This window comes from Granulicella sp. L46, from assembly GCF_009765785.1.
Lineage (GTDB): Bacteria > Acidobacteriota > Terriglobia > Terriglobales > Acidobacteriaceae > Granulicella.
Genome location: NZ_LMUT01000025.1, coordinates 115344 through 170872, shown reverse-complemented (window position 1 = coordinate 170872; position 55529 = coordinate 115344). Strand labels below are relative to the sequence as shown.

Annotated in this window: 55 protein-coding genes (2 of these 55 cut by a window edge); 27 read left to right on the top strand and 28 right to left on the bottom strand. The window is 60.2% G+C overall.

What is annotated here, in order from left to right; genetic code table 11:
* Nucleotides 1–191 carry the final stretch of a TetR/AcrR family transcriptional regulator gene (locus tag GSQ80_RS20705; protein WP_158789558.1) on the top strand. Its footprint begins 439 nt before the window's first position, so 191 of the gene's 630 nt are visible here — the last part of the coding sequence; its start codon lies off the left edge, out of view; the stop codon is at nt 189–191.
* A gap of 14 nt (nt 192–205) precedes the next feature.
* On the opposite strand, the gene GSQ80_RS20700 is transcribed toward GSQ80_RS20705, so the two are convergent.
* The 3 genes from GSQ80_RS20700 to GSQ80_RS20690 form a co-directional block, all read right to left on the bottom strand.
* Nucleotides 206–1210 (bottom strand): alpha/beta hydrolase, encoded by a 1005-nt coding sequence (locus GSQ80_RS20700; protein ID WP_158789557.1) that lies wholly within the window; start codon nt 1208–1210, stop codon nt 206–208.
* A gap of 115 nt (nt 1211–1325) precedes the next feature.
* Nucleotides 1326–1682 carry an STAS domain-containing protein gene (locus GSQ80_RS20695; RefSeq protein ID WP_158789556.1) on the bottom strand — a complete coding sequence of 119 codons (357 nt, stop codon included), beginning with the start codon at nt 1680–1682 and terminating at the stop codon, nt 1326–1328.
* Between the two features lie 71 nt (nt 1683–1753).
* Complete coding sequence (locus GSQ80_RS20690) at nt 1754–4171, bottom strand: S9 family peptidase (RefSeq protein ID WP_216850501.1); 2418 nt, start codon at nt 4169–4171, stop codon at nt 1754–1756.
* A gap of 276 nt (nt 4172–4447) precedes the next feature.
* Here GSQ80_RS20690 and GSQ80_RS20685 point away from each other — a divergent pair, with 276 nt between their 5' ends.
* The 4 genes from GSQ80_RS20685 to GSQ80_RS20670 all read left to right on the top strand — a co-directional run bounded on the left by GSQ80_RS20685 (nt 4448) and on the right by GSQ80_RS20670 (nt 8537).
* Nucleotides 4448–5014, top strand: coding sequence for a TetR/AcrR family transcriptional regulator (locus tag GSQ80_RS20685; protein WP_158789554.1), 567 nt, complete (start codon nt 4448–4450; stop codon nt 5012–5014).
* A 73-nt stretch (nt 5015–5087) separates the two neighbouring features.
* Nucleotides 5088–5951, top strand: a complete 864-nt coding sequence (locus GSQ80_RS20680; protein WP_158789553.1) for an SDR family NAD(P)-dependent oxidoreductase — start codon at nt 5088–5090, stop codon at nt 5949–5951.
* Nucleotides 5952–6060: 109 nt separating this feature from the next.
* Entirely contained in the window at nt 6061–7236 is a 1176-nt protein-coding gene (gene ada / locus GSQ80_RS20675) for a bifunctional DNA-binding transcriptional regulator/O6-methylguanine-DNA methyltransferase Ada (RefSeq protein ID WP_158789552.1), read from the top strand.
* An 89-nt stretch (nt 7237–7325) separates the two neighbouring features.
* Nucleotides 7326–8537, top strand: coding sequence for a S1C family serine protease (locus GSQ80_RS20670; protein WP_158789551.1), 1212 nt, complete (start codon nt 7326–7328; stop codon nt 8535–8537).
* Between the two features lie 17 nt (nt 8538–8554).
* On the opposite strand, the gene GSQ80_RS20665 is transcribed toward GSQ80_RS20670, so the two are convergent.
* Nucleotides 8555–8953 (bottom strand): DUF2237 family protein, encoded by a 399-nt coding sequence (locus GSQ80_RS20665; protein ID WP_158789550.1) that lies wholly within the window; start codon nt 8951–8953, stop codon nt 8555–8557.
* Between the two features lie 40 nt (nt 8954–8993).
* Nucleotides 8994–10631, bottom strand: a complete 1638-nt coding sequence (locus GSQ80_RS20660) for an ABC-F family ATP-binding cassette domain-containing protein (RefSeq protein ID WP_158789549.1) — start codon at nt 10629–10631, stop codon at nt 8994–8996.
* Between the two features lie 165 nt (nt 10632–10796).
* On the opposite strand from GSQ80_RS20660, the gene GSQ80_RS20655 reads away from it, so the two are divergent.
* The 4 genes from GSQ80_RS20655 (at nt 10797) to GSQ80_RS20640 (ending at nt 13134) form a co-directional block, all read left to right on the top strand.
* Complete coding sequence (locus GSQ80_RS20655; RefSeq protein ID WP_158789548.1) at nt 10797–11198, top strand: helix-turn-helix transcriptional regulator; 402 nt, start codon at nt 10797–10799, stop codon at nt 11196–11198.
* On the top strand, nt 11179–12186 hold the full coding sequence (locus tag GSQ80_RS23160; protein ID WP_216850499.1) for an SRPBCC family protein: 1008 nt from the start codon (nt 11179–11181) through the stop codon (nt 12184–12186). Before GSQ80_RS20655 ends, GSQ80_RS23160 begins: the two co-directional genes overlap by 20 nt.
* Nucleotides 12183–12644 carry an SRPBCC domain-containing protein gene (locus GSQ80_RS20645; RefSeq protein WP_158789547.1) on the top strand — a complete coding sequence of 154 codons (462 nt, stop codon included), beginning with the start codon at nt 12183–12185 and terminating at the stop codon, nt 12642–12644. Before GSQ80_RS23160 ends, GSQ80_RS20645 begins: the two co-directional genes overlap by 4 nt.
* A gap of 76 nt (nt 12645–12720) precedes the next feature.
* Complete coding sequence (locus tag GSQ80_RS20640; RefSeq protein ID WP_158789546.1) at nt 12721–13134, top strand: VOC family protein; 414 nt, start codon at nt 12721–12723, stop codon at nt 13132–13134.
* 18 nt (nt 13135–13152) lie between these two features.
* Here the strand turns inward: GSQ80_RS20640 and GSQ80_RS20635 are convergent, their stop codons facing one another.
* A complete protein-coding gene (locus GSQ80_RS20635; protein WP_158789545.1) occupies nt 13153–15621 on the bottom strand; it encodes a glycoside hydrolase family 15 protein in 2469 nt (822 codons plus the stop codon).
* A gap of 217 nt (nt 15622–15838) precedes the next feature.
* Here GSQ80_RS20635 and GSQ80_RS20630 point away from each other — a divergent pair, with 217 nt between their 5' ends.
* On the top strand, nt 15839–16450 hold the full coding sequence (locus GSQ80_RS20630) for a superoxide dismutase (protein ID WP_158789544.1): 612 nt from the start codon (nt 15839–15841) through the stop codon (nt 16448–16450).
* Nucleotides 16451–16533: 83 nt separating this feature from the next.
* Here GSQ80_RS20630 and typA read toward each other — a convergent pair whose 3' ends face one another.
* Nucleotides 16534–18372, bottom strand: a complete 1839-nt coding sequence (gene typA / locus GSQ80_RS20625; protein ID WP_158789543.1) for a translational GTPase TypA — start codon at nt 18370–18372, stop codon at nt 16534–16536.
* Between the two features lie 293 nt (nt 18373–18665).
* On the opposite strand from typA, the gene GSQ80_RS20620 reads away from it, so the two are divergent.
* The 6 genes from GSQ80_RS20620 to GSQ80_RS20595 all read left to right on the top strand — a co-directional run bounded on the left by GSQ80_RS20620 (nt 18666) and on the right by GSQ80_RS20595 (nt 25510).
* Entirely contained in the window at nt 18666–19319 is a 654-nt protein-coding gene (locus tag GSQ80_RS20620; protein WP_158789542.1) for a carbonic anhydrase, read from the top strand.
* 187 nt (nt 19320–19506) lie between these two features.
* Nucleotides 19507–20895 (top strand): circularly permuted type 2 ATP-grasp protein, encoded by a 1389-nt coding sequence (locus GSQ80_RS20615; RefSeq protein WP_371315762.1) that lies wholly within the window; start codon nt 19507–19509, stop codon nt 20893–20895.
* Entirely contained in the window at nt 20880–22148 is a 1269-nt protein-coding gene (locus GSQ80_RS20610) for a triacylglycerol lipase (RefSeq protein ID WP_158789540.1), read from the top strand. Before GSQ80_RS20615 ends, GSQ80_RS20610 begins: the two co-directional genes overlap by 16 nt.
* A 69-nt stretch (nt 22149–22217) precedes the next feature.
* Nucleotides 22218–23381, top strand: coding sequence for a nucleoside hydrolase (locus tag GSQ80_RS20605; protein ID WP_158789921.1), 1164 nt, complete (start codon nt 22218–22220; stop codon nt 23379–23381).
* 69 nt (nt 23382–23450) lie between these two features.
* On the top strand, nt 23451–24437 hold the full coding sequence (locus GSQ80_RS20600; protein WP_158789539.1) for an alpha-E domain-containing protein: 987 nt from the start codon (nt 23451–23453) through the stop codon (nt 24435–24437).
* Nucleotides 24438–24463: 26 nt separating this feature from the next.
* Nucleotides 24464–25510 (top strand): transglutaminase N-terminal domain-containing protein, encoded by a 1047-nt coding sequence (locus GSQ80_RS20595; protein WP_371315746.1) that lies wholly within the window; start codon nt 24464–24466, stop codon nt 25508–25510.
* Nucleotides 25511–25550: 40 nt separating this feature from the next.
* On the opposite strand, the gene GSQ80_RS20590 is transcribed toward GSQ80_RS20595, so the two are convergent.
* The 4 genes from GSQ80_RS20590 to GSQ80_RS20575 all read right to left on the bottom strand — a co-directional run bounded on the left by GSQ80_RS20590 (nt 25551) and on the right by GSQ80_RS20575 (nt 29125).
* Nucleotides 25551–26399: an SDR family oxidoreductase gene (locus tag GSQ80_RS20590; RefSeq protein WP_158789538.1), complete on the bottom strand. Its 849-nt coding sequence runs from the start codon at nt 26397–26399 to the stop codon at nt 25551–25553.
* On the bottom strand, nt 26396–27799 hold the full coding sequence (locus GSQ80_RS20585; RefSeq protein WP_158789537.1) for an FAD-binding oxidoreductase: 1404 nt from the start codon (nt 27797–27799) through the stop codon (nt 26396–26398). The genes GSQ80_RS20590 and GSQ80_RS20585 overlap by 4 nt, the downstream gene beginning before the upstream one ends.
* A gap of 62 nt (nt 27800–27861) precedes the next feature.
* A complete protein-coding gene (locus GSQ80_RS20580) occupies nt 27862–28617 on the bottom strand; it encodes an SDR family oxidoreductase (protein WP_158789536.1) in 756 nt (251 codons plus the stop codon).
* A 118-nt stretch (nt 28618–28735) separates the two neighbouring features.
* Nucleotides 28736–29125 (bottom strand): DUF6632 domain-containing protein, encoded by a 390-nt coding sequence (locus GSQ80_RS20575; RefSeq protein WP_158789535.1) that lies wholly within the window; start codon nt 29123–29125, stop codon nt 28736–28738.
* A gap of 239 nt (nt 29126–29364) precedes the next feature.
* Between GSQ80_RS20575 and GSQ80_RS20570 the strand changes: the two genes are divergently transcribed.
* On the top strand, nt 29365–29844 hold the full coding sequence (locus GSQ80_RS20570) for a helix-turn-helix domain-containing protein (protein WP_158789534.1): 480 nt from the start codon (nt 29365–29367) through the stop codon (nt 29842–29844).
* Between the two features lie 10 nt (nt 29845–29854).
* On the opposite strand, the gene GSQ80_RS20565 is transcribed toward GSQ80_RS20570, so the two are convergent.
* The 4 genes from GSQ80_RS20565 to GSQ80_RS20550 all read right to left on the bottom strand — a co-directional run bounded on the left by GSQ80_RS20565 (nt 29855) and on the right by GSQ80_RS20550 (nt 32536).
* A complete protein-coding gene (locus GSQ80_RS20565) occupies nt 29855–30778 on the bottom strand; it encodes a polysaccharide deacetylase family protein (protein WP_254059825.1) in 924 nt (307 codons plus the stop codon).
* A 153-nt stretch (nt 30779–30931) separates the two neighbouring features.
* Complete coding sequence (gene rplT / locus GSQ80_RS20560) at nt 30932–31315, bottom strand: 50S ribosomal protein L20 (protein ID WP_158789533.1); 384 nt, start codon at nt 31313–31315, stop codon at nt 30932–30934.
* Between the two features lie 172 nt (nt 31316–31487).
* Nucleotides 31488–31685 carry a 50S ribosomal protein L35 gene (rpmI, locus tag GSQ80_RS20555; RefSeq protein ID WP_158789532.1) on the bottom strand — a complete coding sequence of 66 codons (198 nt, stop codon included), beginning with the start codon at nt 31683–31685 and terminating at the stop codon, nt 31488–31490.
* Between the two features lie 239 nt (nt 31686–31924).
* A complete protein-coding gene (locus GSQ80_RS20550) occupies nt 31925–32536 on the bottom strand; it encodes an HAD family phosphatase (RefSeq protein ID WP_158789531.1) in 612 nt (203 codons plus the stop codon).
* A 516-nt stretch (nt 32537–33052) separates the two neighbouring features.
* On the opposite strand from GSQ80_RS20550, the gene GSQ80_RS20545 reads away from it, so the two are divergent.
* Together GSQ80_RS20545 and GSQ80_RS20540 are read left to right on the top strand one after the other, a co-directional pair.
* Nucleotides 33053–34072 carry a ferritin-like domain-containing protein gene (locus GSQ80_RS20545; RefSeq protein WP_158789530.1) on the top strand — a complete coding sequence of 340 codons (1020 nt, stop codon included), beginning with the start codon at nt 33053–33055 and terminating at the stop codon, nt 34070–34072.
* 79 nt (nt 34073–34151) lie between these two features.
* Nucleotides 34152–35225: a ferritin-like domain-containing protein gene (locus GSQ80_RS20540; RefSeq protein WP_158789529.1), complete on the top strand. Its 1074-nt coding sequence runs from the start codon at nt 34152–34154 to the stop codon at nt 35223–35225.
* A 69-nt stretch (nt 35226–35294) separates the two neighbouring features.
* On the opposite strand, the gene GSQ80_RS23530 is transcribed toward GSQ80_RS20540, so the two are convergent.
* Together GSQ80_RS23530 and GSQ80_RS23525 are read right to left on the bottom strand one after the other, a co-directional pair.
* Nucleotides 35295–36173, bottom strand: a complete 879-nt coding sequence (locus GSQ80_RS23530) for a hypothetical protein (protein WP_254059824.1) — start codon at nt 36171–36173, stop codon at nt 35295–35297.
* Nucleotides 36170–37444 (bottom strand): GTP-binding protein, encoded by a 1275-nt coding sequence (locus GSQ80_RS23525; RefSeq protein WP_254059823.1) that lies wholly within the window; start codon nt 37442–37444, stop codon nt 36170–36172. The genes GSQ80_RS23530 and GSQ80_RS23525 overlap by 4 nt, the downstream gene beginning before the upstream one ends.
* 293 nt (nt 37445–37737) lie before the next feature.
* Here GSQ80_RS23525 and GSQ80_RS20530 point away from each other — a divergent pair, with 293 nt between their 5' ends.
* Complete coding sequence (locus GSQ80_RS20530) at nt 37738–39474, top strand: hypothetical protein (RefSeq protein ID WP_158789528.1); 1737 nt, start codon at nt 37738–37740, stop codon at nt 39472–39474.
* A 64-nt stretch (nt 39475–39538) separates the two neighbouring features.
* Here the strand turns inward: GSQ80_RS20530 and GSQ80_RS20525 are convergent, their stop codons facing one another.
* Both GSQ80_RS20525 and GSQ80_RS20520 read right to left on the bottom strand, forming a co-directional pair.
* Nucleotides 39539–40129, bottom strand: coding sequence for a DUF1700 domain-containing protein (locus tag GSQ80_RS20525; RefSeq protein ID WP_158789527.1), 591 nt, complete (start codon nt 40127–40129; stop codon nt 39539–39541).
* Complete coding sequence (locus tag GSQ80_RS20520; protein ID WP_158789526.1) at nt 40126–40554, bottom strand: PadR family transcriptional regulator; 429 nt, start codon at nt 40552–40554, stop codon at nt 40126–40128. Before GSQ80_RS20520 ends, GSQ80_RS20525 begins: the two co-directional genes overlap by 4 nt.
* Before the next feature lie 108 nt (nt 40555–40662).
* Here GSQ80_RS20520 and GSQ80_RS20515 point away from each other — a divergent pair, with 108 nt between their 5' ends.
* Nucleotides 40663–41160 (top strand): nuclear transport factor 2 family protein, encoded by a 498-nt coding sequence (locus GSQ80_RS20515; RefSeq protein WP_254059822.1) that lies wholly within the window; start codon nt 40663–40665, stop codon nt 41158–41160.
* An 83-nt stretch (nt 41161–41243) separates the two neighbouring features.
* On the opposite strand, the gene GSQ80_RS20510 is transcribed toward GSQ80_RS20515, so the two are convergent.
* Nucleotides 41244–41423, bottom strand: a complete 180-nt coding sequence (locus GSQ80_RS20510) for a hypothetical protein (protein WP_158789525.1) — start codon at nt 41421–41423, stop codon at nt 41244–41246.
* Nucleotides 41424–41480: 57 nt separating this feature from the next.
* A complete protein-coding gene (locus GSQ80_RS20505; protein ID WP_158789524.1) occupies nt 41481–41897 on the bottom strand; it encodes a DUF2251 domain-containing protein in 417 nt (138 codons plus the stop codon).
* A gap of 144 nt (nt 41898–42041) precedes the next feature.
* Here GSQ80_RS20505 and GSQ80_RS20500 point away from each other — a divergent pair, with 144 nt between their 5' ends.
* Nucleotides 42042–43289 carry a glycosyltransferase family 39 protein gene (locus GSQ80_RS20500; protein WP_158789523.1) on the top strand — a complete coding sequence of 416 codons (1248 nt, stop codon included), beginning with the start codon at nt 42042–42044 and terminating at the stop codon, nt 43287–43289.
* A 197-nt stretch (nt 43290–43486) separates the two neighbouring features.
* Nucleotides 43487–45310 carry a murein L,D-transpeptidase gene (locus tag GSQ80_RS20495; protein WP_158789522.1) on the top strand — a complete coding sequence of 608 codons (1824 nt, stop codon included), beginning with the start codon at nt 43487–43489 and terminating at the stop codon, nt 45308–45310.
* On the opposite strand, the gene GSQ80_RS20490 is transcribed toward GSQ80_RS20495, so the two are convergent.
* From GSQ80_RS20490 to dnaB, 3 genes are all read right to left on the bottom strand, one after another.
* Nucleotides 45276–46028, bottom strand: a complete 753-nt coding sequence (locus GSQ80_RS20490) for a YafY family protein (RefSeq protein WP_158789521.1) — start codon at nt 46026–46028, stop codon at nt 45276–45278. The genes GSQ80_RS20495 and GSQ80_RS20490 overlap by 35 nt on opposite strands.
* A gap of 33 nt (nt 46029–46061) precedes the next feature.
* Nucleotides 46062–46442, bottom strand: a complete 381-nt coding sequence (locus GSQ80_RS20485; RefSeq protein ID WP_158789520.1) for a VOC family protein — start codon at nt 46440–46442, stop codon at nt 46062–46064.
* Between the two features lie 112 nt (nt 46443–46554).
* Complete coding sequence (gene dnaB, locus GSQ80_RS20480; RefSeq protein ID WP_158789519.1) at nt 46555–47949, bottom strand: replicative DNA helicase; 1395 nt, start codon at nt 47947–47949, stop codon at nt 46555–46557.
* Between the two features lie 594 nt (nt 47950–48543).
* Between dnaB and GSQ80_RS23710 the strand changes: the two genes are divergently transcribed.
* Nucleotides 48544–48672: a hypothetical protein gene (locus tag GSQ80_RS23710; protein ID WP_256369922.1), complete on the top strand. Its 129-nt coding sequence runs from the start codon at nt 48544–48546 to the stop codon at nt 48670–48672.
* 8 nt (nt 48673–48680) lie between these two features.
* Here the strand turns inward: GSQ80_RS23710 and GSQ80_RS20475 are convergent, their stop codons facing one another.
* Together GSQ80_RS20475 and GSQ80_RS20470 are read right to left on the bottom strand one after the other, a co-directional pair.
* Nucleotides 48681–49211: an AAA family ATPase gene (locus tag GSQ80_RS20475; protein WP_158789518.1), complete on the bottom strand. Its 531-nt coding sequence runs from the start codon at nt 49209–49211 to the stop codon at nt 48681–48683.
* 147 nt (nt 49212–49358) lie between these two features.
* Complete coding sequence (locus GSQ80_RS20470; protein WP_158789517.1) at nt 49359–50609, bottom strand: alanine--glyoxylate aminotransferase family protein; 1251 nt, start codon at nt 50607–50609, stop codon at nt 49359–49361.
* 97 nt (nt 50610–50706) lie between these two features.
* Here GSQ80_RS20470 and GSQ80_RS20465 point away from each other — a divergent pair, with 97 nt between their 5' ends.
* From GSQ80_RS20465 to GSQ80_RS20455, 3 genes are read left to right on the top strand one after another with little or no spacing between them, the layout of a single operon-like run.
* Entirely contained in the window at nt 50707–51276 is a 570-nt protein-coding gene (locus GSQ80_RS20465; protein ID WP_158789516.1) for an isoprenylcysteine carboxylmethyltransferase family protein, read from the top strand.
* Nucleotides 51277–51313: 37 nt separating this feature from the next.
* Entirely contained in the window at nt 51314–51796 is a 483-nt protein-coding gene (locus GSQ80_RS20460) for a GatB/YqeY domain-containing protein (protein ID WP_158789917.1), read from the top strand.
* Nucleotides 51797–52888, top strand: a complete 1092-nt coding sequence (locus tag GSQ80_RS20455) for a hypothetical protein (RefSeq protein ID WP_158789515.1) — start codon at nt 51797–51799, stop codon at nt 52886–52888.
* Here GSQ80_RS20455 and GSQ80_RS20450 read toward each other — a convergent pair.
* A complete protein-coding gene (locus GSQ80_RS20450) occupies nt 52885–54327 on the bottom strand; it encodes a hypothetical protein (protein ID WP_216850497.1) in 1443 nt (480 codons plus the stop codon). The two genes, GSQ80_RS20455 and GSQ80_RS20450, sit on opposite strands and share 4 nt — an antisense overlap.
* A gap of 46 nt (nt 54328–54373) precedes the next feature.
* On the bottom strand, nt 54374–55529 hold the 3' portion of the coding sequence (locus tag GSQ80_RS20445) for an amidase (protein WP_254059821.1). The gene runs 806 nt beyond the window's last position; only the last 1156 of its 1962 coding nucleotides appear in the window; its start codon lies off the right edge, out of view; it ends in the stop codon at nt 54374–54376.

Sequence of the window (55529 nt, the reverse complement as noted above, 5' to 3'; positions counted from 1 at the left end):
TCGATCTCTTCGCCACCGCCAAAGAACCCCTCACCAAGGATCCCGAAGTCATCGCCAACGCCGTCGTCTCGGCACTCAACGGATTTTCCCGCAGCCTGCTCGAATCAAAATCCCCCGAGCTCCAACTCGAATCCATGCGCGACGAGCTCATCGTCCTCGTCCACGCCTACCTCCGCACCTGCGTCCGGTAATTTCCGCAACCCGCTTATTGCACCATCCCAATCGACTTCAACCACACGTCCACCAACTGCGGCCAATCCGTGATCGCATCCTTCGTGTGCCGCAACCCAAACGCATGCCCACCCTGCGCATACAGGTGCAACTCCGTCTCCACACCCGCATTCTTCAGCGCAATGTAATACGCCAGCGCATCGTCGACATTATCTTCGTGATCATCCTCCGCCTGTAGCAAAAACTGCGGCGGCGTATCCTTCGTCACCTTCAGATCAGGATTTAACGACAGCTCGTCTGCCCCCGGCGCAATCTTCAGCGGAAACTTCTTCGCACCCCGCTCGGCATCCCACTCCGCCGCGGCCAGCGATAAGTGTCCCGGATACACCACCACCCCAAAATCCGGCCGACAGCTCTCGTCATCCGCGGCATCTCGCCTCGCATACAGCCGCTTCGCATAATGATTGCTGATCGCCGCCACCAAGTGCCCGCCAGCCGAGAATCCCAGCACCCCCACCTTATGCGGATCGATCCCCCATTCCTTCGCATGCAGCCGCACCAACCCCATCGTCCGCTGCGCATCCTCCAGCGCGAGCGGCGACTCTGGGTACGGGCCCGACTTCGGATACGCCGCCCCTACATACGGCTTCTCCCCCGGCACGCGATACTTCAACAGCACGCACGTCACACCCCGCGCCGTCAGCCAGTCGCACACCTCCGTCCCCTCAAGATCTATCGCCAGCACCTCATATCCACCTCCCGGAAACACCACCACCGCCGCTCCGGAATTCCTCCCAGTCGGCGAATACACCGTCATCGTGGGCACTCCCACATCCTCGACCGAAGTCCAAGGCTTCCCTGCCACCAGGTCTTTCCCGCCCGTAACCACCATCATCTCCTGCCCCGCCGCCGCCTGCGCATCCGGCGAACTCCCCGGCCATATCGCTACCTGCTTATGCCCCCCAGAAGGCTGCCAACCCTGCGCCCTCGCGCACCCGACCGCAACCATCACACTCACTGCAACCATCCAGAATTTCATCGCAATCCCCGGCGCCGCATCCCTCTGCGGCTGAGCCGAGTCTAGGCACTACGCCAACGGAATTTCTGTGCAAGTCTTCGCGCGTATCACCTCAGTCAACACACAGCAGCAGCGCCTACATGAACTTGACGCCGCTCTCCCCAATCACCGTAAACACCTTGAACAGTTCCGTCATCCCCAGCAGGTGACTAATCTGTTTGCTCAAATGCATCAACTCGACGTCGCTGCCCACTGACCTCCCCGCCACGTACAGCCGCACCAACGAACCCAACCCGCGGCTATCCGTATGCTGCAGATCTGCCAGGTCGAGAACAATCCGCTTGTTCGCCGGCATCAGCTCGCGGACCGTCTCGTAGAAACCATCCTCGGTCCCCGCCACCAACCGGCCATGACACACCACCACCACGCAGTCACCCGCACAAAACTTTATCTCGGTCGTCAGAACAGCTAAAGCCGGTAAATTCTCAGCCATTGAAGAACTCCTGGACGCAACATAAACACCTGGCCCGGAACCCCGAAATTATCGCACGCTGCCCCTGCCTCTTACTTGGGCGGCGCGTTCTTCACGTACTTATCAAACCAGCGCAGCATCTCGTAGATCAGTTGCTCATTCGACTCCATCGCCGAGTACCAATGCGGCTCGTGCGGAAGCAACACCAGCCGAGCCGTCCCGCCATTCCCACGTAGCGCCTCGTATAGCCTGATCGACTGCAGCGGTATCGTCCCCGGGTTCGCGTCCTCCGCTCCATGCACGATCAGCAGTGGCGTCTTCAGCTTATCGGCATAGAAAAACGGCGACACCTTCATGTAAACATCCGGAGCCTCCCACACCGACCGCTGCTCGTTCTGAAACCCAAACGGCGTCAGCGTCTTGTTATACGACCCACTCGTAGCAACCCCCGCACGAAACAAATCAGAGTGCGCTACCAGATTCACCGTCATCAACGCACCATGACTGTGCCCAGTCACGCCAATCCGATTCGGGTCTGCCACACCCAGCAGCACGGCCTCATCGACAGCCGCCTTTGCATCCGCGACCAACTGTTCCGTATACGTGTCGTACGCTTTCTTCGGATCGCCCACAATCGGGAACGAGGCGTCATCAATAATCGCGTAGCCCGCAAGCAGCAGCAGTCGATATTGATACAGCTGCGTGAACCGTTCCTCCGACCCAGTCACCTGCCCTGCCTTCGAGGGATCGGCATAGTCCTCTGGATACGCATACAAAATCGCCGGAATCCGCGTGCCCTCTTTGTACCCCGGCGGGGTATACAGCGTGAATGAAAGATCCATTCCGTCCGCCCGCTTGTACTTCACCAGCCGCTTCTTGATCGCGCGCACCTCCGGCGACGGATCAGGAATATGCGTGATCGCCACTCTCGTCGAAGCAAACATCGCTTCTCCAGCTGGCGCATCCACATGCTTCCCAAGCGTGCGCTCGTACGCATTCGGCGGATCCATCGGCGACTGTTCCCACGTCAAAAACTTCCGCGTGTCCGGCCCAGTGAACGACAAAAACCGATCATACGAAGTCTTATCGCTGCGAAACAGCCGCTCATATGTCAGCGTCTTCACATCGAAACGATCCAGAAACGGCCGATCTCCCTCCGGCGACGACCCAATCCCCGACAAGTAAATCCAATCCCCATCCTGCCGCATCACTTGAAATCCGTTAGCCAGTTGCATCGTTACCGGCATACCCGGGTCGGCGTAATGTTCGTCGCTCGACAGATCCCATATCTGCCGAGGCTTCTCTTGCGGATCGTCAAAGTCCACGATCAACGCGTGCCGCATATGTTTGTTGTTGTCGTACTCATACACCAGCGCAACACTCGGACGCTCGCTCCAATCAATGCCGGAGTAGCGCTGCTCGGTCTGCACAACCTCCACGGCCGGCGACGTGAACGGTGCCTTCTGCAGCATCACCTTATCGCGCTTCGGAACCTCCACATTCCAGTCGCCCTTATCCAACGCCTCAGCCCAAACCAGCGTCGCCGGATCCGTCGGCCGCCACTCAAACTCGCGCGGCCCCAGCGCCACGCCTCGAATCGGTACCCGATCCGCCAGCGGCAGCGACGCGATCGTATGCTTCGTCACCCCTGCGCGATCGGAGATGTCCCATACCTCGACCTCGTGCGGAAAGCGATCGTACGTCGTCACATACGAGTAAGGCTTGTGAATCGCGCTCACTAAAATATGCTGTCCATCCGGCGCCGCCGACACATCGTCAAGGTTCGCAGCCTTCCCTACCGGCGTGATCGCCCCAGTCCCTGCATTCACCAACGCCAACTGCGATGCCGCGTAGTAATCGAACAAGTCTTCATCATGCTTATTCCCCAGCGTGTCGCGATTCTCATACGTACTGCTCTGGCCCGTCTGCCCACCCGTCTCCTGGATCGCCGGCCCAATCGGCACCACCGGCTCGGGCGGAGGCCCGCCCATTCCGTCCGGCACCAGCTTCACCAGCAGCGCCTTCTGATCCGGCATCCACTGCATCTCCGCACCGAACATCGGATTCAGCCGCACGCCGTCCACGCGATGCACCGCACCCGTCGCCGCGTCCCCTATCCAAAGCTCCACCGAATCGACAGCAATATTTGCGAACGCAAACTTCTTTCCATCCGCCGCCCACACAGGCTCCTGCGGACACGAAGGCTCAGGCAACGCCACATGCACCGGCGCCCCACCCGGAATCGTCGCCAGGTCAAACGAAGTCGCGCATTCCGTAATCCCATACCCGCCCGGAGTGTCATGCTTGCTATGGTTCTTCGGCTCAACCCGCACGCCCGCCAGCCGCAGATATGGAGTAGCCACCCGTGCAATCGACGGGTAAAGCTGCCACACCACCAGAAGCATCTTGTCCTTCGTAGGACTTACCACCGGCACCGGCGGCAACGGAGCCCGCATCACATCCAAAATATTCTTCGGCGGCAAATCATACCCAGAAGTCTGACCCACCATGTGCAGCGACGCACACGCGATCACTATACCAACTGCACAAGACCCCAAAGACCGTTGCAAACGCATACGCTTCCTTTCAAAACTCTTGAGCGCCGCGCGGAAGTTCCTGGCAGCCTCAACAGTTGATGTCTAGGCAAGATACTGTTGCTGAATTCTATAGTGACCGCCGGGTTACCGGCCAAATTACATTTACGTGTCTGATCGGTCGACCTACGGCCCGCTGGCAAATAGATACATAAAGGCTCGCAACCATGTTGCTGCGATAGCATCATTAGCATGGCCCGAGCAAGGAGTCCGGAAAAACGACAGGCGCTTCTTCAATCGGCCGTGCGCGAGATTGCTGAAAGCGGCCTCGGCGCGTCGACCGCAAGCATCGCTAAGGGAGCAGGTCTCGCCGAGGGAACGATGTTCACTTACTTTGCCTCGAAAGAAGATCTGCTCAACGAGCTCTACATCGAACTGAAGACTGAAACATATCGACGAGTTCACCTGGATTTTCCGGACCGATCTGGACTACGGGAACGTGCCCGGCATATTTGGACGGAGTATCTGCGGTGGGCTATCGATAAGCCGCAGGAGCGCAGAGTCTCGATGTTGCTGCACCTCTACCCGGCCATCTCAGCCGACACCAAGCAACAGGTTTTTCCAGAGCGTGGAGAGATATCGCAGACCCTTCAGGAACTTAGCAAGCGTGGCGCATTCAAGGACTTGCCCCCAGGCTTCGCCGCCTCAGCAATGATCGCCATGCAAGAGGCTGTGATGGAGATGGTTACGAAAAAGCCAAATCAAAAAGCCAAACTTATCGAGCAGGCCTTCGATGCCTTCTGGCGAATGGCGAAATAATTTTTCCCCCGATCTTAATAAATGAGCAACCACTTGCTCATTATTGAATCTACTTCTATAGGAGGCCAATGACATGGCTAAAGTTTGGTTGATTACCGGAAGTGGAAATGGCTTGGGGCGTGACGTCACGGAAGCTGCCCTTGCTGCTGGAGATAGTGTCGTCGCCGGAACCCGACGCCTCGAGGAACTCGGCTCTCTAGTGGAGCAATACGGGGAGCGCATCACGCCCGTAACGTTGGACGTTCGCGATGAAGCCGCAGCGAAGGCCGCAGTTCAGACCGCTGTCGACAAGTATGGTCGACTCGATGTCCTCGTAAACAATGCAGGCTACGGCTTTATGGCTCCGTTCGAGCAGATCACTTCGGGACAATTCCGCGACGTCGTCGAAACCTGCTTATTCGGTGTCGTTTACACGACCCAAGCGGCGATTCCAGTGATGCGCCAGCAGAGGAGCGGACACATCTTTCAAATCTCCTCCATCGGTGGTCGCATCGCTTTCCCAGGAAACTCGCCGTACCATGCCGCCAAGTGGGCGGTCGGCGGCTTCAGTGACTCGGTCGCCGCTGAGGTCGCTCCGTTTGGCGTAAAGGTGTGCACGCTGGAGCCCGGCGGCATCCGTACTAATTGGGCGCAGAGAGCGGGAGAGAATTCGCCCGAACTCTTGCCCGACTACGAAGAGTCGGTAGGTGCAATCTACAAGCTACTGGCTTCCGTTCGTGGAAAAGCAGAGGGCGACCCCAAAAGGATTGCCGAGCTCATCGTGAACCTCGCCAGCTCAGAGGATGTGCCAAAGCGTCTGATCCTCGGCAAAGATGCGGAAGTTCGCGTCCAGATTGTCGAGACGGCACGTGCGGAAGAAGCTGCGAAATATCGCGAGCTAACCCTTTCCACCGTCTTTCCGGACGCGCCCGTCATCCCCGGATTAGTCAACCGCTAACCAGCCGGCCGGGCATCTCCATGCCCGGCCTGACCTTTTTTGACCGACCCAAACTTCCCCCGCAATCCCCGGAGTGCGCCCACCCACACCCCGCATGCACGATACTGGTATGGCGACCTCAATCTTCACCCTCAACGAAATCAACCCCATGCCCACCAGCAAGCCAGCCCGCACCTCAACCCCGTCCGTCTTCGCAGGCCGCGCCTGGCAGCAAGTCCTCGCGCGCGATGCTGCCGCCGACGGCCAATTTGTCTACGCCGTCAAATCCACCGGCATCTTCTGCCGGCCTTCCTGCCCCAGCCGCCGCCCCGAGCGCAAGAACGTCAGCTTCTTCCCCACCCCCGCGCTCGCCGAAGCCGCCGGCTTCCGTCCCTGCCTCCGCTGCGAGCCCACCCGAGTCACCCCCAAACCGGACCCCCAAGCCGAAGCCATCGCCAAAGCCGCCAGCTTCCTCACCACCCACGCCGGCGAACGCACCAAGCTCGACGACCTCGCCGCCGCCGCTGGCCTCGGTAAGTTCGCTCTCCAGCGTGGCTTCAAACGCGTCCTCGGCGTCACCCCCGGCGACTTCGCCCGCGAGCAGCGCAAGGACCGCTTCCGCGACAAAGTCCGCACCCCCAAACTCTCCATCACCGACGCCGTCTACGAAGCCGGCTTCGGCTCCTCCTCCCGCCTCTACGAAGGTGTAGACCAGACCCTCGGCATGAGCCCCTCCGCCATGAAATCCGGCGGCGCCGGCGAAATCATCCACTACACCACCACCAACTCCCCCCTCGGCCGCCTCCTCGTCGCCACCACCCAACGCGGCCTATGCGCCATCATGTTTGGTGACTCCGACCCCGAGCTCGCCGTCGAACTCCGCGAGCAATTCCCCCAGGCCGTCCTTCGCCCCTCAACTTCCGACGCCGCCCTGACTGAAGCCGTCACCTTCGTCCTCTCCCGCCTCACCGAGCACCCCACCGCCCAAACCCTCCCCTTCCACGTCCGCGCCACCGCCTTCCAGCAGCGCGTCTGGCAGGCCCTCCTCGAGATCCCCCGCGGCGAGACCCGCACTTACTCCCAGATCGCCGAAGCGGTAGGCTCCCCCAAGGCCGTCCGCGCCGTCGGTACCGCCTGCGGCTCGAACCTCCTCGCCGTCGTCATCCCCTGCCACCGCGTCGTCGGCTCCGACGGCAAGCTCACCGGCTACCGCTGGGGCACCGACCGCAAACGCCAGCTGTTAGCTCTTGAGCAAATCCCACCCAGGGAACTCCAAACCACAACCGAACGTACGAAACAGGGTTGAAGCATACGACTTGCATCGCGAAACCGAGCTAAGTCTGCACGTAAAATAGGAAACAGCGGGCGCATCTGCGCCAAGTAGGTCTTCGATCGATGAAACTGCGTCCTGTTCTTCTGGTTCTCCTGATCCTGTGCGGCTTCTACTTCCTCACCACCCACTGGCTTCCCTCCGGAGCCATGGCCGGCCTCATGCATCACACTCCAAACAACTTACCGGCGACCACCACCACCACCTCGCCCACACCCGATTTCTCCCTCACCGAAGCCAACGCCGCCCCCGCATACGACACCGAAGAGCTCCAGAACATCGCCGTCTACAAAAAAGCCCTCCCCTCGGTCGTCAACATCACCAGCACCGAAGTAGTCTGCTGCGATTTCTTCCTACGCCCAGTCCCCCAGCAGGGCCAGGGCTCCGGCTTCATCATTGATAACCAGGGCCACATCCTCACCAACTACCACGTAATCGACGACGCGCAGACCGTCCAGGTGACCCTCTGGAACAACAAGCAATACCAGGCAAAGCGCATCGGCGTCGACCCTGTCCACGATGTCGCCCTGTTGCAAATTACTGGCGCCAAAGACCTTCAACCAGCAACGCTTGCCGACTCCACCCACCTCCTCGTCGGCCAACAGGTCTACGCCATCGGCAACCCGTTTGGCTTGTCCGGCACCATGACCCGCGGCATGATCTCCGCCATCCGTTCCGTCCTCCTCCCCTCCGGCAATCGCATTGAAGACGCAATCCAGACCGACGCCTCCGTGAATCCCGGCAACTCCGGTGGCCCTCTTCTCAACTCTCACGGAGATGTCGTCGGCATCACCACCATGATCGCGTCGAACCCCAACGGTGGCGCAGATCAATCTGCCGGCATCGGCTTCGCTATTCCCATCTCTACCGCGAAAGCCGTTGTCGAAGACATCATGAAGTACGGCCACGCGCGCCGTCCTTCGCTCGATATCGTCACCCTGCCCATCGGCCCCGATGAGGCACAGCAGATCGGCCTGCCCGCCGACTACGGCATTCTAATCATGCGTGTGCTGCCCGGCGGCGCGGCTGCACAAGCCGGCCTGAAAGGCGGAAACCAGTTAGCCTACAAGGGCCGCACCCAAGTCATGCTCGGCGGCGACCTGATCGTCGGTTGCGATGATCAAAAGATCACATCCCCACAGGATCTCTCCAACGCCCTCAACGCCCACCATGCAGGAGATACCGTGGTCCTTGAGATCTATCGTGGACAGCAGCCGATGAAGATCAAGGTCACGCTCTCCGACGCCAAGCAGGCACCGAGCGGACAGGAAGCCTAATCCTGTTTCGCTGCGATCTAGTGCAGTGTCTCGGGAATCACCGCATACTGCAGCAGGATCTCAAACGGAATAATCTCCAGCGTCGCTTCATGCGTCGCTTCCAGCATCACGGGACACGCCGCGCCCGCCCGCTGAACCTCCAGCCAACGCGCCGCGCACACGCACCAGCGATCTCCCGGCTTCAAACCAGGAAACCCATACTGCGGCATCGGCGTCGACAGATCATTGCCCAGCTCAGCAGAAGCAACCAGGAACTCCTCGGTGATTAGACAACAAACCGTGTGCGCGCCCAGATCCTCAGGGCCTGTATTGCAGCAGCCATCCCGGTAGAAACCAGTCAACGGCTCTTTGCTGCAAGTCTCCAACGGCTGGCCGAGAACGTTTTTCTGAGTTGAGATCTTCGGGCTGGTATCCATGGCTCGATTGTATTCCTGCAGCGCCAACAATGAATTCCAGCTATTTCGCCGTCATCGCAAGCTGTTGCTGATACTCCTCGTACGGCCCCTTGTGATCCGTGATGTGGAAGTCGTTCGGCCCACCCTCGAAGTGCCAGATCCGCGTCCCAGCCTCTTCAATCAAATCCTGATCGTGCGTCACCAGGAACACCGTTCCCTCGTACTTCTGGATCGCCTGGTTCAGCGCATTGATGCTCTCAAGATCCAAATGGTTCGTCGGCTCATCGAGTACCAGCACGTTCGGTTTCAGCAGCATGATCTTGCAGAACAACAAGCGTGCCGCCTCGCCACCCGACAGCGCATTGGTCATCTTCAGACCCTCTTCGCCCTTGAACAGCATCTGCCCGAGAATCCCGCGAATGTCTTCCTTCACGGCCTTCGGATCGTACTGGTGCAGCCAGTCCTGCGCCGTCATTCCCAGCTCAATCGACCCCTTGTGGTCCTGTGCGAAGTAACCAATCGAAACCTCGTGCCCCCATTTCACCACGCCCGAATCAATCGAGACGTCCTTCTCCTCGATCCCCGGAGCATTCGCCAGCAGCGCCTTCAGCAGTGTCGTCTTGCCTTGGCCATTGCGCCCGATCAACACCACCTTCTCGCCACGCTGAACCATCGCGGAGAAGTTGTCGATCACATGCTCTGTCTTCCCATCGGGCTGCGTATAACTCTTGTTCACGTTCTCGAACTCGAGCACGGTCTTACCCGAAGGCCGATCCATCTTGAACGCAATATACGGCCGCGCAATATTCGATCGCGCCAGCTCGCTCGTCGCCAGCCGCTCCACTTCCTTCTTGCGCGAGTTCACCTGCGAACTCCGCGTACCCGCCGAGAAGCGCGCAATGAAATCATTCAGCTGTTCAATCTTCTTCTCGCGCTGCTCATTCTGGCTCTCAATGCGCGTCCGAATGCTGGTCTTCTGCAGCACCATATCGTCATATCCACCGTTGTAGGTAATGATCGTCTCGTAATCGATGTCGGCGATATGCGTACAAACATTGTTCAGAAAATGCCGATCATGCGAGATCACGATAACGGTGCCGGTGTACCGCCCAAGAAAATCCTCCAGCCAGTGAATCGACTCAAGATCCAGATAGTTCGTAGGCTCATCCAGCAGCAGCGCCTGCGGGTTGCCGAACAGCGCCTGCGCCAGCAGCACACGCACCTTCTGCCCGCCCTGCAGCTCGCTCATCTTGCGCTCATGCAGCTCGTCTGGAATATCCAGCCCCTGCAGCAGCACCGCCGCATTGGCCTCGGCCTCATACCCATCCTCGTCGCCGACGATGCCCTCAAGCTCGCCCAGCCGCGAACCGTCCGCGTCCGTCATCTCCGGCTTGTTGTAGATGACTTCGCGCTCTTCCATCGCCGCCCACAAGGCCTTGTTGCCCATGATGACGGTATCGACGACACGAAAGGCATCGAACTCGTACTGGTTCTGCTTCAACACCCCAAGCTTTTTGGGGCGGACCACGGTGCCCTTCTGGGCATCAATCTCGCCCGTCAACACCTTCATGAAGGTAGACTTGCCGGCACCGTTCGGACCCGTTAGACCATACCGGCGGCCAGCCGTGAACGTCACCGAGACGTCCTCAAAAAGGAGCTTCGCGCCGTAGCGCATCGTTACATTAGACACAGAGATCATCACTACTATTTTCTCACGGTCCCTGTCACCCTCCTACCAACCGCGAACTGCCCACCTTGCCGCTTCGCAAAGAAAATTCATCCCCATTAGAAAATCCCTTGACAAAACATTCTCCGGAGTTTATTTAACTAATTAGTTACATAACCAAGAGGTTTTCTACAAGCCATGAATGACTCGATCAGCTCGACCTTCGCCGCTCTAGCCGATCCCACCCGGCGCGCTATTCTTGCTCGGCTGGCGCTCGGCGAGACCTCTGTCACCAAGTTAGCCGAGCCCTTCGAAATGAGCATGCCCGCCGTCTCCAAGCACCTCCGCGTGCTCGAGCGGGCCGGCCTCATTACCCGGGGCCGCGAAGCCCAATGGCGTCCCTGCAAGCTAAAGGCTGAACCCCTCCGGGAAGCCGCCGGCTGGCTCGACGAATACCGCCAGTTCTGGGAACAGAGTTTCGATCGACTCGATGAATACCTGCAAAGGCTGCAAACGGAAGCGAAACAGAAACACGCAAGTGAACCAAAGGGCACGCAATCAAATAACAAGGAGAAGGTTCATGGTCGAGACAACCAGTAACGTAACCGATACGGCAGCCGCGAATGAAATCGTGATCTCACGAGTGTTCGCCGCGCCCCGCGCAATGGTATGGGGCGCCCTCGCGGATCCCTGGCAAGTAGGACAGTGGTGGGGGCCTAAGGGCTTCACCACCACCATCCTCGAAATGGATCTTCGCGCCGGCGGCAAGTGGAGCCTCGTCATGCACGGCCCAGACGGCACCAACTACCCCAACGAGATGACCTTCACCGAAGTAGTTCCCTTCGAGCGAATTGGCCTCGAGCTCACCGGCTGCCGCGAAGGCGCTCCGCTCATCCACTTCCAACAGAGCATGACCTTCACCAACGAAGAAGGTGGAACACGCTTCACCGTCCGAATCACCTTTGCAACAGCAGAAGAGCGCGACCAGAATGTCCGAGACTACGGCTCTATCGAAGGCGGCAAGCAAATGATGGAGCGGCTCAACGCGCACCTGCACGAGCGCAGCGCCCATCCCATCGAGAAGCTCGCCGGAGCTCCGGCAGCCCACGAGCTGCGCATCACCCGCACCTTCAACGCGCCTCGCGAACTCGTATGGCGAGCATGGACCGACCCCGAGATGGCGAAGCAGTGGTCTGGCCCAAAACAGTTCCCAGCTTTCCACATGGAACTCGGCAAGAAACCCGGCGACCGCTGGCGCATCGGCCTTCGCGGCAACCGTCCCGGGACCGACATCCCCACCGAGATCTGGCAGGGCGGCATCCTCCGCGAGTTCGTTCCGCCCGAGCGCCTCGTCTACACCTACGCCTGGGAAAACCGCGCCAGCGTCGGCCTGTCCGAAGATGGCGAGCCGCACGAAACCGTAATCACCGTTCGCCTCGAAGAGAACGCCGGCAAAACTACCATGCACTTCCACCAGGCCTTCTTCGCCACCACCGCCGAACGCGACGGACACAACGGTGGATGGACATCCAGCTTCGAGCGCCTCGAGGAATTGGTCAACGCACAAGCCGCAAAGGAGGCACAATGAGCACAGCGCCAGCCGTTTCCATGGAGATGGAGCTTACCCGTCTCTTCCGCGCCCCGCGATCCCTTGTCTGGCAAGCGTGGACCGAGGTCGACAAACTCCAGCAATGGTGGGGGCCGATGCACTTCACCAACCCGCGCTGCGAGATCGACCTTCGCGTCGGCGGCCCCATCCGCATCGACATGCGCGCGCCAGACGGCATCGTATTTCCCATGAGCGGCGAGTACGAGCAGATCGTCCCGCCCGAGCGGCTCGTCTTCCTTACCTCCGCACTCGACGAGCAAGGCGAACCGATCTTCACCAATCGCAACACGGTCATCTTTCGCGAGGTCGACGGCGCCACAGAAATATCCATCCACACCCGCGTCATCGATGCCAAGGCCGCAGCATGGCAATACCTCAAGGGCATGCGCGAAGGCTGGAGCAGCAGTCTCGACAAACTCGAAGCATTCGTCGCCTAAGGACAACGGAAAGTTCGCCAACTCATTTCGTAATACGCAACAACCACTACGCCAACCAGCACCAAAGGAGACAACAATGAAAACCGATCTGCATCTCGTATTTTCCGGCAAGTGTCGTGAGGCCTTCGCCTTCTACGAAAAAACCTTCAACACCAAAGTCCAATTCACCATGACCTTCGGAGAAGCTCCAGAAGGCTCACCCGTCCCACCTGATTCCAAGGACCTCATCCTGCACACCTCGATGCCGGTCGGCAGCATAACGCTCATGGGCTGCGACGCACCCAAGGGTCGCGAGGCTACCCTCGGCGGCTTCCAGATCTCCGTCAGCGACCCCAGCACCGACGAAGTTGAGCGCATCTTCGACGCCCTCAAAGAAGGCGGCAGCGTACAAATGCCCATCGGCCCAACCTTCTGGTCGCCCCTCTTCGGCATGTGCACCGACAAGTTCGGCGTCGGCTGGATGGTAAGCGTACCCGGTCCGCAAATGTAATCCACCGTAACTGGGCTGCTAGACCTTCGGCTTCTCCGTAGTCGGCTGCTGGGCAGGCGGTATTGCGTGGACACCCACTTCGTAATTCCGCCCCAGCCACCGGTCTGGCTCCGGCCAGTGCATTGTGAAGACAATGCTGCCTGTCTGGTCCGCTGCAATCGGAATGTCGACGAAGCAGCCAATGCGTCCGAGCGAGTGGGCGGCCAGTTGATTCTTGGTCGCCCAGTTGTCGGTCGTGTACACGACGGCGAACGGCTGCGCATCCACGATGCGCAGCACGCCGCCCTGCACGATCGCGGAGATGGGTCGTCCCAGCTGGAAGATCCCCAGGTAGCGGCGGAAGTGTTCGCGATGCTGTCCAAGAATGTAACGATCGTGCACCACGGAGATGCAGTCGAAGACCTGTTTGTCGGCAACGGAACGCAGCAGCTTCAAATACTCCGCGTGCGCCCACACCAGCGGCTGAGCCGACCCAGCCGAACGCCCAAAGAACAGCTCCTCCGCCGGCAGATCCGCATGATCCCAGACCTGCTCCGGCAGCATCCCGCCGGAAGAACTGAACTTCTCCATCGCCGCGATGTACGGCGTCACATCGTGCCCCGCAGCCAGCTCATAGTGACCCCGCTCGCCCGTCAGGATCGGCCATGCTCGCCCCTGGCCCCACCCCATGTAGGGGCCGCCGTCCTTCCGCTGCCCGTAACCATCATGGTTGTAGCGCCGCCAGCACGGACCGGACGGCGTCTCAATCTTCAACACCGCATCCACCACCTTCAGCGAGTCCACAATCAGCGGATCATCCGGTCGGCGAATACCATACCGCACCAGCTCCAGGAATCCTGCATCCACCACCTCACACGCTTCATAATCCGTCTGCTCACCCGGCCCGCGGTTCGCAATATGAATCATCCCTGGAGGTATCAGGCTGTTGTGAAATGACTCGCCCACAGCCGGCGGCCGAATCCGCATGTAATGATGCGGAATTCCCGGGACCAACGTCCCCTCGGTCGTCGTCGTCCACTTATCCAACCGCGCTTCAATCCAGTCGGCATACTCTTCAAGAAATACGCCCACCTCTTCCGAGCCATGCTGCCGAAGGATGTCCGCCGCGCAGATCAACGCAGAAATTACCGAAGCCAGCGTCGACGGCGAATAGCCCGCATTCTCCTCCCATCGCTCCTGCTGTGTGATCGGCGCATACCGCACCAAGAACGAGGCCGCCGCCGTCACAAACGGCACAATATCAAACTTGCCCAGCCCATTCACCTTCCAAAGCCGCCAGGCCAGGATGATTGGAAACGCCACCTCATCCAACTGAATCCCCGACCAATACGGAACACCGTTGATCCAGAAGTTCTGCGCAAACCCGCCGTCCGGATGCTGCGTACAGGCGAGATACACCAGCGCGCCGCGCGCTGACTCAATCCGTCCACCGCCCAGCAGTGCTGTCGCCGACTGCACCATATCCCGCGTCCACACCAGGTGGTACCCGCCCAAATCATCATCCGATTTCGACGCTCCCCAGGGGATCGACGCCGACGCAATGAACGCGCCCGAATAGGTCTTGTCCTCGTGTGCCAGGAGTACCCCGTGCGACGCCCGCAACAGCTTCCCCTGGTCACTCGAAAACTCGCTAAACCTCAACGGCGGAGGAGCCCTGTGCCACTCCTCGATAAACCTCGTCCGATGCTGAAGGAATGGAATCGACAGCGACTGCATCATGTTCGACAGTGCCGAGTGATTCCCGCGCCCCAGCGCGATCGCCACGGTAAACTCACGCGTCTTGGCAATATCAATCTCGCCCATGATGGCAATGTTGCCGTTCAGCGCCTGGCCAAAATTCCACGTCATGCGCAGGTGCTGCGACAGATCTGTATAGCCGTCGCTCGAGCCCACATAGCCGCAGCTCGAACGTGTGAAGCCGCAGTCCGCTCCCATCGCCAGCGAAAAGTCATTCTTCCACGCCAGCACGCACCGGGTCCCCGCCATATCCAGCGAGCGCGCCGAGTTATCCAGACCGCCTCCATCCAAATGCGGCGCCAGCAGCGCATAACACTTCAGCCGCGACAGCACATCCTCATCTCCCGTCAACTTCACGTTCATCAGCACCACCGCATGGTGCGGATCGGTGATGAACTCCTTGGTCACGGTATACCGCCCACTCACATCATGCCCGGTCACGCGAATCGCCAGCGCGTTCTCGTCGATGTACTGAAAGTCATACGCAATGTCACGCTTCTCTTCGTGGAAGAAAGTCGTCTCGTCCGTGAACAGCAACTCCATGTCCCGCGTCTGCGGCCGGTCGATCGTCGGATAGTAGATCTCATTCAACGTCCCATGCGAAGCCGTAAACCAGATCTTCGTCGACGCCGCATACGCCGTGCTCACTGCATCTTTTTCGCTGGAAGTCCATCGCGGCTGAACCCCGGGACATCCGAACGCAGGGCCGTCGTCGTCGAGCCAGCGATAGTTACCGTTGGAAGCGCTCATAGTAGTATTCGACCACAGAATCCTTCCCCCGTTTGATGAACGCGCCCAACCTCGAGATGCGCACCACCCTCCGCTTCGGAAACTCCCAGCCAATACGCTATTCTCATCCAGGCAGCACCGCCGGGAGCACCCCGTGCATCCAACTCTATTGTCCAAGCGCGTAGCCGGAGCTTCGCGCACATCGCCTAAAACCCAGAACGATAAAGGAGTAACTCCAGTGGCCTTCGAACTTCCTCCCCTTCCCTACGACTACGCCGCTCTCGAGCCCACCATCGACGAAGCGACCATGAAGCTACACCACGACAAGCACCACCAGACCTACGTCACCAACCTTAACGGCGCCGTCGAGAAGCACCCCGAACTCGGCAAGAAGACGCCCGAAGAACTCGTCTCCGACCTGGCCAGCATCCCCGAGGACGTACGCGGTGTCGTCCGCAACAACGGCGGCGGCCACGTCAACCACACCATGTTCTGGCAGATCATGAAGCCCAAGGGCGGCGGCGATCCCACCGGCGATATCGCCACGCAGATCACCAAGGACTTCGGCAGCTTCGCCGACTTCAAGAAGCTCTTCAACGAAACCACTGCCAAGCAATTCGGCTCTGGCTGGGGCTTCCTCGTCTACAAGGGCGGCAAGCTTGAAATCGTCACCAAGCCCAACCAGGACTCGCCCCTCTCCGAAGGCCTCTACCCCATCCTCGGCAACGACATCTGGGAGCACGCCTACTACCTCAAGTACAACAACCGCCGCCCCGACTACCTCGCCGCCTGGTGGGACGTCGTCAACTGGGATGAAATCAACAAGCGCTTCGCCCAAGCTAAGAAGTAAGAATTAGCGTACAAACGGAAATTGCAAGAGACGACAAAAAGCCCTCCGCTCAGGAGGGCTTTTGTCATTGCATTAGAAATTCACTACTCCAGCGTGCTACCGCCGCGCGTACCCTTCGGCCGGCGATTCACCGCCAGAATCTTCTTCCGCATGCGCAGCGACTTCGGCGTAACCTCGACCAGCTCATCCTCCGCGATGAACTCGATCGACTGCTCCAGCGTCAGGCTCTTGAACGGCACCAGTCGCACCGCGTCGTCCGAACCCGAAGCACGCATATTCGTCAGCTTCTTCTCACGCACGCAGTTCACATCCAGATCGTTGTCGCGTGAGTGCTCGCCGATGATCATGCCCTCATACACCTCAACGCCATCGCCGAGAAACAGAATGCCGCGCTCCTGGATCCCATCAAGCGCATACAGCGTCGTCACACCCTGGCGATCCGAGATCAGTGCTCCCGAAGGACGCTGCGGAATCTCGCCCGTGTACGGAATGTACTCGCCCGCAATGGAGTTCATCACGATCGTCCCGCGCGTCTCCGTCAGCATCTCGTTGCGCAAACCAATCAGTCCGCGCGACGGAACCTTGAACTCCATCCGCACGCGTCCTGACCCGTGATTCGCCATCTTCACCATCTCGCCCTTGCGCGGTCCAAGCTTCTCAATCACCGTTCCCACAAATGCCTCAGGAACATCGATGGTCAGAATCTCCGACGGCTCCATCAGCGCACCATCAACACGCTTGGTCACAATCATGGGACGCGACACCATCAGCTCAAAGCCTTCGCGCCGCATCATCTCGATCAGCACCGAAAGCTGCAGCTCGCCGCGGCCAAGCACCTTGAAGTTATCCGGCGTTCCGGTGTCTTCAACGCGGATGCTCACGTTGGTCAGCAGCTCGCGCTCCAGCCGCTCCTTGATATTGCGCGACGTCACCAGCTTGCCTTCGCGCCCAGCGAACGGCCCGTTGTTCACCGAAAACACGATCGCAATCGTCGGCTCGTCGATCTTGATAATCGGCAACGGCTTCGGGTCTTCCAGCTCGCAGAAGCTCTCACCAATCGTGATGCCCGGAATACCGGCGACAGCAATAATGTCGCCCACCGTCGTCTCCTCGGTGTCGATCCGCTTCAGGCCGTCGAACGTAAACAGCTTCGTAACCTTCACCGTCTGCAGCGTGCCGTCTACACGCGAAAGGTTGACTTCCTGGCCAGCCTTGAGCGTTCCATTGAACACCCGTCCAATCGCCAAACGGCCAAGATAATCCGAGTAATCCAGGTTCGTCACCAGGATTTGCAGTGGTCCATCCGCCGTTCCCGGCGCCGCCGGAATCGTCTGGAAGATCAGCTCAAACAACGGCTGCAGATCAGTCCCCGGGACATTCAGATCCATCGTAGCCGTGCCCGCTTTTCCGTTCGTGTAAATCACCGGGAAGTCTAGAACGCTCTCATCCGCATCCAGGTCGATGAACAGGTCATACACCTCGTTCAACACCTCTTGCGGCCGCGCATCCGGGCGATCAATCTTGTTGATCACCACGATCGGCGTCAGCTTCGCCTCGAGCGCCTTCGACAGCACGTAGCGCGTCTGCGGCAGCGGACCCTCACTGGCGTCCACCAGCAGCACCACGCCGTCCACCATCTTCAGCGCGCGCTCCACTTCGCCACCAAAGTCGGCGTGGCCTGGTGTGTCCACAATGTTGATCTTCGACTTCTTGTAGTGGATAGCCGTATTCTTCGCGAGAATCGTGATGCCGCGCTCTTTTTCCAGGTCATTCGAGTCCATCACGCGCTCGGCAACGACTTCGTTCGTTCGAAAGGTACCGGACTGGCGTAGCATGGCGTCCACCAGCGTAGTCTTGCCGTGGTCAACGTGGGCGATGATGGCGATGTTGCGGATAGCTTCGGCGGTCGTAGGAGTGCTCACTGCGTGGGGGTTTCCTGTTCTTGGGTTTCTGATTTTCGAGGGTGCGCGTGGGATGCGGCGCAGAATTAGCTCTCGTGGGGGACGCGCTGACCGCTGACGATTCCAGCGAAAAACGCGTTAGTCCTAGTCTACCAGTACCCACCCGCTGCGCGGTAAAGATTGCGCCAATTGCACCAACAAAACCTTCTCTTTCTACCTTCTACGGCTCACCCTCCGATACCGCTAAATCAGGTCGGTGCTAGGCTTTTATCTACAAATCCGTCGCATCACTATCCCTGTTTAGGAGTTCCACGATGGACAAGATCAACCGCAGAACCTTTCTTGCTTCCGCAGCCGCAGCAGCGCTCGTCTCTTCGCAACCACTTCACGCCCAGGAGCCTGCGCCGACAACTCCAGATGCAGCTCTCAAAATGCTTATGGACGGGAATGCGCGTTTTGACGCTAATAACCTCACCAGCATTGCGCACGATCTAAAGATGCTCAGGGAGAACACCGTCGAGAAGCAGCAGCCGTTTGCCGCCGTACTCTCCTGCGCTGATTCGCGCGTGCCGGTGGAGCTCGTCTTCGACCAAACCATCGGTCACATATTCGTCTGCCGCGTCGCCGGGAACATCATCAACTCCGAGATCATCGGTTCGCTCGAGTATGGAGCCGCCGTACTGGGAGTAAAAGTTCTCCTCGTCATGGGTCACTCCAATTGCGGAGCCGTCAAAGCTGCTATTGCGAAGACGGATGTTCCTGGCCAGATTGCGTCTCTGTATACGCACCTTGAGCCAGCCGTTGAAGCCGGTTCCGGCCTGGTAGACACCATCAAAAAGAACGCCAAGATTCAAGCCTCTCTCTTGGAAACAACATCAACCGTCCTCTCCCCGATGATCAAGGAAGGCAAACTGAAAATCCGCGCGGCCTACTATGATGTCGGCACCGGCCAGGTCACACTCCTTTGATTTCGGCCACGACAGGCATCTGACCGCCCTCCTCTGCTCCTGTTACTGCTGCAAACTGGCCGGATCTGCGGTAGGGAGACACTTCCCCTATACTGAAAGCTCCATGGACGACATCCTGCCACCCGCCACCCGCCAGCCCCAGGCTGCGACGCCGTGGAATTACAAGTTGGATCATGCGTTCGACGAGATGTTCGCCGCACAGAACGAACTGCGCGAACACTACGGCCCCCTGCTCGAGCACTTCACCGCCCTCCCTCAGGACGAAGTCCAGCGCCGCAAACAAGCCGCAGACCTCAGCTTCCTCAACCAGGGCATCACCTTCACCGTCTACGGCCGCGAAGAAGGCACCGAGAAAATCTTCCCCTACGACCTCCTCCCGCGCATCATCACCAGCGCCGAGTGGTCCAAGGTAGAGCGCGGCCTCACCCAGCGCATCACCGCCCTCAACCTCTTCCTCAAGGACATTTACAATGAGGGCCGCATCCTCAAGGACGGCATCGTTCCCCGCGAGATCGTCTACTCCTGCCAACACTTCCGCCGCCAGATGTCCGGCCTGCAAGTCCCTCGCAACGTCTACATCGCGGTCTGCGGCACCGACCTCATCCGTCTCGAAAACGGCGACTTCGTAGTCCTCGAAGACAATCTCCGCGTCCCCTCCGGTGTCAGCTATATGCTGACCAACCGCCGCGTGATGAAGCGTATCTTCCCGCAACTCTTCCGCAACTACAACGTCAAGCCCATCGAGCAGTACACCCAGCTCCTGCTCGGCACCCTGCGTTCGCTCGCCCCCGAAGGCCGCCCCGAGCCCAACATCGTTCTGCTCTCCCCCGGCGTCTTCAACTCCGCCTACTTCGAGCACGCGTACCTCGCCCGCCAGATGGGCATCGAGCTAGTCGAAGGCCGCGACCTCGTCGTCCACGACAACGTCTGCTACATGCGCACCACCAGCGGCCTCCGCCGCGTCGACGTAATCTACCGTCGCGTAGACGACGACTTCATCGACCCCCTCAGCTTCCGCTCCGACTCGATCCTCGGTGCCGCCGGCCTCTTCAACGCCTACCGCGCCGGCAACGTCACCCTCGCCAACGCCTTCGGTACCGGCGTCGCCGACGACAAGGCCCTCTACGCCTACGTCCCCGACATCATCCGCTACTACCTCAGCGAAGAACCGGTCCTCAACAACGTCGAAACCTTCCTCTGCACCCGCGAAAAGGAACGCAACTATGTCCTCGCCAATCTCGACAAGCTGGTAGTGAAAGCTGTGGGCGAATCCGGCGGATACGGCATGCTCATTGGCACGCAATCCACGGCCAAAGAGCGCGAGCTCTTCGCCGAAAAAATCAAAGCCAATCCCCGCAACTACATCGCCCAGCCCACCATCAGTTTCTCCCGCGCCCCCTGTCTTATCGGCGACGAACTCGAACCCCGCCACGTCGACCTCCGCCCCTACGTTCTATACGGCGACAAGGTCACCATCGTCCCCGGAGGCCTAACCCGCGTAGCCCTCAAGCGCGGCTCCCTCGTCGTCAACAGCTCCCAGGGCGGCGGCAGCAAAGATACATGGGTGCTAAGCTAATCGCCGCGCAGGCAGACACGTTTCGCAAGCTCTTGCCTGGACCGCTTCCTCAAAGGGCGACGTTTTCGCGCCGCTTCCGTCAAACCTTCAACTACGAAAAGTTGAAAGGGGCAGTGTTGCGTCGCTTCGTTGCGCTCTTTTGGGTAAGCCTTGTTGCCTGTGTCCTCGTCGCTTCCGGTTGTTCCACGGCCAACGCCGACGCTCCCAAACCGCGAGTCATCGTCTTCGTCCACGGCCTGCATGGCAGCAGCGATACGTGGCGAGCCGCCAACGGCGCCTACTGGCCGGATCTCATCCGTACCGACCCGCACTTCCGCAGCTCGGACGTCGTTGTCGCCGAATATCCAACCCCCTCCATGCGCGGCCGCTACTCCAGCACGCAACTCGCCGAGCTGCTTTGGCAGTCGCTGAATAAGCAGGGTGTTTGGGAGCATCACGACATTGTCTTCATCGCACACAGCCTGGGCGGCCTGCTGACCGAAGAGATGCTCTTGAACCATCCCTCCGACGCCGCGCACGTATCCTTTGTCGCGTCCTACGCCACACCGCACCAGGGCTCGTTCATCGCCAGCTTAGCCAAGATCTACGATAGCGATCCGTTGCTCACCGACTTGAGCTACGCCGACGATAACGCCTTCCTGACAAATCTCGAACAGCGGTGGCGCAGCTCGCCCTACACCATCAGCATCCATCGCTATTGTGCGTACGAAACCCTGGACACCGCATCTGGAGCCGGCATCGGCCATTATCTGCACGCTCACACCCGCGTCGTAAGCTTCTACAGTGCGACCTACGGATGCGATGTCGATACGCCGCCGCAAAAAATAAACGCCGACCACATCGACATTGTGAAGCCATCGAGCCGCCAGTCCGATGCCTATACGTTCTTCGCCAAACTCTACCGCAATAATCCGATCACCAACATCACGGAAACCGTTCGCGATAACAAGGTCTCCGCACTGTATGTCGCCTGCGATCGCACGAACTCCGAAGACGACCTCCAGGTGCCGATCGGGCTCGATCCAGTGCAACACGAACAGCTCACCGCCGCCACCGCCGAGTTTGTCGACACCCAAAAGGTGAAGGACGACCCTACAATCGCCGTGACGAAAGTCGATCCCGGAGGCATCGCCCACATCGCGTACTCCTTTCGTGGGCATGGACATGATCTCGGCATCTTCGGTTGTCCCACCGGCCACACATCCATCCTCGTGCACTTCGTCATCCGCAGCCATGTGCCGCTGATCGAATAGAGGAATCGGACACCCCGATGGTTGAAGATATTCGATAGCATCCAAAGATCGGAGAGCAAATTGAATTTGATGACGGCCAACCAGTTTACTCGCCGAAGGACGCTTGCCACTGCTTCTCCAACAGTTCGCTGGATCGCCATTAGTGCGCTTCTATTGATCAGCGCCTCGGCTGCCAACGCCCAACGCCTCGTCCTCATCGACCAGGACGGCTCCGGCCCCGGCGGCTCCAACCAGATGGCCATGATAGTCCTCCTCCAATCCCCCCAAGTCCGCGTCCTCGGCATCACCATGGTCAGCGGCAACGCATGGGAACCCGAAGAGGTCCAACACACCCTCCGCATGCTGGAACTCATCCACCGCACCGACGTCCCCGTAGTTCCCGGCGCCGTCTTCCCTCTCCTCCGCACCGAAGCCGAGGCCATGCACGAAGCCCCCCTCATCGGCAGCTTTCCCTGGTACGGCGCCTGGGGCGACCTCGCCAAGCACACCAGCGCGCAGCCCTATCACGGCCCCTTCGTCCTTCCGCCTCTCGAAGAAGGCGAGCCCACCACCAAGCCGCTCGACGAAGACGCCGCCCACTTCCTCATCCGCCAGGTTCATGCGCATCCCCACGCCGTCACCATCTACGCCGCCGGCCCGCTCACCAACATCGCGCTCGCCATTTCCATCGACCCGCATTTCGCCGAGCTCACCCAGGGCATCGTCATCATGGGCGGCAGCCTCAACCCCCGCACCGACGACCCCGAGTTCGCCACCCATCCCCGCCACGAATTCAACTTCTGGTTCGATCCCGAGGCCGTCCACATCACCCTCCGCGCCCACTGGCCGCGTATCGATCTGACCGACGTCGACATCTCCATCAAGACCCAGTTCACCAAAGACATGCTGCGCCAGATCGCCCAGTCCAACTCGCCCGCCGCCCAGTACATCGCCCACTACACCCGCGAGTACTACTACCTCTGGGATGAGCTCGCCGCCGCCGCCTGGCTCGACCCCTGGATCATCACCAAAGAGCAGATCCTCTACGTAGACTGCGACACCTCCCACGGGCCCAACTACGGCGACACCCTCACCTGGACCGCAGCCAACAAGCCCTCCCTCCCCGGCCCCTCCGGCGAAATGCAGCCCGTCCACGTGCAGGAGGACCTTAACGTCCCGCTTTTCGACAGGACATTTGTTGATCTAATGAAGTCAGAACCTGTGGTCGTGCGCACAGAGGCCGCCACTCACTAAGCAAAATCCGAAAGTCAGTGTAGAGTGAACTACAACCAGCAAGTCCAATTCAGCAAAGGAACCGACCGCATGCTGTCACGCGTCGCCGATTCACTGTACTGGATGAGCCGCTATCTCGAGCGAGCGGAACACGCGACGCGCCTGCTGGATGTAAACCTCAATCTGATGCTCGACGAGAGCCCCACCAGCTCCGATCATCGCTGGCTGCGCATGCTCGCCGCCCTCGGCAACCCTAAGCGCCTCAAGTGGAACGGCAACCCTTACGAACTCGCCCGCAACCTCACCTTCGACACCTCCAACAAATCCTCCGTCGTCTCCTGCATCATCGCCGCCCGCGAAAATGCTCGCCAGGTCCGCGAGCAGATCTCCACCGAGCAGTGGCAGAAACTCAACTCCCTCTACATCGAAGTCACGCGCCCCGAGGTCAAGCGCGCCATGCAAATCGAGGCCAACGCCGAATCCGGCGAAGGTCCCACCGCCTTCCTCCAGGAGATGATGGAAGCCGTCCACCAGTTCCAGGGTGTCACCGACTCCACCATGTCCCACGGCGAAGGCTGGCAGTTCATCCAGGTCGGTCGCTACCTCGAACGCGCCTCCGGCATGCGCCTTCTCCTTGAGGCCTATCACGGCGACGTCTGGTCCCACCCCGACCGCGTTCCCGAAGGCAATGAGTATCTCGACTGGATGGGCCTGCTCCGCTCCGCCACCGCCTTCGAAGCCTACTGCAAGGTCTACACCGCCGACCTCACGCCCGAACGCATCCTCGAGTTCCTTCTCCTCGACTCCGAGTTCCCCCACTCGCTGCGCTTCTCCATCGACAGCCTCCAGTGCGCTCTCCAGGCCATCCAGGAAAAATCCGGCAAAACCCGCGCCGAAGAGCTCAACCGCATCGCTGGCCGCCTCAGCGCCTCGCTCGGTTTCGCCAGCGTCGACGAAATCCTCATGGGCGACCTCGTCGACTATCTGCATGGCATTCAGCGTCAGTGCCAGGCCATCCATCAAACCATCTACCACCTCTACGTCGACTATCCGATTCAGGCCGCGCTGGCTGGTTAACCGAACACCAGGAAAGTAGCAGAGAAATGCCGAACCCCATGAAGCATCCGCAGGAGGGACCGATGTATTACTCGATCCGCCATCTGACCAAGTTTCTCTACAAGACCCCCGTCAGCGAAAGCATCATGGAGACGCGCATGCACCCGCGCTCCGACGCCCAGCAGCGCTGCCTGACCTTTCATCTCTCGGTGAGCCCGCGATGTCGCGTGTTCAGCCACCGCGACCACCTTTCTAATCACGTCCACCACTTCGACATCCCCGGCCAGCACGGCCAGCTCGTCATCGTCGCCGAATCGCTCGTCGAGATGGCCATCCACGACGAAATCCCTCAGTCCCTCCCCGACGGCTCCTGGGACGAGCTCGACCGCCTCGTCCACGAGGGCGACTTTTGGGAGATGCTCCTCCCCAGCGAATTCGCCCAGTTCACCCCCGAGCTCGAAGAACTCGGCAAGCACCTCGACGTCCGCCGCAAGGACGACCCGCTCAGCGCCCTCCACAAGCTCAACACCCAGCTCTGCGAATACTTCGACTACAAACCGAAATCCACCAAGGCCGACTCCCCCATCGAGGTAGCCCTCTCCACCAAAGCCGGCGTCTGCCAGGATTTCTCCCACATCATGATCTCGCTCGTCCGCTCCAAGTTGGAGATCCCCTGCCGCTACGTCAGCGGCTACCTCTATCACGGCGACGCCCACAAGGATCGCTCTGAAAGCTCTGCCACCCACGCCTGGGTCGAGGCATTCCTCCCCGAACTCGGCTGGATCGGCTTCGATCCCACCAACGACCTCGTCGCCGGCGATCGCCACATCCGCACCGCCATCGGCCGCGACTACTCCGACGTCCCGCCCACCCACGGCATCTACCGCGGCCGCACCAAGAGCGAGCTCAGCGTCGCCGTCCGCGTCGAACCCAGCGAAGGCACACCTTTCCTCGATCGCGAACTCCCCGTCCCCGAAGACTGGTCAGTCCTCGTCGAAAAAGCCCAGGCCCTCCCCGAGCAACCCCCACCCATGTCCCGCCACGCCCAGCAAGCCCAGCAACAGCAATCCACCGACGAAACCCCACGCCGCTAGTAAAGCAGCCGCGAACCCGCGCCCGCCCCTCAGCCCGCGCCTACAGATTCATCTTCTTAAACACCCGCTCCGGAATCGCGCGAATCACCGCCATAATCACGCGCCAGATTCCCGGCACATACACCACGTCATCCCCGCGATCGATCGCCTTCACCAGCGACGCCGCCACCGCCTCGACATCCGCGAACTTCCCGCTGCCCTTCATCCCCTCGGTCATCGCGGTCTTCACCGGCCCGGGCTTGATCGTCATCACCCGCACGCCATCGCGATCAATCCGATTCCGCAGCCCATCCACAAACGCTGTCAGCCCCGCCTTCGAGCTCCCATACACATAATTCGACTTCCGCCCACGCTCGCCCGCCACCGACGACAGTACCGCCAGCGTCCCCGCATGACGCTGCGCCGCGTAATTCGCCAGCCAAGTCAGCAAACTCACCGGCGCCACAAAGTTCGTGTGCAGAATCTGATCGGCCGCCGCAAAGTTCTTCTCTGCCTCAGGCTGTTCCCCTAACACCCCCAGCGCCAGGAACGCCACATCCAGGCCTCCCAACGAATTAATCGCATGCGCCAGCACCTCAGGATGCGCGTTCGTATCATCCAAATTCGCCACCGCCGACCCAATATGCGAAGCCCCGCGCGTCCGCGCATCCGCCGCCACAACAGCCAGCTTGTCCTCATTCCGCGCAACCAAATAAAGCGCATCGCCGCGGTTCGCCCACAGACGTATACAAGCCTCCGCAATCCCCGACGTCGCACCCAGCACCAGAATCCGCCGCGGCCCATGCGTCTGCTCCGCCGCAACCTCACCCACTCCGGCTTCATCCGCGCGCGGCGTGCGCAACGCCAACGGCTGTTCTTCCTCGAGCGGCAACTTTACCTCTGTGCTCATTTGCCCACTCCCCGCACGCCCATCTGTCCGCCCACCACGCGCTCCCAGAATCCCGACGTCAGCGCCGGGTCCTTATACCGCGCAAACTTCTCCCACTGCGGATAGAACGCCTGAAACTGCGCCGCCGTCATCCGGGCATCCTTCGCCGGATACAGCCGCCCGCCAAACTCATTCGTCATCTCCGCCAGCCGATCGAACAGCGCAAAACTCTTCTCCGGCTTGATCGGAAAATCCAGCGCCAGCGTAATCCCTGGCTTCGGAAAGCTCATCATTCCCGGCGACGGCACATCCCCAAACGCCTTCAGAACCGCCAGAAAACTCGCCAGCCCCGACTTCGCCACCGCCTGCAGAACCGCGATCGTCCCCTCCCGCGCATGCTCCCACGGAATCGCATACTGAAACTGCAGCAGCCCGCGTTTGCCATACATCCGATTCCACTTAAGCACAGCATCCAGCGGATAGAAGAACGGCTCATAATCCTGCAGCGCGCTCACCCGCTTCTTCATCTGCTTATTGAAGAACACCGAGTTGAACGCACCCACCGTCGCCCCGTTCAGCGCAAACCCCGGCAGCTCCACCGGGAACGTAAGCTTCGGCTTTCCTGAAACCTTCAGCGGCGCCGGCACCTGCGAGTGGTCGCCCTGCATAAAAATGCCGCGGCAGAAATTCTTGCCGGTCGACGTCACATCCACCCAGCTCACCGTGTACTCAATATTCTCGGCCTGCCGCGTCAGATCAAGAAACTCATCAATGCCATGAAACTGAATTCCCTGGTAGTCAATCATGCGACTAACAATCGGCTTCAGCCGCAGCTGCGCCCACGTGATCACGCCTGTCAGCCCCATACCCGCGATCGTCGCCCCAAAGTAATCCGGGTTGCTCGAAGGCGAACAATGCATCCGCTCCCCGTTCGACCGCACGAGTTCGAACTGCGTTACATGGCGACCAAACGTTCCCGCATGGTGGTGATTCTTCCCATGAATATCATTGGCAATCGCGCCGCCCAGCGTCACATACTTCGTCCCGGGCGTCACCGGCAAAAAGTATCCGCGCGGCACCGCAAAATCAAGAATCTGCGCCAGCGTAATGCCCGCCTCGGCCGTCAACAACCCCGTCGCCGGATCAAAATCCAGCAGCCGGTTCATCGACGTCGTCTGTACCAGCGTCCCATCCTTCAGCAGGCAGACATCTCCATAGCTCCTGCCCATACCCACCGCCAGCGCGCCGTGATGCACGCCATCAATCGCCCGCGGATAATCACCCTGCCAGTGAAGCTGCTTCAACTCTGCGTTGTATTCGGGATACCGGCCCCACGATTCGAACGGTGGCGGCCCAGCCGGCTTGTCACCAGCTTCTGTAGGTTGCGGTGCGTTGAAGTCCAACTCTGCGGACGAGGGCATGACTATAGGATAGTCGATGCCCTCTTCTCCCGCGGAAGCATCTTTATGATTACCGCACGTCTCTAGTGATTAGCGAACGCGTCGTTCAATCCCTTGAACACTGCATCAAACTTGCCACTCGACTCCGCAAACCGAAGCCCCTGCGCGTTCTTCACACAGTTTTCCTGCGGTGTAGGCTGCGTATTGAAAATCTCCATCGTCTGCTCGATAAAGTCCTTCAACGGCATCGCCCGCGGATCTTCCGCCCCACCCAGCAAATCGGTCTGCACATACGGCGGGACAATCTCCAGCACCTCCGTCGTCGTATCCTTCAGCTGGTACCGCAGCGAACACGTGTACGAGTGGACCGCTGCCTTGGTCGCGCAGTACGTCGGCGTAATCGCCAACGGAACAAACGCCAGTCCCGACGAAACGTTGATGACGGTCGAATGCGCTTGCTTCCGAAGCAGCGGCAACAGCGCCGCCGTCAGCCGTATTGGTCCCAGCAGGTTCGTCGTGATGATCGCCTCTGCATCTTCCAGCTTCTGCTCCTCCAGCACATTCTCCGGCCGCATGATGCCTGCATTGTTCACGAGCACATTCAGCTTCGGAAACTCCGCAGCCACCTGCGCCGCAAACGCCTTGATCGCCGCCGGATCTTCAATGTCCAGCGTCAGATACTTCATGCCCGGATTCGCCGCAACCGTTTCTTCCAGCGCAGCCTTGCGACGCCCGGCGATAATCACCTGGTTACCCTTGGCCTGCCATGCTTCGGCAAGGCCGCGGCCAATGCCCGATCCGCCGCCCGTAATCAGAATCGTGTTTCCTGTGAGGTTCATGATTCAATCTCCTACAAGCATCCTAGGGATGTACTGTCCATTAAGGAAGTAGGCACTTAGAAGTGCTATACATACCGCATAGAAACCGTCTGCCAATCCTAAGAAAATGCACGAAGCTTCAAGCGTGTTGTTCCGTCACGCCTCGTGGCGTCAAAAGCGCAAGCGCCGCCGCTACAACGAGGAGCGCTGGCACGTCGCCCAAAAGGTGTCCCCGGTGCATGGGATTCACGAACGATTGAACAGCCATAATGGCAGCATGCACAACGCTGGACCACACCGTGAACCAGATGAGACTTATGTACGCGAGAGGTTTGCGGCTCGCAACCATTAGAAACACTCCCAACGTCGCGTATATGCCGAGAATCATCTGCAGGTAGTCAGACTGGCCCATGTGCCACGACCAGCCGGACGGCCAAATAATTGTGAGTGGATAGATCCCAAAGGTGAAGATCAGACCCACCAGCAGCAACGCAATGCGTAAGTATTTGATGCGATCAGCTTCGGTCATATCCCTCTCCTTCAGGTCAGGACATAAACCTGCGGACCTTCTACTGTCCGTCAGATTCTCTGTTGCTCTCCTTAGCCACTTTGGAGTGAGATTAAATCACAAGCGTTTGGCGACAGACAATCCCCGTATAAAACAAAAGAGAAGGTCCGTCAGCTTGGATGTATCGTGGGACTGCACGTTCAGCCTGGAAGGTACCGATCTGCAAGTTCTGTACGCAGCGAACAGGAACTGAGGACTCTATGACGAAAAAGGATAAGAAGAGCAAGAAGGCGAAGAAGCACGACCAGGTGGCAATCTCCGCCGTGGCCGATACCAAACATTCTGCCGCTGAACCGAAGCCGCCGTCCAAATCCTCCACCAAATCAGATGACAAGGTCGATGCCCTCGTCCACGAAATCATCGAGCGCATTGCCGACAAATGGACCATGGTCGTTCTCGATGTCCTCGCCGACCACGGCACCGTTCGCTTCACCAAGCTCGGCAAGCTGGCCGGCGGCGTCAGTCAGAAGATGCTCACCAAAACCGTCCGTCAGATGGAAAGCGACGGCCTCGTCATACGCACCGTCCACCCCGTCGTTCCGCCCCACGTCGACTACACCCTGACCGACTTGGGCCGTACACTCGGCGAAGCCTTCTGCGGCGTCTGGGTGTGGGCCGAGAAAAATTACGATGCGGTAGAAACATCCCGCGCCGCCTTTAGCCACAAGCCGTCAGCTTAGCCTGCAGCGATCAGCGGCACATCTTTGCCAGCTCATCCTCTGGCTGCGTCGCGTTCGGTAGCGTCACGTTACGCGTAGTCGCGACCAACTCCATCAACAGCCCACCACCCGGATACGCTACCTTCGGATCGACGCTGTACGCTGGATCAGACTCCGCCTGCGGCAGCGACACAAACTCGAATCCCCGCTTGCGAAACAGCCCAATCAACTCCGGCAACATCTTCGCATCGAACGCCCCCACATGCAGCAGCAGCACATACGGAATGTCCCGCCCATACAACCGCTGTGAAAGCGTGCGCGAATACGTGATGTACTCATCGGCCGTAGCGAGATAGCTGTCATGCAGCGATGCAACGGCGGCATCATCCTTCTTCGCCGCGCAGCGCGCATACGCGTCGTTCCACAAATAATCGCCGAAATCGAGATTCACTTCTGCAATCTTGTAGTGGTTATCCGACAGATAATCCCGCACGGCGTTTCGCTTGGCCATCGTGTCGCCCTCTTCCAGGTACGGAAACCGAAACCAGTGCCAGTCCCCTGCCGGATCTACCTTCTCGAGCAACGGCTCATTCTCGGCGATGTTATGGATGTACTTTTTCGCCGAGCTTTTATCCAGCGATGGGTGAGACCAGGTGTGGTTTCCCAGAGGATTTCCAGACGCAATCCACTCCCGCAACAGCTTCGTCTGGTACGGATACTCGGCGGTTCGGAAGCCATTCACGAACCCGTAAACTGGAGGCATCTGCTCTGTTTTCAGCGTTTTGATAATGCTGCGGATGGGCTCGGGACGGTACTCCCCCGGCGGCAGAGGGCCGTGCGCGGGCAGATCATCGAACGTAAATGCGACCTGCAGTGGCGCCTGTTGTGCCGATATTGGAGAGGCTGCCCAGGTCGTCATCGCTAGGGACGCCAGGAGCAGGCGAGCGAACTTCATGGATCCAGTGTAGCTTTCCGGCAATTTCCACCACGCGCTACCCGAAACTAGGCTAAACACATCGATTTGTGACCCGAAACCGGGCTAAATCAACCGCCAAAAACACGAAAAGCGCGGCAAATGCCGCGCTTTTCTGATTTGTGGTGAATTGGCTTACGCGGTAGCGCGAGCCTTCTTTGCGGCTTCCAGCGCGCTCTTGGCCGATACGGCGAGAGCGGCAAAACCGGCGGCGTCGTTGGCGGCGATGTCGGAAAGGATCTTGCGATCGAGGCCGATGCCCGCCTTCTTGAGGCCGTTGATGAACGTGGAGTAGCTCATTCCATTGAGCTTACAGGCGGCATTGATGCGCACGATCCAGAGCGAACGGAACTGGCGCTTCTTCTGCTTGCGGCCGATGTAGGCGAACTTGAGTCCGCGCTCGACGGCTTCCTGGGCTGCCTGGTAAAGCTTTGATTTAGTTAGGAAATAACCGCTGGCGCGCTTGAGGATCTTCTTGCGGCGGTCGTTGCGTTTTGTACTCCGTTTGACACGGGGCATGGTCTAACTCCTTTTGCGTGAATCGTTTAGCGGCTGGAGGTAAGGGTGCCTCTTCACTCGCTTACTGCTTCGAATCTCGGTGGATTTACTGCGTAAATCCAGGGGCCTATACGCTTTGCGGCCCGTTGCTTTTCAGCGGCTTGATTCGAAAAACTTGCTTGTTGGCTACGCTCTACGCGTAGGGCAACATGCGTGCGACCTTCGGGGTATCCTGCTTTGAAACCAACACGATACGGCCAAGTTTGGACTTGGTCTGGTTGGTCTTCGAAGTGAGGATGTGGCGCATCTTCGTCTGACCGCGCTTGAACTTACCGGAAGCGGTCTTCTTGAAGCGCTTGGCTGCGCCCGAGTGGGTTTTTAGCTTTGGCATGGTGATTCCTGAAGGAAACGTACTATTGAACAACGTCATTCAGAATAGCATGTTTTGGGCAAAATCCGCGCACTTTGTGTATGACTTAGCCCCGTTTCGAGCTACGCAGAGGGGTATTCAGCGCGACTTCGGGTGGGCGTCACGCGGGTTTTCGCGCTGAAATGTAAAGCTTGCTTTACTTAAAAGCGACTCGATGTAAAGCAAGCTTTACTAGCCTCCGACGGAAAGTAAAGCTTGCTTTACACCGCCGCGGCGGCAGCGCGTTCGTGGGGCTGAGCGATCCGGATGGAGGCCATGCCGGCGGCAGTGGCGGCCTGAATGCCAATGTCGGCGTCCTCGAAGACGAGGCAATTTTTCGGATCTACGCCAAGACGCTGGGCGGCCAGGAGAAAGGGGTCGGGGGCGGGCTTGGGGTGGGCGTAGTCGCCGGCGCAGACCAGGGTGTCGAAGAGTTGAAGGATACCCAAAGTTTCCAGCGAGCGGACGACAGACTCGCGGGTGCTGCCGGAGACTACGGCGAAGGGGATGTTGCCGTGCTGGAGGCGGATCTGTTCGAGGACTTCGGGCACAGGGCGGAGCTGATCGATGAGGCCGTAGTAGAGGCTCTCTTTGCGGTGGGCGAATTCCTCGATGGGAATGGAGAGGCCGTCGCGGCGGTTGAGCTCGGTGACGACGACGTCGACGGGGCGGCCACCCCAGGCGTAGAAGAGCTCCTCGGTGAATGAGGTGCAGCCGTATTCGTGGAGGGCCTGGGTCCAGGCGATGAAGTGGATGGGCATGGAGTCGGCGATGGTGCCGTCGCAGTCGAAGAGGTAGGCCTTGAAGTCGCCTTCGGGGAGCGTGAGAGTCATAGGTCTAGTTTACTTGGTGAGGAACGGCCATCATCACGCGACTCGCGAAGATTCGACTCGCGTGTATGCGCAACGCGAGGCATTGCGATGATTTCTTGATACGAGTTCACGCGAACGGTCGCTTTCTACTGGCGGTCGGCTCGCGGACACTTTCACACGAATTCCGTTGTGACACTCATTTGCCGCGGAAGTTTTGACGGGACACACAATCCTGTCGATTGATTTTTATTGTGAGTCTTCCAATCCAACTCTTTGGGAAGACCGTAATTCCTATGTCAGTGAACCGATGAGCCAACACTACGGCTGATGAATTGATCTGGATCAGCCAACCGAACTGGCACGACACGCAGCGTTAGAGCTGCGCGCAACGTCTACGAACGCTCAACCAAAATCTGGCCGCACCAGAATGCCTCGCAGAGAGTTCTCTGCCAGGCAAACGCTATTCTGCGCGACATCGCCAAGACGTCGGCCGCACACCTAGCGGGCACGTCCATCGAAAAAATCAGGAGACGCATTATGAAGACACTCGATTCTCTAGTAGAAAAAGCCCTTTCGCGGCGAACGTTTTTGGCAGGCGCTGGTGCTGTGGCAGCCACAGCGGTGGCAGGATGCAGCAATAATGGCAGCATGACCGGCGGCGGCGGCGGTGGTGGCAACACCTATACCGATGCAGACGTTTTGAACTTTGCGCTGAACCTGGAATATCTTGAGGCGCAATTTTATTTGTACGCGGCCACGGGCTCTGGACTGGCGACCGCGGATACCATGGCGCCCTCCAGCTATACGGGGAAGTATACGGAAGGAACAGTAACGGTTGGCGAGGCGGCGCAGGTTCCGGGACTTACGTCGGCCCAGCAGGACATTCTGAACGAGATCGCGTTCGAGGAACAGACGCATGTGCAGTTTCTGCGCAGCGCACTGGGATCGGCGGCGGTGCCGATGCCGGACATTGACCTGTCATTCTTTGGGCCGCTGGCGGTCGCTGCGACGATCACCACGGCTGCAACAGGGGATGGGTCGTTCAACCCCTTTTCCAGTTTTGATTATTTCCTAGTGGGCGCGTTCATCTTCGAGGACGTGGGCGTGACGGCTTACGCGGGCGCTGCTCCGCTGATCACTCCGGCTGGCGTTACAGCTGGCTTGCTGACTGCAGCGGCCGGCATTCTGGCGGTAGAGGCTTATCACGCTGGCTATGTGCGTACATCGCTAACGGGTCGCGCAATTGCGGCGGGATCTGCTTCCGCATACCCGTATCTTGCGGCTGCGAACAAGGTGGAAGCCCTTCGCGCGACGCTTACGGTTGGCAATAGCGCGGCTCCTTCCACGGAAGGATCGGTCGAGACACTGCTGGTCCTGCCGACGAGCACCTCGACGCCGAGTGCGATTGTTGCTGCTGATCCTACGCATGCTGTGGGATTTTCGCGCACGGTGAACCAAGTGCACCACATCGTGTACGGCTCGCCTACGGTTGGTGTGGCGAAGGGCGGCTTCTTCCCCAACGGGACGAACAGCATCTTTGCCACCACAACGGCATAAGCCACGACCACTGTCAGGACAGCCTAACTGCCTAATCGGCACGCAGTATGCAGCAGTACCCAAAGGACGGGAGAAATTCATGGCAAATCAAGAGACACAACTTCTGGATGAAATTATTACGACGAGCCGGCGCAAGATGATGACGTTTGGCGCGGCGTCGCTGGCCGGGCTGGTGATGGCAGCGGCGGCGCCGGAGGCTAAGGCGGCGACGGCTAGCTATAGCGACAGCGATATTCTCAACTTCGCGCTCAATCTCGAGTACCTCGAGGCGAACTTTTATTATCTTGCGGCGTTTGGGACAACGATCGATAAGGCAAATGCTGCGTCGATTGCTGCGGGCGGACCTACGGCCGGGATTCCGATCACTGGCTCGGTGGGTACGGCAGGCACGGTATCGGGCGGCAGTATGGTTCCGTTTACGACGGTGACGGTTGGATCGTATGCGACGGAGACGGCGATTGAAGAGGGCAAGCACGTTCTGTTTCTGCAGAGCGCGCTGGGCAGCTCGGCGGTCGCGCAGCCTGCGATCAACCTGGGTACTTCGTTCCAGACGCTCGCGGCAGCAGCGAACATGGTGACGCCTGCGGGAAATATTCCGTCGAGCTTCAGCCCGTATGCAAGCGACGTCACGTTCCTGGTGGGCGCGTATGTGTTCGAGGATGTGGGCGTGACGGCGTATCACGGTGCGGCGTCGCTGCTTACGATGGCGTCGAATCTATTGGCGGCTGCGGGAATTCTCGGAGTTGAGGCTTATCACGCGGGGCTGATCCGCACGACGCTCAACTACCTTGATCCGACGGGAGCTGCCGGGTTGGTTGGCTATACAACGTCGATCTCGAATCTGCGCAATGCGCTGTCGCAGGCGGGGTTGCTGGGCGTGCCTGCCGGGACAACGTCGTATGACGCGAACCCGGATGACTATGGCATTGCGACGTTCACAACGCCGAAGGGTCTTGGCACCGGCGGGGCGGCGACGGCGGCGCGGATTGTGGATGCGAATCCGACGAACGTGGTTGCGTTTGCGCGCAACACTACACAAGTGCTGAACATCGTTACGGGTGGCGGAGCGGTCAGCGGTACGGCGGTCGTCAGCCCTGCCAAGGGAGTCTTCTTCCCTGCAGGCATGAATGCGGGCCCGAATGGCTTCAAATAAAGACGCGCGGGCATCGCACACGGTAAGGCCGTCCTCCTGATGGGGCGGCCTTACTGTTTGGGTGAGGGTTTAGTCTTCGGGGTCTTCGGTGGGGCGCTTGGAGGTTGAGGTTATTTTGTCGGCTATGGCGGTGGGGACGAAGTCGTAGTGGTCCATCTCCATGCGGTGGCTGCCTTGGCCGTGGGTGAGGGCGGTGAGGGTTGTGCTGTAGGCGAGCATCTCGGCTAGCGGGACTTGTGCGCTGACGATGGCGCGGCGGCCTCGGGTGTCCATGCCTTGCACGCGGCCGCGACGGCTGTTGAGGTCGCCTACTACTGCGCCGGCGGTGTCGTCGGGAATATCGATTTCTACGCGCATGATGGGTTCGAGGAGGGAGGGCTTCGCGTTTTCCATGCAGGCGCGGAAGGCGAGGCGGCCGGCGATTTTGAAGGCCATTTCGCTGGAGTCTACGTCGTGGAAGCTGCCATCGAATACTGTTGCCCGGAAGTCGACGAAGGGATAGCCGGCCAGGTGGCCGCGGACGGCGGTTTCGAGGATGCCTTTTTCGATGGCGGGGACGAAGTTGCGGGGGATGGCGCCGCCGAAGATGTCGTTTACAAACTGGAAGCCGGTGCCGCGGGGGAGGGGCTCGATGCGGATCTTGCAGTCGCCGAACTGGCCGTGGCCTCCGCTCTGCTTCTTGTGACGGCCGTGGCCGGTGGCGGTGGTGCGGATGGTTTCGCGGTAGGGGACCTCGGGGGATTTGAGCGTGACTTCGGTGTGATAGCGGCGGCGGAGTTTGGAGACGACCGCTTCGATGTGCAGCTGGCCGGCGCCGGCGAGGAGGAAGTCGTTGGTCTGGGGATCGCGGTAGAAACGGAGCTGGAGGTCTTCTTCCATGAGCTTGTGGAGGGCTGGGGCTAGCTTGTCTTCGTCGGCGCGGGACTTGGGCTCGATGGCGTAGGTCATCGCGGGTTCGGGCGCGGGGAGGGGGTCGATGCGGAGGCCGTGGCCTTTGACGCCGAGGGTGTCGCCGGTTGCGTGACGCGGAGCTTGGCTACTACGCCGAGGTCGCCGGCATGGAGCTCGGGGACTTCGACTAGCTTGCGGCCTTGCATGACGCCGATGTGGGTGAGGCGCTCGGTCTCGGAGCGGGTGTAGTTTTCGAGTGAGGCTTCGTTGCGGATGCAGCCGCTGATGACTTTGAAGAAGGAGATGCGGCCGGCGAAGGGGTCGATGAGGGTTTTGTAGACGTAGAGGGTCGCGGGCTCGGTGTCGGATAGGGGGCAGAGGATGGTGTCGGCTTCGGATGTGGGAGCAGAGGCCCCGTTACCATTGCCGTTGGACTTGATGGGCTGGAGGGTGTGGGCTGGGATGGGCGGGCGTTCGCTGGGGGAGGGGACGTAGAGCTTGAGGAAGTCGAGGAGGTGGTCGGTGGCGATGTTGCCGAGGGCGCTGGTGTAGAGGATGGGGAAGATGCGGTCTTCGCGGATGGCGTCGTGGATGGCCTGTATGAGGTGCTCCTCGGGGATGGTGCCGAGGGCGAAGAATTCTTCGAGGAGATCGTCTTTGCCTTCGGCGACAAGTTCGACGAGGGCTTCGTGGGCGGCGCGGGCTTCGGCTTCGAGGTCGGCGGGGATGGGGCCGCGGGTGCCGCTGCCTTCGCTGGTGGGGGAATAAAGAAAGGCTTCCATGGTGACTAGGTCGATGACGCCGTGGAAGCCTTGGTTGTCGATGATGGGTAGCTGGACGGGGATGACGTGGCGGCCGAAGCGCTCCTGGAGGGTTTCGACCAATGCGACTCTGTCCGAGTTGCCAGTGGCCTGTGGGCTGGAATACGGCCGGTCGGAGTGGTTGATTACCAGGATGCGGGGGATGTTGAGGTCGGCGGCGAAGTTCCAGACGGTGGTGGTGACGCTCTCGATGCCGGATTGGGCGTTGATGAGGAGGACGGCGGCTTCGGCGGGGAGCATCGCGGCGCGGGCTTCGTGGACGAACATGTGGAAGCCGGGCGTGTCGATGAGGTTGATGCGGATGCCGGCCCACTCGGCGAAGGCTACGGCGTTGGACATGGTGATGCCGCGGGCGATCTCTTCTTCGTCGTAGGCGGTCACGGCGTTGCCATTGTCGGTGGGCATGTGGGCGGTCTTGAGCATGGCGGAGATTAGGGCAGTTTTGCCGCTGTGCGAATGACCGGTGAACGCAATGTTGCGAATGTCAGTGTTGGCGTAGCTTCTCATCCTCATCTCCTTAGGTACGGGTTGACGAGGCGCAGGTGCGTTGTCTGATGACAGGAGCAGCGGGGATTGGGCGCTGCCGACAGCGACAGAAGGCCTGTCTTCAACGAGGACATTCTAGACCCGCGTGAGAGCTCGTGGCAGCGAGATTTCGCGGCGGGCGAGGATCGACAGGGTGGGACGGTATTCGGCTGCGGGGGGTGAGCGAAGATGACAGGTTATTCAGTTCATTTTCTTGGAGTGTTTACATCTGCCGGTAGGGGGCGAGGATAGATTTCTCTTCGGAGGTTCTCCGTATGAAGATGCAGTGGATTGCGGCGCCGATTTTGTCGGCAGCCGTTGTGATTGGTTTGCCCGCAACAGTAGTGGCTCAGGCGCATGACTCGGATTGGAATGGGCATGGCGACGGCCGGGGGCAAGGGTTTGGCGATCATGATGGGTTTGGTTTCGGGTTTGGGCACGGTGAGTTTCGGTTCGTTCCAGGAACGCTGGTGCTGAGCCGGACGGTGTATGTGGGGAAGGCTTCGACGGTCACGATTGGCGAGGCGCTGCCATTTGGGTGCCAGGGTGGCGCGACCGGGTTGACGGTGCAGGTACCGCTGCTGGCGGGTGGGACGACGGGCGTGGCCGTTCCGTGCGGCGTGGCTTCGGACAACGGCGAGTTTCCGAATGTGTTTGATTCGCATAATGTGTGGAACAACGCGAACTCTGATCCGACGTTCGGCGTGACATCACCGGTGTTTCTGGATGACCTCACCACCGATGGCTTTGTGGTGGGGACGCTGCCGATTCCGGATGATCAGATTGTGACTAGCTTTAGCTCGAAGTCGGAGCTGGCGTTGAACCGGTCGGTGGATGGGAAGTCGCTGACGTTCATGGCGTACCGGGGCGGCGTGGGATGCGGCGGGTCGACCGTTTCGCCGACGCGGCCGAACCTGCTGGATGTGTCGAATGGCAACACGCCGGGCGTATGCGATCCGACGAACCCGGTGTTCTCGTCTGATCCGAACAACCCGACGATGCCGACGGCGTACTACCGTGCGGTGGCCGAGGTGAACGAGGACGGCCACATCACCTATACCGACGGCAACGCGTATAGCGGAGACAACGGACGCGGGGCGATGAAGGGTGGCAACGGTCTCTACTACATGGTGGGCAACGACAACAACGGCAACCTTTCCAAGTCGGATTTGACGAAGACACAGGATGGCGTCAACCTGGTCAACGATACGGGTGTTGAACTGCTCTTCCCAGGCGGGTCGCCGGCGCTGCCGCCGAACGTAGACATGGTTGGACGGCTGGAGATCGGCACGGACAAGCCGGGTAAGGATACGAATTTCCGCGGCCTGACGATCTTCAACAACACGGTGTATATGACCAAGGGCAGCGGCAGCAACGGCATCAATACGGTCTACCAGGTGGGCACAGCGGGAACGCTACCGACGGGTTCGGCTGCGGCGCTGGCGGCGGTACCGATCACCGTGCTGCCGGGCTTCCCCGACACGGCCGCGAGCACCACGACGGCGTTTCCGTTTGGGCTGTGGTTTGCCAATCCCACGACGCTGTATGTTTGCGACGAGGGTGATGGAACGCTGGTGTCGCCGGCAGTGAATGGCAACGTTGCGGATACACAGTCGCAGCAAACTGCCGGCTTGCAGAAGTGGGTGCTGAAGGGTGGCACCTGGACGCGCCAGTACATCCTGCAGAACGGGCTGAACATCGGCGTGCCTTACAGCGTGGAGCGGTATCCGGCGGCGCTGAATCCGGCGACGGGTGGTTGCCGCAACATCACCGGGCAGAACAACGATGATGGCACGGTAACGATCTTCGCGATCACGTCCACCATCAGCAGCAATGGCGACACGGGCGCTGATCCAAACAAGCTGGTGAAGGTGACCGATCGCGTGAGCGACACGACACTGCCGGCGGGTCACGATGGCCTGGGGCGCTTCACGACGGTTCGCAGCGCGCAGGCGGGCGAGGTGTTCCGCGGGATTGCGCTGGCACCTACCGGTTCTAACGGCGGTTGGTAGACGTTGAGTTAGAAAGATGGCCCGGGCTGCGAGGATCTCTCGCGGCCCGGGATTTTTTTGGAAGCTAAAGACTGCGCTGGACTTTTTGGGAGAGGCGGAGGAAGGCGCGGATGGCGAGCGTGGTGAGAACCGTCAGACTGGCTCCGATGAAGAAGGCGATGGGGATGTAAGCCCAGCCGAGGATTTCGTGGTTAGGGAAATGCGGCATTTTGGGCCTGGTGCCGGCGGTGAGGAGGTGGCCATGCGCTACCCATACGCCGGTGGATGCGGGGTAGATGGCTTTGAAGATGCCGGTGAGGAAGAGACTGACGCCGACGGAATAGCCGAAGATCGCGGCGAAGAAGACGAGGATGCCGGTGACGCCCTTGGTGGCGACACGAAGCGTGGCGCGGAGCAGGAGGATGGGAGAGAGGCTGCGGCTGGCAGTGCGGATGAGCTGGCTATCGCGGTATTCGGAGGCGAGCTGGGCGGGCGTGCCGAGGCGGGCTAAGACGGTTTCGATCGGCGTGCCCATTTCGACGGAGTCGCGAATGTGCGCGGTGATCTCGCGGAGAATCTCTTCGCGGTCGGTGAGGCTGATGGGGGCGAGCTGGGTGCGGAGGTCGGTGAGGTAGGCTGCGATGGGCTGGGTAGCGGCGGGCTGGGTGAGGGTCATTTTGCTTTCTCCTGCTGCGTTAGGGCCGGCTGGGTGAGGACAGGTTGGAGGAGGTTGTCGACGCCGCGGGCGAAGTCATGCCAGGCGGCGGCCATGAGGCGGAGGCGCTGACGGCCGGCCGTGGTGAGCGAGTAATACTTGCGAGGGTGGCCGGCGTCGGCTTCGACCCACTCGGAGGTGAGCATGGCTTCGGCCTTTAGGCGGTTGAGGATTGGGTAGACGGTGCCCTCGGCGAGGACAAGCTGGGAGCGCTGCTCGAGGAAGCGGATGATCTCGAGGCCGTAGAGGCGACCGTTCCAGAGGGCGGCGAGGGCAGCCATCTCGACCGCACCCTTGCGGAGCTGAGCCTCCCACGGTCCTGGTCCTGCATGGATGGCGAGAGTTTCTGGGGGTGTTTCGGTGGGAGTGAGCTTATTGCGGGCCATGCAAGATACCTCGGATAACTATGTATATTGCCTGGCATGGTCTTTGTCAAGTGCTTGGAACCGGTAGCTCAGCGGACGCGTAGCAGTGCACACACGAGGTGTCTTGATATGAAGATGAGGACGGCGATTTTGAGCGTGGTGTGTCTTGTTGCGGTCTCAGCGGTTCCCTGCTGCGTGCTGGCGCAGGCGCCGGTTCCTGCGGCGGAGCAGGCGGAGTTGACGCAGACGGTTGCGGCTCTGGATACGAAACTGTTCGAGGCTTATAACCATTGCGATCTGAAGACGCTCGGGGCGATGGTGTCGGATGACCTGGAGTTTTATCACGACCAGACGGGGCTGATGGTGGGTAAGGCGCCGTTCCTGGAGGCGATTCAGAAGAACATTTGCGGGAAGGTGGAGCGGACGCTGGTGCCGGGGTCGATGGAGGTGTATCGGCTGAAGGGGTATGGGGCGGTGGAGATTGGGGTGCATCGGTTCCACAAGGCGGGAGATGACAAAGACATTGGTGGGGAGGCGAAGTTCATTACTGTGTGGCAGAACAAAGATGGGGTCTGGATGGTGACGCGCGTGATTAGCTACGACCACGAGTCGCTGACTAAGCAGTAAGAAGCAGATCCCTGCGGGATGACAGCCAGAAAAGCAAGAGCGCAAGCGAGGTCCTGCGCGGACGGCGAGAGTGGGACTGTCAGTTAGTGGATGACGTGGTAGTGATCGAGGAGGACGATGACGGCGAGGGCCAGGAGGATCACGCCGATGCCGATGCGGTTTCCCATGCGACGTTGTTTGGGGGTGGGGGGAAGGCGGCGCTGCTGCGAAGGGGTTGGGGCGTTGTTACTGTTGGACCAGCCAGCATTAGGCGATTCGGACACAGCGGCCTCCGATTTTCGAACAAGCATACGCCAATTTTCGATTAAGCTTATTTCTTTTTATGCATAGATGGCAGCCTCAAATTGCTGGATAACGGCATCGTCCCAAGCGTGGGTGGACTTACGCCAGGTATCTCCTTGCTCCTGAATGTAGTTAGGAAAGTCGGAGCGGCAGAAGCTGATGTGGGCGGCGAAGTCGATGAAGGCCTGGGCAGTGCCATCGAGGTAGAGGACACACTGCATACCGTCGCGAGACCACTCGACGCTGGCGAGGCGCGGCTTTTCGGGTTCGGGGAGGGAGCTGACGTTGTAGATGAGCATGGCGTCCATGATGCTGTGCTCCTGCGTCTCCTGCGAGCGGTCGCAGGCGTAGAAGTAGCCGGCGGGGCCCTCGTCCTCGAAGACCGCTGTCCAGGGAGGGGTGGGGGAGTTGGAGGAGAGGAAGGCGCGGCCGGGAGTGAAAGTGAGCGAGTCCATGGTGCTTCTAGGGTACTAGGGTTGTCGGTTCTAGTTGTTAGTTCTCAGTTGTTAGTTGTCAGTTGCGGCGGCGGCAGGCTCCCAACTGAGAACTGAGAACTAACAACCTCTCGCTTGGGGGCATTCGATACACTGGCTTAGACGATGAGATTGCGTGAGTTTAGGATTGGGCGGCCGCAACGGGTTGCTGCGTTGTTGCTGCTGGTGCTCTTTGGCGAGTGCTTGTGGATGATTGGACATCAGCCGCTGGACGCTAATGACTACCGCTATGCACACTGCGGGCGCGAGATGTGGGAGAGCCCGTCGGTGCTGCAGGGATACTTTACGACTTGCGGAAATTTGAATGGGGATGGGACGCTGGCGTATCGGCTGGCTGGGTTTCCGCTGACGGTGCAGCGGGCGGTGCTGTTGAGCGTGGATCACTTTCGTAAGCCGGAGAATCGGCTGTATGCGAATGGCAGCCTGAATGGAACGACGTGGGAGGCTCGGCACGAACTGGGGTTTGTGAAGTACTTGCTGCGAGTGCCGTTTGTGCTGTTTGCGGTGTGGCTGGGGGGTGGGTTGTGGTGGGTGTCGAAGCGGCTGTTTGGGCCGGAGGGCGGGGCGTTCGCGCTGGCGATGTATGTGTTCTGCCCGGCGATTGTGAAGTATGCGACGCATCCGAATAACGAAATTCTTGCAATGTGGGGGCTGTATGGGCTGATCTATACGGCGATGGGCGTGGCGCATGCGCTGCAGGGGCCGCGGTCGAAGTGGAAGCCTCGGATTATTCTGCTGACCGTCGCGCTGGGACTGACGGCGACCGCGCACGTGCTGGCGGCGATCGTCGGATTTGTGGCAGGGATGGCGTTCTTCTTTTACCTTGCGGAGCGGCGGCGCGCGTATGTGGCGCAGATTATGGTGTATGCCGCACTGGGGGCGCTGGTGATGGTGTTTGCGAGTTTTAGTTTCAAGCTGACGGCGTTTCTGTATGTGTTTACGGGCGGGAGCGCGCGGTGCTGGTTTGCCTTGGATGCCATGCGGCGGTTTGCGACGTCGCCGGTGAATGCGGGGATTGTGGTGGCGTCGGCTGTGGCGATGGTGGTGTATGTGTGGAGCAGGCGCAGCCGGTACTTTGGCAATACGGCTCCGCTGCTGATGTTGCTGCTGCTGTTTCCGCTGTATACGACGCAGGTGGTGAGCGCTCCGTGGGTGTGGGCGCTGCCGTTTTTGTTTACGTTTGTGGGTGGGGTGTTTGCTGATGTGCTGGATCGGCCGAGTGCGGAGATGCGGCCTGTGGCGGCGACGAAGAGGAATAGGGAGCGGAAGATGTTTTTGGTGCTGACGGCGGCGGTGGTGGTGACGCAGGCGGTGCTGTGCTGGGTGTGGATGGCAGGACTGTTGCCGGGCTGATCAGCGACGGGGGCGGTCATGGCAGCAGCATCCTGCATCCCACTCATCGCAAAGAACGCGATGAATGGGGCACCCGGCGTTTGTGGGTGCATGAGGTTTTGCATCGTATGAGAAGGGGTGGGTTCGAGCGAGAGTTAACATCCTCAGGGCTGGGTGCGTATAGGCTCTAGATACATTACCTCGAGGCCGCGTCGCGTATGAAGTTTCGTTCAACTGCTGTTCGTTCGACGCTGACTGCGATGGTGTGTGGGTGCGTGCTGCTGTGGATGACGGGGTGCAAGGGGCATAAGCGCAAGGCGACGTCGCCGCCGAATACTACGGACTATGCGGGCAATGTGGAGCGGCTGGATAAGTTCTCGACGCTGACGGGTTTACGCTGGCCGAACTATGCCGATGACCTTGGCAATGTGCAGAAGTTTTACAACGATCGCGATAACGAGCTGGCGTGGACGCGTGATGGCAAACCAACCAATGCCGCGATGGCGTTGCTGCAGTTGTTTCAGGATGCGGCGGCGAAGGGGCTGAATCCAACAGACTATGACGTAGACACTGCGGGACAGGGGCGGTGGACTCCGCGGCTGACGCGGCTGGCAGCGATTGCGAAGGCGAAGGATACTTCGGATGCGGCGCAGGATGCCGTCGCGCAATTTGATGTGGCGATGACGATTTCGGCGATGCGGTATTTTGAGGACCTGCATGTGGGGCGGGTGAATCCGCAGGCGCTGAACTTTGATATTGATACGCCGCAGAAACGGGCGGCGTTTGATGTGGCGACGCTGTTGAATAACCAGGTGGTCGACGCGGAGAATGTGGCGCAGGTGGCGGAGAGCGTGGAGCCGGTGAATCCGATGTACAAGGCGACGGAGCAGGCGCTGGCTGCGTATCGCGAGCTGGCGATGCAGCAGGGCGCGGCGATGTCGGCTGCGTTGCCGCCGCTGCCGAGTGGGGCGAAGCCAGTGGGGGTGGGCGGAGCATACGCGGCAGTGCCGGAGTTGTGGGCACGGCTGCAGCTTGAGGGCGATGCGGCTGCGGATGATGCAGCGGCGAAAGGTCCGCAGAGCTATAACGCGGAGGTTGCGGCGGCGGTGAAGCATTACCAGGGGCGGCATGGGTTGCAGGACGATGGCAAGCTGGGACAGGCGACGATCGACAGCCTGAATGTGCCTATGAGTGTGCGCGTGCAGCAGTTGGAGAATTCGCTGGAGCGCTGGCGCTGGCTGCCCGATAACTATATGCAGCCGCGGGTGATGGCTAATCTGCCGGAGTTCATGCTGCGGACCTATGAGGCGGACCACACTCTGGCGTTCAAGATGAAGGTGATCGACGGCGAGGCGAAGGGGAATCACGATACGCCGATGTTTGTGCGGCTGATGCGGTACGTGGTGTTTCGGCCTTACTGGAATCTGCCGCCGTCGATTATCAAGAAAGAGATTGTGCCGCATTTGGAGAAGAGTGGCTTGGGGTATCTTGCGGCCAATGACTACCAGGTGTACAAGAACGATGGCACGGTGGTGACCGACTTTACGGTGCATGATATCGAGCACCTGAAATACAACGTGCGGCAGTTGCCGGGGCCGAAGAATTCGCTGGGGCTGGTGAAGTTTCTGTTTCCGAACTCGTATGACGTGTACATGCATTCGACGCCGGAGCTTTATTTGTTTGGGCTGTACAAGCGGGACAGGTCGCATGGATGCGTGAGACTGCAGCATGCAGACCAGATGGCGCTGTGGGTGTTGCATGGGGATCAGAGCGATCCGGATGCGGAGAATGGGTGGGACGCGGACAAGGTGGATCTGGCGATGACGGGCGACATGAATAATCGCACGTATAACCTGAAGACGCCGCTGCCGGTGGTGATTGCGTACTTTACGGCGATGCCGGATGAGGATGGCACGACGCACTTCTTCAACGACATCTATGGGTATGACAAAGACCTGGAGGCCGCGCTGGCGAAGGGTCGACCGTATGAGCGCGACGAGGTGAAGATCAATCCGAAGCTGGTGCCTGGGGAAACAGAGTAGCGGATTCGCCGGCGGCGAGGCGGGCGTTGGCGGCGGCGTATTCTGCGTGCATGCGCTTGAGGTAGTCGTTGAGTCGCTGGCCGCGGCGCTGCTCGAAGGTGCGGTCGAGCTGTTCACAGTTGGTGATGCGGTCGAGGCGGAAGGTGCGGAAGTCTTTGCGGAGCTCGCACCAGGAGACGAGGGTCCAGGTGCCGCTCCAGCAATAGAGGGCGAGGGGGCGGACGGTGCGTTCGGAGAGTTCGCCGTTGAGTCGGGTGTAGGCAAAGCTGAGGACGCGACGGGCGGCGCAGGCGGCGTGGACGCGATCGAGCAGACGGCGCACGCTGTCCGGCATCTGGAAGCCGGGCGCGTACATGAGAATTGCGTCGAGGCTGGCGGCTAATTCGGGTGGGAGAACGGCTTCGATGCGTGCGAGGGCGTTGCCTGCGGCGAGGGCGTTCTCGGCGCCTCCCCAGGCTTTGACAAGACGGGCGCCGAGGACGAGGGCGGTTAGCTCTTCGGGCGCGAACATGAGTGGTGGGAGATCGAACTCGCGGCGCAGAGTGTAGCCGACGCCGGCTTCGCCTTCGATGGGCTGGCCGGCGAGTTGGAGATCTACGATGTCACGGTAGATGGTGCGCTCGGAGACCTGAAGACGCTCAGCGAGGGCGCGAGCGGTCTTCAGGCGGCCGGAACGGAGGAGCTGCACGATGCGGAAGAGGCGGTCGGCGCGCCTCATGCGAGGGGCTCGCTTGAGGCGCGGGAGTCGCGGCTAAAACATTTTGCTGTGCAGGCCAACGTGGTTGCCCTCCGAGTCCTGGAGGCAGGCGTAGAAGCCGAAGCCGCCGGGGATTTCCGTGCGTGGGACGAGGATGGGGACGCCGAGTTTTTCGGCGCGCTTGAGGCTGGCGTCGAGTTTGCCGTCGGCGTTGAGGTAGACGACGGCGCCTTCGCTGGAAGGCTTGTGGTTTGGGCTTTGGACGATGCAGCCGCTGACGCCGCCGTCCTGGTGGGGGAAGATGCTGCAGGGCGCGCCGCCGGGATAGGGGATCAGCTTGGCGTCGAGGACTGTTTCGTAGAAGTTGGTGGCGCGGGCGAAGTCGGTGGTGGGGATTTCGAACCAGGTGACTGCGTTGTTTTCGAACTTGCTCATGGTGTGTCTCCTGTGCGGCTGAAATAAGTACAGTCGCAGGATAGGAGAGGGCTCCTGACAGCATTGTGTCAGGAGGATGGCAGGAGTGGGGATTATTTTGTGGGGTGGGTGTTTAGTAGGCGTCGCCGCCGGAGTCGCCGAGGTGCGAGGTGTCGAGGTTTTCGAAGCGGGTGAAGTCGGCCAGGTAGGCTAGCTTTACGGTGCCGGTGGGGCCGTTGCGTTGCTTGGCGATGATGATTTCGGCCTGGCCTTTGATGTCTTCGTTCTCGCGGTCGTAGTACTCTTCGCGATGGATGAAGGCTACGACGTCAGCGTCCTGCTCGATGGAACCTGATTCGCGGAGGTCGGAGAGTAGAGGCTTCTTGTCGCCGGTGCGCTGTTCGGAGCCGCGCGAGAGCTGCGAGAGGGCTACTACGGGTACGCCGAGTTCCTTGGCGAGAGCTTTGAGGCCGCGCGAGATGCTGCTGACTTCCTGGGTGCGGTTCTCGAATTGCTTTTTCGAGCTGCCGGAGGAGCCGGTCATGAGCTGGAGGTAGTCGATGACGATTAGGTCGAGAGCGCCTTCCTGCTGGCGGAGGCGGCGGGCTTTGGCGCGCATTTCGGCGAGGGTGATGCCGGGGGTGTCGTCGATGAACATTTTGGAGTTCATGAGGCGGTCGAGCGCGGCGATTAGTTTGCCCTTGTCTTCGCGGGGTATGAAGCCGGTCTGTAATTTTCGCGAGCCCACCATGGCTTCGCTGGCGAGCATGCGGCGGAGGAGTGATTCCTTCGACATTTCCAGCGAGAAAACCGCTACGACTTTGCTGTCCTTGACGGCGCAATTCTGGGCGATGTTGATGGCCCAGGCGGTCTTGCCCATGGAGGGGCGGGCTGCGATGATGATGAGTTCGGAGTTTTGGAGGCCGCTCGTCATCTTGTCGAACTCGATGTAGTGGGTCGCGAGGCCGGTGACTTCCCTGCCCTGCTCGTAGAGGGCATCGATGCTGCCGAAGGAGCTGGCGACGATTTCGGGGATGTTGGAGAAGCCGCGCTGGATGGCGCTGTCGGCCACTTCCGCGAGACGGACTTCTACGTCGTTGAGGACCTTGGTGGCGTCCTCGGTCTGGTCGGCGGCGGCGGCCATGCCCTCGTTGAAGATGCTGAGGAGCTGGCGGAGGAGCGATTTGTCCTTGACGATGCGGACGTAGGACTCGATGTTGGGGTTGCGCGGGATGCCTTCGGTGAGGAAGGCGAGGTAGGCCGCGCCGCCGATGGCGTCGAGCTCGCGGCGTTTGGTGAGCGCGTCCATGACGGTGATGAGGTCGACGGCGTGGCCGAGCGCCATGAGGTCAACCATGATGCGGTAGATGCGCTGGTGGGAGTCGAGGGCAAAGTCTTCCGGGCGGAGCTTGGCGGTGGCGTCGGTGATGGCGACAGCGTCGAGCAGCATGGCGCCGAGGACGGTGACCTCGGTTTGAATGGAGGACGGTAGGCCGTCGTTCGGGTTCGGCATTGCTAGAGCGGCCATGGGTATAAGTTTACGGGGAGGGGCGGTGGTGGATCGGTGGAGAACTGGTGTGGGGATGTGGAGCGCGGGTATAGACTTTGGCCACGCATGTATGTCTCAGGGTCCAAGATATGGATTTTATGGGTGATCGCGCTCCCACTCGGTCCGTTACTGGGGTGGTTGCTTCAGAGACGTTGGGGAAGGCTTCACGCTGATCGGCGCCGTGCGCTGTTGATGTTCTTCACAATCAGTTTGAGTCTGGGGCTTTTTACTCTTTTTACTTGTTGGTCGCTTAGCGGATTCTGGCCACAAGCTTTGAATCTGGCGCTCGCTTACACCTCATCGATTTGTTTATTAGGCGTCGCTCTCATCAAACAAAAGATATCGCCAGTGATCGCGGCTCTGCGGAGTTTGGGCCTATTGGTCGTTTTGCTGCTCTGCTATGGCCTAGTCAAAGCATATTTGGTAACCGATCTGCCTGATTCGGAGACTAGGCTTGGCGACCATCTCATCCTGTTTCGGGCCTCTGGCGGTTGGGCTGGAATCGATTGGGAAGGGGTGACGATCGTCCAACGGCCCCGATACTTCCCTCTTGTGGAGAAGAGGCTTTTCAGCATGCATATTGGAGACGAAGGCGACTGCGACGAGACGTCGGTACATGTGATACCGAACACCAGCGCGCATGAGATTTTGATTCGCTGTGGATCGGGCGACTTTATCTACGGCCGGGTAAAGATGCCATAGGACAGCTGCTACAGGCCGAGGGCCTGGGCGATGGCTTCGGCGGCGGCTTCGGGGGTGTGGAGGCTGGTGTCTACGGTGAGGCGGGGGGTCGGCATGTGCGAGGCGTCGAAGACTCCGTCGGCGTGGAGTTGGTCGAAGAGGGTGGTCGAGGTTAGTTTTTGGAAGCGCTGGCGGGAGGGGTTGTCTAGGCGCTGCTTTAGTTCGGGGAGCGGGCAGGTGAGTTCGATGAAGTCTACCGTGGCGTGGTGGTGGGCGAGGATGTCGAGGGTTGCGGGGATGAAGGTGGGGCGGACGGTGCGCTCGGGGGCGAAGGTGAAGATGAGGCCGGGGAGGTTGGTGGCGGCGGCTTGCTCGAAGACGGAGAGCCAGATTTGTTCGCGGAGTTCTACGAAGGGTTGGGTGCCGAAGTCGAAGACCGAGAGAAGGAGGTCGACGGCGAGGTGGTTGTGGAAGAGTTTGTAGCCGGTGAGCGTTGCGAGGTGCTGCGCGATGGTGTGCTTGCCGGTGGCGGGGAGGCCGTAGAGGAAGATCAGGCGCATGGTGGGTTGTCGGAGATTAGCACGAGCGATCGGTTGAGACGATCGCTCTGTTTCAAGGTTGAGGTCCGGCGAGCGAAGGACCAATACGGGGGTCCTTCGCTGCGCTCAGGATGACGGCGAGAAACTGACAACCATGGAAGCAACGAATTACTTGGCGTCGGGGTGTTGGAGGGAGCAGTGGGTTAGTTCGCGGCCGCAGAGGCATTTGTTGTCGGCGGCTGCTGTGGGCGAGCGTTCGGCGTAGAGTTTTTGCGCGGCGATTAGACCGTCGCCGAACTTCGCGTTTAGTTGCGGGACGGATTTTACGACTACTTGTTCCAGGGCGCCGATGAGAGCGATGGTGTCCATGTAGTCGAAGAAGCCGAGGTGGGCTATGCGGAAGATCTGGCCCTTCATCTCGCCCTGGCCGTTGGTGATGATGGCGGCGAAGCGGGATTTTAGTTCCTTGACGAAGATGCCGGAGTCGACGCCTTCGGGGGCGAGGACGGCGGTGGCTGCGGCACCGGAGGCATCGGGAGCAAAGAGTTTGAGGCCTAGCGCGATCATGGCCGCGCGGGTCATGGCGGCTACCGTTTCGGCGTTCTCGATTAGGCGCTTGCGGCCTTCTACCAAAGATCCGTCACCTTGCGCGGCGATCCAGTCGAAGGCTGCACCTAGAGCGGCGATGAGGGCTACGGCTGGAGTGTAAGCGGACTCGCCGAGCTTTGCGTTCTTGCGCTCCTTGCGGAGGTCGAAGTAGTAGCGCGGGTTGTAGGTGGCTTCCATGCGGTCCCAAGCGCGGTCGCTGATTGCAAGGTAGCTGAGGCCGGGGGGAATCATGACGGCCTTCTGCGAGCCGCCGACGAGGACGTCTACTCCCCAGGCGTCCATGTCGAGGTGCGTGGTGCCGAGGCCGGTGATGGCGTCGACGATGAGGAGGGCTTCCGAGTGGGTGTCCTTGAGAAGCTTGGCGATGGCGGGAACGCAGTGGCGGACGCCGGTGGAGGTCTCGGTGGCCTGCATGAAGACGGCGCGAGTTTCGAGGTGCAGCGAGGCCTTGACTTCGTCGATGGAGAAGGTCTGGCCGTAGGGTGCGCTGACTACGTCGACGTGACAGCCGAAGGCTTTGCAGATGCCGGACCAGCGCTCGCCGAATTTCCCGGCTGTCAGGATCAACACACGATCCCCGGGAGACGTGAGGTTGGAGACCGAGGCTTCCATGGCGCCGGTGCCTGAGCTGGAGAGGAGGATGACGTCGTTCCTGGTGCCGACGAACTCTTTGAGCTGGGCGAGGACGCGGGTGTAGAGGGCGCGGAATTCGGCGGTGCGGTGATGGATGTCGGCCGCGGCCATGGCGAACTGGGCGGCGGGAAGCAAGGGCGTTGGACCGGGCGTGAAGAGACGTGTCTTGCGGATCATGGATTTATTTTAGCGGGTGGGCGGGGATGACGATTGTCAGGGATTTCCAAGACGTTTATCGCTTGTTCGCGGGGGGAAGGTGGGAGAGACTGGCTGCATGGCAACTCACTGGATTTGGATAGCGCTGTATTGGGCATGGATTGTGGGCGAAGTGCTGGTACTGGTGGTGACGCGGACGCGGCGGGGCGGTGGCGAGGTGCGCGATCGGGGGTCGCTGCTGGTGCTGTGGTTTACGATCTTTGGCGCGATGTTCGTGGGGTCGTGGGTAGGGGCGGTCTATGAGCCGACGAAGTTCCAGGCGGGACATTGGTTTGCGTATGTTTGCCTGGGATTGCTGACGGTGGGGCTGGTGATTCGGTGGAGCGCGATTTATACGCTGGGAAAATCGTTCAGCGCAAACGTGGCGATTCATTCGACGCAGAAGCTGAACCGGTCGGGACTGTTTCGCGTGGTGCGGCATCCGTCGTACACGGGATTGCTGCTGATCTTTCTGGCGATTGGGTTGGATACGCATAACTGGCTGGGGTTGGGGATCATTGTGGGGCTGCCGGCGGTGGCACTGCTGTATCGCATCCACGTGGAGGAGGCCGCGCTGACAGGGGCGTTTGGCAAGGAGTATGTGGACTATAGCCAGAGGACGAAGCGGCTGATTCCGGGGATTTACTGAGCGCTGCCCGCGTAGACTGGTGGACGGAGAGTGAATGATGGCTGCGATTGGCGAGAAGCTGGGTAAGGATATTGTGACGGCGATGAAGGCGCGCGAGCAGGAGACGCTGACGACGCTGCGGATGGTGAAGTCTGCGCTGAAGAATAAAGAGATTGATAAGCGCGAGCCATTGACCGATGCGGAAGAGCAGTCGATTTTGACGACCATGTTGAAGCAGCGGCGGGAGTCGATTGAACAGTTCACGAAGGGTGGGCGGCCGGAGCTTGCGGCGAAGGAGCAGGTGGAGATTGGGCTGATCGAGGCGTACATGCCGAAGGCTGCGAGCGAGGATGATTTGCGTGCGCTGGTGGCCGCCGCTGTCGAGCAAGTGACCGCGGAGAATGGCGGGACGAAGCCTGGGCCGAAGGAGATGGGCTCGGTGATGAAGGTCGCACAGGCGAAGATTGCGGCGAGCGGGGCGCGCGCGGATGGGAAGCTGGTGAGTGAGTTGGTGAAGGCGGAGCTGGCGAAGGGGGCGTAGATGCGCAAGTTCATTCGCGGCCTTGCGCTGTTGGCCGCTGCCGGATCTTGTTTGGCGCAGAAGCTGCCGGAGGCAACACGCATCTGGTCGGTGGGGCCGCTTACGAAGAGTGAGCCTGTCATGGGGGTTAGCTTCGGCTCCGGCGGCCCTACTTTCAGCGGTCCACATGTCGACTCACAGACCAGGTCGATCTTTTCGGCGACACGGAGTGTGGTGTTCGCGGGAGATCGAATTGTTGTCGCGTCGCAAATTGGCATGCGCAAAGTGGAAGGCGCGCAGGTTATGGCGGAGGTCTATCAGCTTCTTTCGCTTGACGCGAAGACTGGCGAGGTGAAGGACACGCGCGAATTCCTTGCATTCGGCTCGCTTCCGCTATTTGCTACCGATGACGGTCACGTCATCGCAGCCGGGCGCATGGTTCTTCGACTGACTTCCGATCTGAAAGATGATGGGAGTTTTGACTATCAAGCTAGCGGACATAAGTTCGGCAGAGTGCAGAACGATTCACCTGGCGGCTCAATGTTGGGCAATGCAACTAGCCCGGGTTACGAGCTACTCGACACGCATACGCTCAAAGCAAAGCCGCTGACCGCAACTCCGTTAGCGGATACGTCTGTAAGCGACAACGGCGTAATCACCGATAACGTCCATTGGATACGCGACTATCCGAAAGATGTTGGTTTCGTTACCTACTATGACGCTACAGGCGATCATCTGCTGTATCACGGCAAGTGCGGCGGTCGACCGCAGTTTCTTACCAATGAGCTGATTCTTGAGCCTGGATGCAAGAGTCCATTGATCATCGACACTCACGGCAACTTGGTACGAACAATCGCTTTGAAGGACGCGTTTTCGTATGCGGGGGTGTCGCAGAACGGCAAGCGATTCGCCCTGCAGGTTGCGAGCTTCAGCGGTATGCACTCGATCAAGCAGGAGAAGTTTGTCATCTATTCGGTTGATACGGGTCAGCCCATTACTGAGGTGGCGCCGGATGAACTTGCAGATGAACAGTCTTGGACAGCATTCTCGCCAGATGGTTCGATGTTCGTGGTTGGGTCTCCGCTGAAGCTGACGCTCTATCGACTTCCTTAGCGGAGGCGGAAGCGGACGAAGATGGTTTCGGCGGTGGGGGTGTTGCCGTAGGTGGGGCGCAATGCTTCGGGGGTGCGGTAGATCGTTAGCTGCGCGCCGGGGGCGATCAGGATGTGGTGGCCGAAGGGGAGGTCGTGGTCGTAGCCGAAGGTGTAGGCAGCTACGTGGCCGATGGGGGTTTCGACGAAGTTGGGTGGGAGTGGAGTGCCGGGGGTTAGCAGAAGTTCGTTCGAGCGGCCGGCGTTTTCTACGCGCGTCCAGATGTAGTTGGTGGAGGCGAAGCGGAGGAGAGCTTCGGCTAGGTAGCTGTTTTCTTTGCTGTTGTCGGTGAGCGAGCGGGCGCGGCCCCAGAGGAAGGTGGTGGCGAGGTCGGTGCGCGGGTCGGGAACCATGAGCATGGGCAGCGGCGCGTGGGCGGCGCTTCCCTGCTGGGTGGAGTTCCTGTTCATGCCGGGCATGCTCATGGTGGGGGTTGGCGCGGTGCGCGAGTGGAAGGTGTGGTGATACATGATGCTGGCGGTTTGGCGCTGCTGATTTTCGCCGGGATAGAGGGCTTCGGGGCTGGTGATGTGGGCGATGGAATATTGGCCGGTCAGGTCGGGTGTGGGGCTGATGGTGAGGCGGGTGGAGTAGGAGTCGATGGCGTGGCCGTTGGGCGAGGGTTGGAAGGCCCAGCGATGTTCGTCGGGCTCGCCGCCGTGGAAGCCGGAGAACTCGATGCGCGCGATGCGATAGGTGAGGCCGCCGGTGAGGACGTTGAAGGCGATGTGCGTGGAGTCCTGCTGATGGTGGCCGAGCGCGGCGATAGGATCTTCGCTCGCGGACTGGCGGTGGGGATAGGCCGTCGGTCCAATCGCCGGGTCGCCGATGGGGGCGCCGTAAAAGCTGAGGAGCGTGTGGGGTGAGAGTGGGAGGTCGTAGAGCGCGGCGACTTCCATGAAGAAGTCGTGGGGGTGCTGGCCGTCGACGATGGGATTGCCGTAGGCGGTTTCGCCCTGCTGAAAGAGCTCGGGGTAGTTGCGGTCGGGGACGGTGGCGGGCTCGAGCGAAAACATGGTGCGGAGGGTGAGTTCGCCGCCGCGACCGTTGGCTCCGAAATTGCGCTCGGCCATGGGCATGATCCAGTTAGTGGAGAAGAAGGCGTCGCGATTGCGAGGGGAGTTGGCTTGCTGCTGGGTGTTGGCGATGAAGACGTTGGCGTGGAGCATCAGTCGCCAGGCGCTGCGGTCGGTCATGAGCATGGGGACGGGAGTTGTGGCGGGTTCGATGCTGGTGCCGGAGGTGCCGTGCTCCTGGATGGCTTGGATAAGTGTCCGCGCGGACATGACCATCGGTTCGCTTTGGGACATGACGGGCGGTGTGTTTGCGGGCGTGCTTGTCTGAGCGCGCGCGGAGGCAACGGCGAGGAGAAGAAGGACGGTGAGGGCGCGCTGCAGCATCAATCTCTATGAGACGCGCGGTAGGTAGCGAATGGCGCAGAGTTGCTCATGCGAGCTTTGGGTGGAGGAGCTGGAAGCCGGTCTTGAGTTGGTAGGCGTGGGCGAGCGCGACGGCCTTTGCGTCCTGATAGAGCGGCGCGAGGAAGGTGAGGGAGACAGGGGTGCCGGGGCCGCCGTAGTCGGGCCAGTCGTCGTCCGCAGTGGGTGCGAAGGGTGGGGCGTCGGGGCCGCGCAGGCCGTTGGGCACGATGACTGCGGGCTGGCCGCAGAGGTTGGTGGCGGTGAGTTGCGTGCCTCCGCTTGGGGTGACGATGACGTCGAAGTTGGCAAAGAGTTGGTGCATGGCAGAGAGCGCGAGGGAGCGGGCGCGCTCGGCCTGGATGTAGTCGACGGCAGAGAGGAAGCGCGAGGTGCGGAAGCCGTTGGGCCAGTCGTAGGGTTTCTGGCCGGAGAGCAGAGCGTCGCGACCGGAGGTGGTGAGGTCGTCGAAGGCAGCGGCGGCTTCGGCTCCGAGGATGTTCAGTAGCGCGGAGAAGTGGAAGCTTGGCATCTCGACGGGCGTGAGCTTGACGCCCATGCTGCGCAGGGCGTCGAGTGCGCGCGCGTTGAACTGGTGGTCGTAGGCGCGCTGCGCGAAGGAGGCGTTGCGCTGCTGTTCGTGCTTCTTGAGCTCGGCGGGGCTGAGGGACTTGGTCTCCTCGGGCGACATGGGCGAAAGTGTTGGTGGCTTGAACGCGGACTCGATGTAGCCGACACGGAGGGTGTGGATGTCGGCACTCAGATCAGCGTGGAAGGGCGCGGGCTGGACGCTTTGATCGCGGCCATCGGGACCGTAGATTGCGTTGAGAACGAGAGCGCAATCTTCAACCGAGCGCGTGATGGGACCGATCTTGTCCATTGACCAGACGAGAGCCATGGCGCCGGTGCGCGGCACCAGGCCGAAGCTGGGACGAAGGCCGGTGACGCCACAGCGCGTACTGGGGGAGGAGATGCTGCCGAGAGTTTCCGTGCCGATGGCGAAACCTACACAGCCGGCGGAGGCTGCGCTAGCGCTGCCGGCGGAACTGCCCGAGCTTCCCTGCTTCAGATTCCACGGATTGCGGGTGCGAGCGCCCGGCTTGCCTGCGCCTTCCGGATAGCCCCAGAGATCGCCTTGCGCGAGCGCGCCCATGGTGAGCTTGGCGATGAGAACTGCGCCGGCT

What these genes read in the sequence shown, in the direction of transcription:
- GSQ80_RS20700 (WP_158789557.1), bottom strand. Translation starts at nt 1,210, where the DNA reads ATGAAATTCTGGATGGTTGCAGTGAGTGTGATGGTTGCGGTCGGGTGC.
- GSQ80_RS20695 (WP_158789556.1), bottom strand. Translation starts at nt 1,682, where the DNA reads ATGGCTGAGAATTTACCGGCTTTAGCTGTTCTGACGACCGAGATAAAG.
- GSQ80_RS20690 (WP_216850501.1), bottom strand. Translation starts at nt 4,171, where the DNA reads ATGGTGGGTCAGACTTCTGGGTATGATTTGCCGCCGAAGAATATTTTG.
- GSQ80_RS20685 (WP_158789554.1), top strand. Translation starts at nt 4,448, where the DNA reads ATGGCCCGAGCAAGGAGTCCGGAAAAACGACAGGCGCTTCTTCAATCG.
- GSQ80_RS20680 (WP_158789553.1), top strand. Translation starts at nt 5,088, where the DNA reads ATGGCTAAAGTTTGGTTGATTACCGGAAGTGGAAATGGCTTGGGGCGT.
- ada (WP_158789552.1), top strand. Translation starts at nt 6,061, where the DNA reads ATGGCGACCTCAATCTTCACCCTCAACGAAATCAACCCCATGCCCACC.
- GSQ80_RS20670 (WP_158789551.1), top strand. Translation starts at nt 7,326, where the DNA reads ATGAAACTGCGTCCTGTTCTTCTGGTTCTCCTGATCCTGTGCGGCTTC.
- GSQ80_RS20665 (WP_158789550.1), bottom strand. Translation starts at nt 8,953, where the DNA reads ATGGATACCAGCCCGAAGATCTCAACTCAGAAAAACGTTCTCGGCCAG.
- GSQ80_RS20660 (WP_158789549.1), bottom strand. Translation starts at nt 10,631, where the DNA reads ATGATCTCTGTGTCTAATGTAACGATGCGCTACGGCGCGAAGCTCCTT.
- GSQ80_RS20655 (WP_158789548.1), top strand. Translation starts at nt 10,797, where the DNA reads ATGAATGACTCGATCAGCTCGACCTTCGCCGCTCTAGCCGATCCCACC.
- GSQ80_RS23160 (WP_216850499.1), top strand. Translation starts at nt 11,179, where the DNA reads ATGGTCGAGACAACCAGTAACGTAACCGATACGGCAGCCGCGAATGAA.
- GSQ80_RS20645 (WP_158789547.1), top strand. Translation starts at nt 12,183, where the DNA reads ATGAGCACAGCGCCAGCCGTTTCCATGGAGATGGAGCTTACCCGTCTC.
- GSQ80_RS20640 (WP_158789546.1), top strand. Translation starts at nt 12,721, where the DNA reads ATGAAAACCGATCTGCATCTCGTATTTTCCGGCAAGTGTCGTGAGGCC.
- GSQ80_RS20635 (WP_158789545.1), bottom strand. Translation starts at nt 15,621, where the DNA reads ATGAGCGCTTCCAACGGTAACTATCGCTGGCTCGACGACGACGGCCCT.
- GSQ80_RS20620 (WP_158789542.1), top strand. Translation starts at nt 18,666, where the DNA reads ATGGACAAGATCAACCGCAGAACCTTTCTTGCTTCCGCAGCCGCAGCA.
- GSQ80_RS20615 (WP_371315762.1), top strand. Translation starts at nt 19,507, where the DNA reads ATGTTCGCCGCACAGAACGAACTGCGCGAACACTACGGCCCCCTGCTC.
- GSQ80_RS20610 (WP_158789540.1), top strand. Translation starts at nt 20,880, where the DNA reads ATGGGTGCTAAGCTAATCGCCGCGCAGGCAGACACGTTTCGCAAGCTC.
- GSQ80_RS20605 (WP_158789921.1), top strand. Translation starts at nt 22,218, where the DNA reads ATGACGGCCAACCAGTTTACTCGCCGAAGGACGCTTGCCACTGCTTCT.
- GSQ80_RS20600 (WP_158789539.1), top strand. Translation starts at nt 23,451, where the DNA reads ATGCTGTCACGCGTCGCCGATTCACTGTACTGGATGAGCCGCTATCTC.
- GSQ80_RS20595 (WP_371315746.1), top strand. Translation starts at nt 24,464, where the DNA reads ATGCCGAACCCCATGAAGCATCCGCAGGAGGGACCGATGTATTACTCG.
- GSQ80_RS20590 (WP_158789538.1), bottom strand. Translation starts at nt 26,399, where the DNA reads ATGAGCACAGAGGTAAAGTTGCCGCTCGAGGAAGAACAGCCGTTGGCG.
- GSQ80_RS20585 (WP_158789537.1), bottom strand. Translation starts at nt 27,799, where the DNA reads ATGCCCTCGTCCGCAGAGTTGGACTTCAACGCACCGCAACCTACAGAA.
- GSQ80_RS20580 (WP_158789536.1), bottom strand. Translation starts at nt 28,617, where the DNA reads ATGAACCTCACAGGAAACACGATTCTGATTACGGGCGGCGGATCGGGC.
- GSQ80_RS20575 (WP_158789535.1), bottom strand. Translation starts at nt 29,125, where the DNA reads ATGACCGAAGCTGATCGCATCAAATACTTACGCATTGCGTTGCTGCTG.
- GSQ80_RS20570 (WP_158789534.1), top strand. Translation starts at nt 29,365, where the DNA reads ATGACGAAAAAGGATAAGAAGAGCAAGAAGGCGAAGAAGCACGACCAG.
- GSQ80_RS20565 (WP_254059825.1), bottom strand. Translation starts at nt 30,778, where the DNA reads ATGAAGTTCGCTCGCCTGCTCCTGGCGTCCCTAGCGATGACGACCTGG.
- rplT (WP_158789533.1), bottom strand. Translation starts at nt 31,315, where the DNA reads ATGCCCCGTGTCAAACGGAGTACAAAACGCAACGACCGCCGCAAGAAG.
- rpmI (WP_158789532.1), bottom strand. Translation starts at nt 31,685, where the DNA reads ATGCCAAAGCTAAAAACCCACTCGGGCGCAGCCAAGCGCTTCAAGAAG.
- GSQ80_RS20550 (WP_158789531.1), bottom strand. Translation starts at nt 32,536, where the DNA reads ATGACTCTCACGCTCCCCGAAGGCGACTTCAAGGCCTACCTCTTCGAC.
- GSQ80_RS20545 (WP_158789530.1), top strand. Translation starts at nt 33,053, where the DNA reads ATGAAGACACTCGATTCTCTAGTAGAAAAAGCCCTTTCGCGGCGAACG.
- GSQ80_RS20540 (WP_158789529.1), top strand. Translation starts at nt 34,152, where the DNA reads ATGGCAAATCAAGAGACACAACTTCTGGATGAAATTATTACGACGAGC.
- GSQ80_RS23530 (WP_254059824.1), bottom strand. Translation starts at nt 36,173, where the DNA reads ATGACCTACGCCATCGAGCCCAAGTCCCGCGCCGACGAAGACAAGCTA.
- GSQ80_RS23525 (WP_254059823.1), bottom strand. Translation starts at nt 37,444, where the DNA reads ATGAGAAGCTACGCCAACACTGACATTCGCAACATTGCGTTCACCGGT.
- GSQ80_RS20530 (WP_158789528.1), top strand. Translation starts at nt 37,738, where the DNA reads ATGAAGATGCAGTGGATTGCGGCGCCGATTTTGTCGGCAGCCGTTGTG.
- GSQ80_RS20525 (WP_158789527.1), bottom strand. Translation starts at nt 40,129, where the DNA reads ATGACCCTCACCCAGCCCGCCGCTACCCAGCCCATCGCAGCCTACCTC.
- GSQ80_RS20520 (WP_158789526.1), bottom strand. Translation starts at nt 40,554, where the DNA reads ATGGCCCGCAATAAGCTCACTCCCACCGAAACACCCCCAGAAACTCTC.
- GSQ80_RS20515 (WP_254059822.1), top strand. Translation starts at nt 40,663, where the DNA reads ATGAAGATGAGGACGGCGATTTTGAGCGTGGTGTGTCTTGTTGCGGTC.
- GSQ80_RS20505 (WP_158789524.1), bottom strand. Translation starts at nt 41,897, where the DNA reads ATGGACTCGCTCACTTTCACTCCCGGCCGCGCCTTCCTCTCCTCCAAC.
- GSQ80_RS20500 (WP_158789523.1), top strand. Translation starts at nt 42,042, where the DNA reads ATGAGATTGCGTGAGTTTAGGATTGGGCGGCCGCAACGGGTTGCTGCG.
- GSQ80_RS20495 (WP_158789522.1), top strand. Translation starts at nt 43,487, where the DNA reads ATGAAGTTTCGTTCAACTGCTGTTCGTTCGACGCTGACTGCGATGGTG.
- GSQ80_RS20490 (WP_158789521.1), bottom strand. Translation starts at nt 46,028, where the DNA reads ATGAGGCGCGCCGACCGCCTCTTCCGCATCGTGCAGCTCCTCCGTTCC.
- GSQ80_RS20485 (WP_158789520.1), bottom strand. Translation starts at nt 46,442, where the DNA reads ATGAGCAAGTTCGAAAACAACGCAGTCACCTGGTTCGAAATCCCCACC.
- dnaB (WP_158789519.1), bottom strand. Translation starts at nt 47,949, where the DNA reads ATGGCCGCTCTAGCAATGCCGAACCCGAACGACGGCCTACCGTCCTCC.
- GSQ80_RS23710 (WP_256369922.1), top strand. Translation starts at nt 48,544, where the DNA reads ATGCATATTGGAGACGAAGGCGACTGCGACGAGACGTCGGTACATGTG.
- GSQ80_RS20475 (WP_158789518.1), bottom strand. Translation starts at nt 49,211, where the DNA reads ATGCGCCTGATCTTCCTCTACGGCCTCCCCGCCACCGGCAAGCACACC.
- GSQ80_RS20470 (WP_158789517.1), bottom strand. Translation starts at nt 50,609, where the DNA reads ATGATCCGCAAGACACGTCTCTTCACGCCCGGTCCAACGCCCTTGCTT.
- GSQ80_RS20465 (WP_158789516.1), top strand. Translation starts at nt 50,707, where the DNA reads ATGGCAACTCACTGGATTTGGATAGCGCTGTATTGGGCATGGATTGTG.
- GSQ80_RS20460 (WP_158789917.1), top strand. Translation starts at nt 51,314, where the DNA reads ATGGCTGCGATTGGCGAGAAGCTGGGTAAGGATATTGTGACGGCGATG.
- GSQ80_RS20455 (WP_158789515.1), top strand. Translation starts at nt 51,797, where the DNA reads ATGCGCAAGTTCATTCGCGGCCTTGCGCTGTTGGCCGCTGCCGGATCT.
- GSQ80_RS20450 (WP_216850497.1), bottom strand. Translation starts at nt 54,327, where the DNA reads ATGCTGCAGCGCGCCCTCACCGTCCTTCTTCTCCTCGCCGTTGCCTCC.